This window comes from Streptomyces sp. CRN 30 (genome assembly GCF_034105845.1).
The window spans coordinates 1-41688 of sequence record NZ_JAVRHI010000101.1; the positions used below are offsets into that span (position 1 = coordinate 1).

The following is a 41688-nucleotide window of genomic DNA, read 5'->3' on the forward strand; positions in this document are numbered from 1 at the left end:
AGCCGCAGCGCGCGGCGGTGGGCCCGCCACGACCGCCAGGGCGCGGCGAACGCCGCCGCCGTCACGGCCAGTTCCCGGCGCAGCCGGGCCGCCCACGCGCCCCAGCCGCCCCAGCGCATCGCCCACATCCGCAGCAGCACGAAGAGCAGCACGACGACGCCGACGATGCCGAGCCAGCGGAAGATCGTGTCGCTGTGCTGCCTGAACCAGACGAAAGGATCGGTGTTTCTCATCGGCCGACGCTCCTCACGCGGCCGCGATGGCGCGGCGCATGGCCTGGAGCGCGTAGTGGTTGCGCGATTTGACGGTGCCCTGCGGCACCCCGATGACACGTGCCGCCTCGGCGCGGCTGCGGTCGTGCAGATGGATGTGGGAGAGCACCTCGCGGTGCTCCGGAGTCAGCCGGTCCATGGCCTGCCGGACCACCTGACGCTCCACCACCGTGTCGGCGAGGTCGGTCGTGGTAGGGGGCTGGTGCGGCAGGTCCTCCGGCAGGACGCCCACCGGTATCGCGCGGTCGCGACGCCGGGCGTCGATGGCGAGGTTGCGGGCGACCCGGTACAACCAGGCCTGCAGGCGCTCCTCGCCGTGCCGGTCGAGATCGTCGCCGGTCAGCCATGCGCGGAGCATGGTCTCCTGGACGATGTCCTCGGCGCGGTGGGTGTCTCCGGACGCGTACCGGTGCACATAGCGCAACAGCCGGGCGCGGTGGCGCTCGGCGGCGGGACAGGCGGGGCGGGCATCCAGTGGAACATGGCGCATGTTCTGCTCCAAGACGCACTCGGTGTGACTGTGGGGGACGGTGAAGCGTTTGCGTCACACGTTAAGCACGTCCTATCACTTAGGGATCGGTGACTTTTTTCGGGAAGCGGAAAAAAGGGACCAACTCACCTCAGAGAAAGCTCAGAACTTAACAATCACCGGCGGGCGGACCGGCCGTTGCGGCGCCCTCCCGGTAGAAGTGCGGGGACACGCCCGTCACTCTGCGGAACACGCGGCTGAAATAGGACCGGTCGCGGAACCCCACCGCGCGGGCCACGCTCTGCACACTGTCCTCGCTGGACCGCAGCCGCTCCGCCGCCCTGCGCACCCGCAGCCGGGTCAGGTACTCCCACAGCGTCAGGCCGTACCGCCGGTGGAAGAGCCGCCCGAGGTGGTCCTCGCTCACCCCGGCGGCCTGCGCGACCTGCCAGCGGGAGACCGGCCGCCGGTAGTGCTCGTAGAGGTAGACCAGCGCCTCGTCCAGGACGGCCCTGACCCGCGGCGGCAGCCGCCCGTCCCGGCCCGTCAGCTCCCGTACCAGCGACGCCGCCTCGGACGGCGTGAACACGTCGAGGTCCAGCAGGAGCAGCGCCGGGTGCGGGCGCGCCCTGCGCGCGTCGGCCGCCGTGATCCCGTCGTGGCCCGCGACCACCGCCGGGCACAGCGCCCGCCCCGCCCCGTCGTGCAGCCGCTCCACGACATCGAGACCGTGCAGGTCGCCGAGGAAGTCCTCCAGCACCACCAGCCGGGGCGTCTCCTCCGCGATCAGGGCCAGCACGGTCGCCGCGTCCGCCACCACCCGGGTGGGATGGTCGGGCAGCGCGGCCTCGGCGATCCGCCGCAGCGCCTCCCGCGAACGCGGCGTCCGGCCCGCCACCACGACCGGCTCGGCGAGGCCGGCCGGCCGCAGCGCCCGCAGCGCGTCCCCGAGATCCGCGCCGCGCGCCCCGAACAGCACGAACGGCGTGTGCCGCAGCGCCGGATGGTCGTGCAGCCGCTGCACCGCCCGCCACTCCTGCGGCCGGTCGGGCAGCGCCTCCCACACCACCGCCCCCGGCCCGCGCTCCTCGGGGAACGGCACCGCGTCCAGGTCCGGGCCGCCGGGATGCGTCCGCACCCGGTGGTGCCCGGCCGACCGCCGTACGTCCTCGGCGGCCTCGCCCGGCGCAACCACCAGCAGCGGCCCGGCGTCGGCGGCCGGCCGGTGCGCGTGCCCGTCCGGCGACGGCAGGGGCAGCTCGAGGACGTACGCGCCGCCGTCCGCGGTGTCGGCGGGCCGCAGCGAACCGCCGTGCATCATGGCCAGCCGGCGGGCCGTGGTCAGCCCGATGTCGAAGCGGCGCGACCCGCCCGCCGGGGAGACCACGGCGGGCGCGCCGGGCACGGCCACGACGATCCGCACCCCGGCGGGGGACCAGCACGCCGACACCCGCACCGTGGCGTCCCGCGCCCGGTCCGCGGCGGCCGTCAGGACGTTGCCCAGGATCTGCCGCAGCCGGGCCGCGTCGGCCGGCACCGACGGCAGCCGGTCCGGCAGCTCGACCGACCAGCGCGGGTACCCCGGGACCCGGCGCCCGGCGGCGGCCTCGGCACAGGCCCGCCGCAGCAGCGGCAGCGGATCGAGCAGCCGCCGTGTCAGGACCAGGTCCCCGGCCTCCGACTGGGCGAGGTCCAGCAGATTGGCGCTCAGGTGCAGCAGCCGCGCCGCGTCCCGGTGCACCTCCGTCAGGACCGCGCCGGGATCGTCGCCGTCGCGCGCCAGCATCGCCTCCAGCGGGTCCCGCAGCTCGGCCACGACATGGGTGAGCAGCCGGGTCTGGAACCGGTGGGCCTGCTCGGCCGCGTCCCGGGCCCTGCGCACCTCGTCGAAGAGCCCGATGCCCTTCAGCGCGGCGCTGATCTGGTCGCCGAGTTCCCGGTAGAGGGCGCCGTCGTGGTCGGCCGGCTCGTCGCTGGCGGTGGCGTCGAACACCGCGAGGCCCAGTTGCTGCTCACCGATGTGCAGCGGCTCCAGCACCAGCCGGGAACGCCGCCCGCCGCCGGGCAGCAGGGGATCGGGCAGCAGCAGCGCGGCGGGGAACGGCGGGCTGTCCAGTACCCCCGAGTGCCCGAGCCGCCGCGCCTCCGCCCGGGTGAGCAGGGGCCGCGCCATGCCCCGCACGGGCACGGCCGCGCCCGGCGCGGTCTGCTCGTACAGCACGATGCGGCAGCCCGGCACGCCCGGCTGGGCGAGATGCCGCTCCAGGACGTCGGAGAGCCCGTCGAGATCGACCACGGTCGTGAGCGCCGTCCCGAACTCCCGGAGTCGTCGCGCCCGTTGCGCCTGCGTCCAGCGCCCGTACTCCAGCAGCCCCCGCGCCCGCTCCGCGACCAGCAGACCGGCCCGCCCGAACAGCGCCTCCGCGTGCCCGCGCCGGTCGGCGGGGAGCCCGGCGACGACGACGGGACGGGCCCGCTCCAGCGCCTGGTACCAGCGGTCGACCTCGCCCTGGCTGCGGGCCCGCCCCCGCAGCAACTGCTCGAACAGCGCCAGGAACCCGCCCGCCGGGCTCACCTCGTCCCCACCCGCGACGCCGTGCCCGGTACGGCCCGCGCCGGTCCCGCCGGCAGGGCCCGCACCGCCGGTCCCGGCCGCGGCCGCGGTGCCTTTGCGGGTACGTCCCGTCCCGGTCTGCTCGGCGCCACCCGTGGCGCGGGTCCGGGCTCCGGCCGTGCCCGATACGTCGGCACCGTACGCGTGCCCCTTCTCGGCGCGGTCCGCGTGGTCGTCCTCGGCGTCGGACGTCGCGGCCGGTCCGCCGCCCGGCGGGGGGCCGTCGGGGGCCAGGTCGGCGCGGAACGCCTCGGCGAGCCGGGTGCCGGCGGACGGCAGCACGGCATCCAGGGCCGCCCAGCCCTGGGGAGCCCGCGCGGCCCCGGGGGCCGGGGCGACGATGTCCCTGGACGCCGGGTAGGGGCAGCCGCAGGAGCGGCGCGGCACGAGCGTGGCCGGGATGGTCGTACGGTCCGGTGGCCTGGTGCCCCGCAGCCGGGCCACCAGCGTGTCCACGGCCAGCGCGCCGAGTTCGGCGAAGGGCAGCGCCACCGAGGTGAGCGGCGGGTCGCCGAGCCGGGCCTCGGGGGAGTCGTTGAACCCGACGACGGCCACGTCCTCCGGCACCCGCACACCACGCTCGGTCAGCAGCCGCAGCGCGTCCGCGGCGAGGACGTCGCTGCACGCCAGCACCGCGTCGAAGTCCACCCCCGGCTTCAGCCCCCGCGCTTCCAGCAGCACCCGCATCGCGGACGCGCCGCCCGCCGCGCCGAAGTCCACGGCGGCGCACACGTGCGTGGATTCGAGGCCGATGCCGTGGTGGCGCAGGGCGTCCACATAGGCCCGGTAACGGTCCTCCGAGACCGGGTTGGCGACGGGTCCGCGGATGCAGGCGGGCCGCCGGCAGCCGTGCCGGGCGACGAGGTGGCCGACGAGCTTGCGCATGCCCGCGTGGCTGTCGACGGACAGCACGTCCGCCTCCTCGCCGAGCGGCTGGTTGAGGCTGATCACCGGCAGGTGCGCCAGTCCCCGCAGCAGCCGGCGGGCCCGGGTCCCCGAGGAGGGCAGCCCGATGGTGGAGCTCCAGCAGACGACACCGTCCAGCCGGGCGGGGCCGACCAGTTCGTACAGCGCGCCGCGCGGCACGCCGCCGTCGCGCACCTCCCCGCCGGGGAAGCAGACCAGCCCGACGTCGTTGCGTTCGGCGGCGGCGCGGACGCCGGACCACAGGGTGGCGCCGACGCCGAGGTGGATGTTGGCGGTGAGCAGTCCGACCGTGAGCGGCCGGCGCGGGCCGCCCTCCGCCCCGCCGTGCGGGTCTCGCGGGTTCGCAGCCATCGGCGCTCCCTCGGTCGGCCCCGGCCGGCAGCTCCCGCCGGCGCCCGTGCCGACGGGGAGGCTGGAGAACCTAGACGAGGCGTCCGGACGCGGCAAGACAGGGGACGGAACGGAACCGGACGGGTTCCGGGGGCACACGACAGGACCGGTGGTGTGAGCGGGCCACCGGTCCTGACGCGGGCGCGAGGTGCGGGAAGTGCCGTAGGGGCGAGCGGTGTCAGATCTTGCCGACACCCGCGCCGGCGGTCACCGTCCCCTTCACGCTGGACGCCGACTGCGCGCTGTAGCTGTACGGGATGGAGGCCACGCTGCCGCCGGTCTGGCCCGACCCGGAACCGGTGAGGTAGTTGTTCTTCGCCACCAGTGAGCCCGCGTCGGAGGAGCCCTCGCCGAGGTGGTACGGGTCGTCGGTGTTCTCGAAGTAGTTGGCCTCGACGAGGACACCGGCGTTCTCGGTGGAGGCGACGCCGTAGGAGCCGATGTCGCTGAAGTAGTTGTTCAGCACGTGCACCGGGTTGCCGAAGCGGACGCGCGGGTTGCGCTGGTTGGTGCCGTCGAACCAGTTGTACGCGTACGTCACCTTGAGCTTGCCGGTGTCCTCGCTCGCGTTGTCGTCGGAGTGCCCGAGCAGCATGTTCTTGTCCTGGTCGTGTGTGCGGTTCCAGGACACGGTGACGTTGGTCGAGGCGCGCTTGATGTCGACGGCGCCGTCGTAGGCGCCCGAGATGTCGTTGTGGTCGATGACGACGTTGGTCGAGTACTGGACGTTGATCGCGTCGTCGTTGGAGTTCGTGAACGTCAGGTTCTGGATGATGACGTTGTTCACGCTGGCGACGTTGAGACCGCTGCCCGTGATCTTGCCGGCGGTGCCGACACCGACGATGGTCTTGTTCGAGGCGACCTTCGTCATCGACGAGAGCGAGATCGTGCCGTTGACCCGCACCGTCTGCGTCGTGCTGCTCTGCACCGCCGAGATGAACGCGGAGGCGGTGGAGACGGTGACCGTACCGCCGCCCGCGCCGCCGGTGGTGGCGGCACCGAAGCCGATGGGGGCGGCCGCGGCGGCCGCCGTCGATTCGGCGGCGCCGTTCGCCGTACCCATGCCAGTCGTGGCCATGACAACCGCGATCGCGGTCGCCGTGGCTCCGGCCAGGGTGAACCGTGCGCTCGTCCTGCGCATGTGGATCTCCGTCCGTGGGGGTTGTCCGGTGAGGGGGATGTGCGGTGAGGGGGGATGTGCTGTGGGGTGCACCACCGATGCCTCGCGGCCGGCTCTTGCCGAGGCTCACCCCTGAGAGTAGGGAGACCCTTGTGGACTATGACGTGCGCTGTGTGGACTATTGCGTTCCGTCCCTTCCGGCGGCGCGGAACGCACGGCGCCGGGCCCCCGGTCGCCCACGGGAGCCCGGCGCGTCACGGACGGGTCAGGACGCCACGAAGTCGGCTATGTCGCCCAGCACGCTCGTGTCCGCCAGGAACCCGATGTGCGTCTGGCAGAGCACGGCGTTGTTGGTCGCGCCGCTCAGCCGGGTGCTGGTGTACGGGAGGATGACGCCGTCGCAGGCCGAGTACCAGGTCGCGTACCTGGTGTCGCCCGGCGTCTCGTCACCCGAGGTGATCTGCGAGATGAACGACGAGCCCGGGTACATCTGCTGGCACGTCGTGTAGATCAGACAGGCGCTCGCGTACGTCGTCCCGTGGTTGGCGCCGGCGATCGAGGCGAGGTGGCTGACGCTGGTGCTGCCGCCCAGCACCTTCAGGTAGTACTGGCTGACCAGGCCGCCCATCGAGTGGTTGACGATGGCGACCTTGCTCGCGCCGGTCTGCGACTTCACGTTGTTGACGAACGAGGCGAGACCTTGCGCGTTGGTGACGTTGTTGCCGTAGGAGTCGTACTCGTAGGCGAACAGGTTGGAGCTGGACCAGCCGTTGAGCCGGAAGACGCTCATGGCGGTGACCCAGTTGGAGGCGCTGCCGGTGTACCCGTGCACGAAGACGACGGGCGTACTGGTCGACAGCGGCTGGGCCGCCGCCTCGGCGGAGCGCGTGCCGGACGAGGCCGACGCGGCGGCCGCGGAGTCGGCGGCGCCGGCCGTCGAGGCCGAGGAGAACAGGGCGAACGCGGCCGAGGCGGCCACGAGCACACCGAGGAGCCGACGCGGGGAACGACGACGCGGGGAACGACGACGCATGGAACCCTCCTGACGAGGATGCGGGCGGGTGCTTGACCCGACCCAGCGTCGTGGTGCGCGCCGCGCCCGCCATCGGTGAAATCACCAGTGGGCGGGGCGGCGTGCCTAGCGGCCGGCGTCCGCCGGGGGAGCCGCGAGGCGGTCGAGCGCCTCCGGGAGGGTGAGCGCCGCGTCGTCCTTCACGTCGTGCCACCGCTCCAGCGTGGTCGCCGCCGCGCGCAGCAACTCCGGCGGCAGTCCCACGGCTTCCAGGGTGTCGGCGATCTCGTCCATCTCCGGGCCCCAGCGCCAGGCCCGCGCCGCGGCGGCGGTCACCGCGTCCGGCTCGGCGAGGTAGGCGTCGTGGCGGAGGCCGGCCACGTCGAGCAGTTCCGCGTCGACGCCGTGCTCCCGCGCCAGCGCGTAGGACAGGCCGACCAGGACGCGGCTGACCTTCTGGAAACCGGCGTAGGCGAGCTTCAGCGACGACGCCTGGCCGATCCGCGGGCCCAGTACCTCGGCGCGGACGGCGGTACCGGTGAACAGACCGGCCACGGCGGCGGTACCGGCCTCGGGCCCGGACAGATACAGCAGGGGACTGCTGCCGCCCACGGGCGGGGCGCCGATGACGCCGCCGTCCACGACCGTGGCGCCCGGCGGGAACAGGCCCGCGATCCGCCGGGTCCGCTCGGGGTTGACGGCGTTCGCCTCCACGTACACGCCGGTGAAGCCGAGCCCGGCGACCTGCCGCGCCAGCTCCTCCGCCGCGGCCGGCGGGCAGAGGGCGAGGACGATGTCGGCCCGGTCGGCCAGGTCCCGCAGGGTGGGGACGGGCTCCAGGCCGAAGCGTTCGGCCCGCCGCGCGCTGGCCGCGCCGCGTCCCTCGGGGCACCACAGGACGGCGGCCGCGTGGGCCGCCGCGCAGGCGGCGACGGCCGCCCCCATGCTGCCGGGGTGCAGGATGCCTACGACGGGCTGCCGGGACACGGGCTACTCCGCGGAGTGGGTGAGCAGGTGGTCCACCGCGTCGGTGACGTCGTCGGCGGTGTGGTGGGGGACGTCCAGACCGTCGGGCCAGGCCCGGCCGCGCACCCAGATGGCGCGCAGGCCGGCCGCCGCGCCGCCGGCGATGTCGGTCTCCGGATTGTCCCCGGTCATCCAGTCGCTGGGCGTGAGCTGGGTGCCGCAGCGGGCCGCCGCCAGCTCGAACAGCCGCGGGTCCGGCTTGCGGACGTCGATGTCGCCGGAGGCCGCGATGCCGTCGACCAGGTCGGCGAGGCCGGTGGCGCGGACCTTGGCGCGCTGGATGTCACTGGCGCCGTTGGTGGCGACACCCACGCTCCACCCGGCCTCCTTCAGCCGGGCCAGGCTGTCGAGGACCGCGGGCCGGCAGGTGACGGCGGCCGCCATGCGGTCCACGTAGACACGCCACAGGTGGTCGGGGTCCTCACCGAGCCCGAAGGTGTCCCGGAGCCGCACGAAATCACCGCGGCCGGCCTCGTCGGCGAGCTCGGTCCGCAGCCACCGCTCGATCTCCGGCCCGTAGGCGTGGTCGCGGGCCAGCTCGGCTATGGCGTCCGCGAAGGCGGCACGACGGTCGACCAGCGTACCGTCCAGGTCGAAGAGGGCGAGGCGCATGGGGATGACCTTAACGCGCGCGCGTCGTGAACCGGACGGGTGCGCGTGCGCACCCGTCCGCGAATCGCCTCGCCCGCCGTCCTCAGCCCTCCGCCGTCCGCGCGCGCCGGTACACCACGTTCGGGCGCAGGGGACCCTCCGGTGCCGACAGGTCGTCGAAGTCGTCGGCCGGGTTCCGGGTCATGCCGAGCCGGCGCATCACCGCTCGCGAACGGTGGTTGGCGGCGGTCGTCACGGCGACGATCTCGGACAGGCCGAGTGCTGTGAAGCCGTGGGACAGCACCGCCCGCGCCGCCTCGGTGGCGTACCCGTGGCCCCAGGCGGACCGGGCGAGCCGCCAGCCGATCTCCACCCCGGTGAACGCCATGTCCTCCTCCACGTCGTCCAGACCGGCGAAGCCGATGAACGCGCCGGTGGCCCGCACCTCCACCGCCCACCAGCCGTACCCCCGCCGGGCGAAGTCGGCGCGGAAAGCGGCCACCGACGCGTCGCTCTGCGCCCGGGTGCGCACAGCGCCCAGGTGTTCGCGGACCTCGGGGTCGGCGTTCAGCGCCGCCCACGGCGCCAGGTCGGAGTCGCGCCAGTCGCGCAGGAGCAGGCGGTCCGTGCGGAGCCCGGTCACCGGAAGTCCCAGAGCGCGAAGTCGGACACCGGCACGTATCCGATGCGCCGGTAGAGGCCGTTGCTGGTGGGGTTGGCGAGGTCGGCGAAGAGGACGACCTCCCGAGCCCCGGCGGCGAGCGCGGCCCGGCCCGCCTCGACCGTCGCCGCCCCCGCGTAACCACGGCCGCGCAGGTGGGCCGGGGTGTAGACCGGCGCCACCCGGACCTGCCCGGCGACCATCCGGGTCGTCCCCGCCATGGCGACGGGGGAGCCGCCGGGCTCCTCCCAGAACGTGAACCGCTTGTGGGCGAAGCGCCCGCGTACCCGGGACGGGGTCCGCGGCGGCGGCGCCTCCCCGACGGCGGCGGCGAACTCGCGGGTCCAGCGCCCGAGCAACTCCTCGTCCCCGTCGTCGGCGACCCGGCTGCGGCCCGGCGGAACGGGCCGCGGCACGGTGGGCGTGCCGAGACGGTACAGGCGCTGCCGTTCGCCCAGGACCGGCGTCGTGCCCGTGTGCCGCCGCCAGGCCCCGGCGAAGGCGGCGGCGGTGCCGTGTTCGGCGTTGATCCCCGGGAGCGCGTGGCCGAGACCGGCCAGGCGGGCGGCGAGGGAATCGGCCTCCTCGCCGGTGAGGGGCGTGACGTTCAGCCGGTGGGGCGGGGTGCGGAAGAACGCGGCCCGGACCTCGCCCGCCCGCTCCAGCAGGCCGAAGACCGGCGTCCCCGTGCCGTACATGTCCTGCCCGTGGGCGCGCAGTGTCTCGGTCACCGTCAGCGGGACGGTGTGCAGGGCGGGGCGCGAACGCAGAAACTCCCCGGCCCGGACGAGGAAGTCGTCGAGGTCCTCGGTGAGGTGCCAGTGATCCGGAGGCATGCCCCATGATGACCTGGGCGGACCGTGGTTGTCCCGGGATTATCCGGTGCCTGGTGCCTGGTGCCTGGTGCCTGGTGCTTGGTGCTTGGTGCTTGGTGCCTGGTGCCCGGTGCCCGGTGCCCGCTCGCTCCGGCTCAGCCGGTGACGGCGAGTCCCGCGAGGAACGCGGCCAGTACGCCCACGGGCTGGAACGACGCCCGGTTGAACACCGCCAGCGCGACCGGCGGCTCCGCACGGCGCAGCAGGACCACCGCCGGACGGAACGCGGTGACCACCGAGACCAGCACCGTCCCGGCCAGCCCCGGCGCGCCGAAGGAGTCGTACGCCACGCAGGCCAGGGCGATGCCCGCCGCCCCGGCCGCGACGAGGAACCCGAAGGCGACCGCCGCGCCGGCCCGCACACCGTGGACCACCGGGAGCGTGCGGACGCCGAGATGGCGGTCCTCCTCGACGTCGGCGAGGTCGTTGGGGACGTTCCGCCCGCCGATCTCCCAGGCCACCATCCACACCGCGAACAGCCCGAGGCGCAGCGGATCGACGACACCGGAGACGGCGAACCACCCGATCGACCCGCCGATCGCGACCATCACCCCACTGATCAGGAACTTGTACGTCGTCACCGTCGCCAGCCGGCAGTACAGCACCTGGAGGAGCGCGGCCACGGCCAACAGCAGCAGGCAGAACCCGCCGAGCAGCGCGGTCAGGGCGACGGTGACCGTGCCGAGGGCGACGATCCAGGCGAGGGCCGCGCCACGGGAGAGCCGGCCACGGGCGAGCGGGTGCCGTCCGCCGACGCCGTCGAGGTCGGTGCCCTCGTAGGGGCGTACGTGCGCGAACCGCCGCCGGTCGACGTCGACGTCCAGGACGTCGTTGACGGCGAAGAGGGCGAAGAAGCCGGCGAACGCGGCGGTCGTGGCGACGGCGACCCGCTGCGGCGGGGGACCGGCGTCGGCGAGGAGGAGCGCGATCAGCGGCTGGGCGACGCTCAGGGACGCCTGGGTCCCACGGGACAGCGCGAACAGCGCGGACAGCGTCCGGAGGGAACCGGCCACGAGGGTCATGACGCGGGCCCCGGTGCGGCGGCGGCATCGGCGGTGGCAGTGGCGTCCGAGGCGGCGGTGGCCACCGCCACCAGGTAGCCGGGGGCGGCGAACCGCGTGCGCAGATCCACCGGCGGCGCGCACGCCCCGGCCAGGGCGTGCAGGGCCGCGGCGCCGTAGAGTTTGCGCAGACTGATCACGCCGTCGTGCAGGTGGGCGCTCCCGCCGGTCAGGTAGAGCAGGGGAGCGACGGCGAGGTAGGCGGGGTGGCGCCAGCCGTCGATGATCAGCAGCCGCCGCGCGACCCGGGTGCCCTCCGTCAGCAGGGACACGACGCCGGACTGCGGCAGGTGGTGCAGCGACATCGTCAGCACCGCGACGTCGAAGGCGCCGTCGGGAGCGTCGATCGACGTCGCGTCCAGGACGGCCGGTGTCACGCGGGGATGCGCGCCGAGCGGACCCCGGCGGATGCTCCGCACCACGTCGGGGTCGATGTCGCTGACGGTGACCCGGACGGCCGGGTGCCGGTCCGTCAGGTACCCGGCGAGCCGGCCGAGCCCCGCGCCGAGCTCCAGGACGCGCGGCGTGCCCGGTCCGCCGGCCCGCTCGGCCTGTTCGGCCCGCTCGGCCTGTTCGAGGGTCAGCCGTGCGAAGCGCCGGTACCCGAGGGTGAGCCGCTGGAAGCGGTCCAGGCCGCGCAGCGCGCGCCGTCCCTTTACGGGAGTGTCGGGCCGGTCGATGTACTCCTCGCGGGTCGTTTCGAACCAGCGGTCCCAGCGGGCCGCGTGCGGGCCGCCACGGGGCATGTCGACGATCATCGGGCTCCGGGTGAGGGTGAGGCGCGGACCGCCACCGTCCTGCGCGGCGCACGGCGTTCGCCGACAACAACGACCGACCCGCACATCTGACACCGTCGGACGTCACTCCGCCGAGGCGGACGTTCCCCCGTCAACAGCCGAGGCCGGCCCGGCAGTTGCCGGACCGGCCTTCGTGGCCTACCCACCCGGGAGCCGGGGGCGTGCTCAGTCCGTGCCGGACTCCATCGCGGCCCGGTCCAGCATCTCGTCCTCGGCGGAGACCTGCCCGCGGGAGGCGATCGCCTCCGCGCCGCCCTCCGGCATCGTGCCGATCAGACCGGTCGCCGCCGCCTGCGCGGCACCGATCGCGGGGTTGGCCGTGCCGAGCATGCCGATGCCCGCGTACTGCTCCAGCTTGGCGCGGGAGTCGGCGATGTCGAGGTTGCGCATGGTGAGCTGGCCGATCCGGTCCACCGGGCCGAACGCCGAGTCCTCGGTGCGCTCCATCGACAGCTTGTCCGGGTGGTAGCTGAACGCCGGGCCCGTGGTGTCGAGGATCGAGTAGTCCTCGCCGCGCCGCAGCCGCAGGGTGACCTCACCGGTGACGGCCGCGCCGACCCAGCGCTGGAGGGACTCGCGGATCATCAGCGCCTGCGGGTCCAGCCAGCGGCCCTCGTACATCAGCCGGCCCAGGCGCCGGCCCTCGGTGTGGTACTGGGCGAGGGTGTCCTCGTTGTGGATCGCGTTGACCAGCCGCTCGTAGGCCGCGAAGAGCAGGGCCATGCCCGGCGCCTCGTAGATGCCGCGGCTCTTGGCCTCGATGATCCGGTTCTCGATCTGGTCCGACATGCCGAGGCCGTGCCGGCCGCCGATGGCGTTGGCCTCCATCACGAGGTCGACGGCGGAGGCGAACTCCTTGCCGTTGATCGTCACGGGCCGGCCCTGCTCGAAGCCGATCGTCACGTCCTCGGTGGCGATCTCCACGGACGGGTCCCAGAACCGCACACCCATGATCGGGTCGACCGTCTCCAGGCCGGTGTCCAGGTGCTCCAGGGTCTTCGCCTCGTGGGTGGCGCCCCAGATGTTGGCGTCGGTGGAGTACGCCTTCTCCGTGCTGTCGCGGTAGGGCAGGTCGTGCGCGACCAGCCACTCCGACATCTCCTTGCGGCCGCCCAGCTCGGTCACGAAGTCCGCGTCCAGCCAGGGCTTGTAGATCCGCAGGTTGGGGTTGGCGAGCAGGCCGTAGCGGTAGAACCGCTCGATGTCGTTGCCCTTGTAGGTCGAGCCGTCGCCCCAGATCTGCACGTCGTCCTCGAGCATCGCCCGGACCAGCAGGGTCCCGGTGACGGCGCGGCCCAGCGGCGTGGTGTTGAAGTAGGCGCGTCCGCCGGAGCGGATGTGGAACGCCCCGCAGGCGAGCGCGGCGAGTCCCTCCTCGACGAGCGCCGCGCGGCAGTCGACCAGACGCGCGAGCTCGGCGCCGTAGCTCTTCGCGCGGCCCGGCACCGAGGCGATGTCGGGCTCGTCGTACTGGCCGATGTCGGCGGTGTAGGTGCACGGGACAGCGCCCTTGTCGCGCATCCACGCGACGGCGACCGAGGTGTCGAGACCGCCGGAGAAGGCGATGCCGACGCGCTCGCCGGCCGGGAGGGAGGTGAGAACCTTGGACATGCGAAAGAGTATGCCGACTTCTGTATGAACATGCAAAGCCGGTGTCGTGGAGTCCGGCCGGACGGCCGCGTGGGAGACGTGGAGTCCGGGCCGGACGGCCGCGCGGGAGACGCCGGAACAGCGCGTCTCCCGCGCGGCGAGCGCGGCGGTTCAGCGCGCGGTGGCCTCCGTACGGGCCTCGCTGCCGGCCGGGAAGGCCCCGGCGGGCTGCCGGGGGATCCGGTCGCCGAGGGCCGCCGCGGCGCGGCCGAACGGTGACGTCATGATCTCCGCCACGCTGCTGCGCCCGGAGATGTAGGCGTCGAGCCGGCGCCAGGCCGGGGGCAGCCGGGTCAGGGCGGTGTGGGCGACACCGGGGTTGCGGGAGAAGAGGTCCATCAGCCGGGCGCTGGCCCGCATCTCCACCCCCAGGACGTCGTCGATCTGCCGCCGGTACCGGTCGGCGGCGACGGGGGCCGGATCACCGCCGCCGTCGGTGACGATCCGCGCGGCGGCGCGGCCCGCGAACCCGCCCGAGCGCAGGGCGTAGGAGATGCCCTCCCGGGACCAGTGGCCGACGAGGGCCGCGGCGTCCCCGGCGACCAGGAACCGGCCGCGCGCCACCGGCGAATCGGGCCGGCGGCACCGCGTCAGGTGCCCGGTGTCGTGCAGCGGCATGGTGCCGAGGAACCCGTGCCGGCCGAGGAAGTCGGCCTTGTAGGCGCGCAGGGCCTCGGGGTTGCCGCGGGCGGCGACGACTCCGGCGGTGCAGACGTCGCCCTTGGGGAAGACCCAGCCGAAGGAGCCCGGCAGCGGACCTTACTCCATCAGCATCCGGCCCCGCCGCGCGCTCCCGGCCGGGCGAGCGGCGTGTCGCCGGGTGTGCGCCACGTCGTCCGGCGCGACGTGCGAGCCCTCACCGCGCAGCCACCCGGCGAGCCGTCCGGCCGCCGACCGCAGGGCCACCGGCGTGCCGGCCGACAGCGGGAACATGCGCGGGAACACGCGCGGGACCGCCTCGCCACGGACCGCCTCGCCACGGGCCGCAGCGGCAAGGGCCGCACCGCCGCGGACCGTGTCGTCGCGGGGATCACCGCCATTTCGGCACAGGGGGGCGCGTCCGCCGGGGACGCGGGGGTCGCAGGCGGGAGCGCGTCGGCCGCCGCCCACGCCCCCGTGCACCCGGATCAGCCGCTTGGCCGGGTGGTTGACGGATCATCGGCGGTCCGGGGACCCCGCGCGCAGCAATCGTGCGATCGCGGGGCCGATGCCGTCGAGCGGGAGTACGTGGTCGACCCGGCCCGTCTCGATCGCGGACTTCGGCATGCCGCGGAACTCGGCCGTCGCGGGGTCCTGCACGACGATCGTGCCGCCCCGGTCCTTGACCGCCTCCACGCCCCGCGCCCCGTCGCTGTCCGCGCCCGTGAGCACACAGGCGATGACCCGGCCGTCGTAGGTGTGCGCGGCCGACTCGAAGAGCGGGTCGGCGGCGGGGCGGGCGAAGTTGATCGGCTTCTCGTCGGTCAGCCGGAACGCGCCGTCCTCGCGCATGCACAGGTGGTGGTCGGGCGGGGCGAGGTAGACGGCGCCGTTCTTGGGGTGGTCACCGTCCTCGGCGAGCTGCACGGGCAGCGCGGTGGCACGGGAGAGGACCTCGACGATCTGCGTCCTGCGGGCGCGCCGCAGGTGCTGGGCGACCAGCACGGGCACGGGCAGATCCGCTCCGAGGCCGCGCAGCAGCGTTCCCAGGCCGAGGACACCCCCGGCCGAGGAGGCCACCAGCACGGCGGCGTAGTGGTCGGTGTCATGGGCGGAAGACCTGGTGCGCACCCCTAGAGATTATCCACTTCCCTCCGTTCCAGACCTGCCGTACGGACCCCGTCGCCGTACTCGTCGTGATCGATCAGTTTGCGCGTTTTATGCCGTATGCCGCCGGTAGTCGGGGTATGGCGCCCTCCGCCGCCTCGGCCACCGTGGCGGCGGACCGCCCGTATACGCTGCGGCCTCATGACGCGCGCCTGGACACCGCCGGTACTGCTGTCGCTGTGCGGCCTGTTCGCCGCGGCCGGTCCGGCCCGCGGCGGGAACCTCCTCGGGGCGGCGGCGTACGTCCTGCTCTTCGCGCTGCTCGCGGGCGCGGTCTCGCCGCTCGTCTTCCCGAGGCCGGTCGGCGCGGCGGAGGCGCTGCGCCGCAGCGCGGACGACGGCCGGCCGGTCGTCTACTGGCGTCCGGGCTGCGCGTACTGTCTGCGGCTGCGCCTCCGTCTCGGCCGCGCCGCCCGCCGCGCGCACTGGGTCGACATCTGGCGCGATCCGGCGGGCGCGGCCCGGGTGCGGGAGGCGGCCGCCGGCAACGAGACCGTGCCGACGGTGGTGGTGGCGGGCCGGGCACACGTGAACCCCGACCCCGCCTGGGTCCGCGCACAGCTCGGTCGCCGCGGCTGACGCGGGGGCGCCGCCTGCCGTTCCCGTCCGGCGCATGGGCGGCCGGACGGGAGCGGAGCGGTTCCCTTCGGTCGTTCCTCAGCACAAGGGAGCCGCGCGGCCTTCCGGACCGGAAGGTGCGACGCCGGGGCGTCGCCCGCTCCCCATGGTGCGTCTTCCCCCGGGCGCCGCAACGCCCCGTACGGATCGGCAACCAAAAGGATTCATCTCGCCCCGATGACCGGCGCGGGACGCCCGTCATGCGCTAGAGGGCCGTGCGGAGCCCGGGGCGTCATTGTTCCGTAAGCCCGTAACCACGTTGAGTGGCGCACGCCCCGCGCACCATGCTGTCGTGCGACTCCCCGGGGCGCCTCAGCACCGCCCCAGGAGTCCTTTCCGGACGCTCGCTTCCTTCGAGGGAAGGTGCAATGAGAAACAGGCAGGTGATGACCGTGGCCATCCTGGCGGCGGTTCTCGCGTGGAGCACGGTGATGACCGTGTTGGGACAGCTCGCGGCCGTGGCCGCGCTGCTGCCCTCGCTCGGACTCCTCGTCCAGCAGATCGTCTCCGCGCTCGGCCCCACCGGCGCACGGCAGTCGCCGACGGCACCGGCACCGGCCCCGGCGGCCGGCGCGTGCGCCGGGGGTCCCGCCGAGGGCCTCGCCGAGGGCCTCGCCGGGAGTGAGGAGCCGACACGGTGACACCGCACCAGGTGCCGGGCCGCCCCGAGAAGGACCCTCCCGGACGCCGCGGCCGCCCGCCGGAGCCGATCTGCGAGACGGCCGGCGCCGCCCACCGGAGCTGGCTCGAACCGGTCCGCAGCCGGCTCGTCGCCAGCGGCCTCACCCTCGACGACCTGGTCAGCCGCTCCGGCTACTCCAAGACCAGGCTCTCCGAACTCCTGCGGGGCAAGGGCTACTACCCGGGCTGGTCGATCACCTACAGCGTGGTCCGCGCCCTGGACATACCCGTCGGCCCCCTGCGCCGGCTGTGGACGGCCGCCGCGGTGGAGGCCAACAAGGACACGGACTGGATCAGGCGCCGCATAGGGGACGTCCAGCCGCTGGGCCCGGACGAGCAGCCCGTCGCCCACCTCGGACTGACCCAGGCCATGTGGCGGCCCTACACCGCCTACGCACAGGCCTTCCTGCAGACCGAACAGCGCGCCCGGCAGGTGGTCGCCGAGACCTTCGACATCCTCTGGCTCACCTGGGACGAGGCGACCGGCAGCCCCGACACCCCGCGCCACGCCTGGCAGTTACTGCGCTCCCGGGTCCTGGCCCGCGCGCCGAAACGGTCCGACGGCCGCCCCGACCTGCGGGCGGCGGCCTTCTCCACGGCCGCCCAGGCCGGCATCGCCGACCTCACGGAGCGGCTGGCCCGGATAGACGTCCTCGCGCGGTTCTTCGACACCATCACCCGGCTGCCGCCGGACCAGATGGACGTCACCGTCCTGCGCCACCTGTGCGCCACCGACCCGGACGCCGTGCCGGGCATCGTCGGCCTGTCGCCGGCCATGACCCACAGCCTGGAACGCCACGCCCGAGGAGCACTGGACCGACTCCGCCCCGACACCGACACCGACACCCAGGAGTGATCCCCCCGCCATGAGCACCATCGACGACCTCCTCGCCCAGTCACGGCTGCTGCACCAGCCGCACGTCCCGTCCGACGCCGTCCCGTACGACGACCTGGCCCACGCCGTGCTCGCCGAGGCGGAACTGCCGCTGTGGGACGGCTACGGGTCCGGCCTGGCCGACGAAGGCGCCGCACAGAGCCTCGCCGCCCTGTGCGAGGCGGCCGTCGCCCACTGCACCGCCGAGCAGCTCGCCGACTTCCTCACCGACCAGGTGCCGCAGCCGCGGGCCGCCTGGATCCTCGGCTGCGTCCTGCAACTCGCGGGCGCGGAGGACGGCGCCCGCTTCTGGTGGCAGTACGCGGCGGGCGCCGACGACGCGCCGGCCTCCTACTGCCTCCACCTCCAGCACCTGGCCTCGGGCGACCCCCACGCCGCCGCGCTGTGGCGGGCCCAGGCGGCGCCGCGCGGGGAGCGGAACGACGAGGACGCCACCGCCCCCGCCTTCCGCATGGCGGGCGCCGACACCAGCCTCTCCACCGTCCTGCGCATCCTCAGCAGACTGAGCCGGTCCACGCCGCGCCGGCGGACGCCGACGGCGCGGGCGGTCACGGAGTTCGTGGCCGCCGCCGTCGCCATCGGCTACGACCGTCATCCCGACCTGGAGATCCCCACGCCCGGACGGGACTTCGCCGAACAGCTGGAGATCATCATGGCGGCGGCGTCCGGCCTGGACGAGCACGACCGCGACCCGCACCGGGAACCGGCCGGGACCCTGCCCAACCGGACCGTGGCCGACCGGACCGCCGACCGCGCCCCGGTCCGCGACGGTGCCCAGGACCCGGAGCGGCTGCTGGTCAAGGTCACCACCGCCGACGCCGGTCCGGACGCCGACGGGCCGGCCTCCGCGCACGTCTTCTTCAAGGAGGCGGTGGCGGTCTGCTGGGAGACGGCCACCGCCGCGGGCAGCGCCGACGGACGGGACACCCGCATGTCCTACTACCTCGACCGCTTCCGCACCCGGGCGGCGCGGGCCTTCTCACCGGCCGAGTACCGCCGGATCGCGGTGTCACCGCTCGACTGACGCGGCACGGGCACGGGCACACGGGTACGGGCATGGGCACACGGGTACGGGCACGGGGGCGCGCCCTGCCCGCGCGGGAGGGGAGCGGCGCCCGGCGGCTACCCGGCGTGTTCGCCGAGCGGCCGACGGCGGGGCGCGGCCTCCCGGCGCGGGAGCAGCAGTGGCGTGGCCAGCAGCAGGACCCCCGCGGCCGCGATCGCCGCGCGAGGACCGACCACGGCGGCGAGGACACCCCACAGTGCGGTCAGGACCGCGATCGCCGCGCTGCCGCTGACCGACCAGGCGGCCAGCGTGCGGGCGACCCGGCCGGCGTCGGTGTGCTCCAGCCGCGCCGTGGCCAGCACCGGGTTGAACAGGCCGCAGCAGGTCACCAGGGAGAGCTGCACGGCGATGACCAGCGCCATGCCGGGTACGCCGGGCTGGACGAACGCCAGCCCGACGGACCAGCACGCGCGCAGGGTCCCGGCCGCCCGGATCACCCGGTGCCGCCCGCACCGCGCGACGAGCCGGTGCGCGAGCCGGGCCCCGACCAGACCGCCGACGCAGGGCGCGGCGAACACCAGGCCGTACTGCCAGGGCGCGAACCCGAGACGGTCGAGGAGCAGCACGGCGAGCAACGGCTCCGTCGCCATGATCAGCCCGTTGACGGCGAGGGAGTTGAGGAACAGCGGCCGCAGCACCGGATGGCCGAGGATGTGACGCCAGCCCTCCAGCAGGTCGTCGGCCCGCAGCCGCGCCGCGCCGGTCCGCGCGGGCCGCGGCTCCGTCCCGCCGACGGCACGCAGCCCCAGCGCCGAGAGCAGGTAGCTGACCGCGTCGGCGACCAGCGTCGTCACCGGACCGAACAGCCCGATCGCGGCCCCGCCGAGCGGCGGCCCGACCATGGTCGCGGACCATGTCGTCGACTCGAACCGGCCGTTCGCCACCAGCAGGTCCTCGGGCCGCACCAGCGTCTTCAGGAACGCGCCGCTCGCCGCCCGGAAGGCGATGTCGGCGGCGGCCACGACCACGGAGACGACCAGCAGCTGCGCGAAGCCGAGCAGCCCCGCCACGTACGCGGCGGGCACACTCAGCAGCGCCGCGAACCGGGTCAGATCCATCGCGATCATCACCGGCCGCTTGCGCCGGAACTCCACCCACGGACCGAGCGGCACCGCCAGGACGGCCCCCACCGCCCGGCCCGCCGCGGCCAGCGCCGCCACCTCCGTCGGCCCGCTGTCCAGCACCACCACGGCGATCAGCGGGAACGCGCCGAACCCGAGCCCCGTCCCGTACGAGCTGACCGCGAACGCCGCCCACATCCACCCGAAACGCCTGCCCAGCGCCCGTCCGCCCGCCACGCCCCCACGCACCCCTCGCCGCCGCCCCGGACAGCACCGCGCTGACCACCGGCATCCAACCCACCGGCACGGGCGGAGATCAAACAACCGGACCGCGAGGACCGCACAACCGGACGTTGTGCGGATATCGTGAGCGGCATGGACCTCGACGTCGTGCGCACCTTCGTGACCGTCGTGGAGGCGGGACGGTTCCAGGACGCCGCCGCCGAACTGTCCGTCACCCAGCAGGCGGTCTCCAAGCGCATCGCCGCACTGGAGAGATACCTGGGCGTACGGCTCTTCGAGCGCACCGCGCGCGGAGCGCGGCCGACCGCCGACGGGGAGACGTTCCTGCCGCACGCCCGGGAGTTGCTGCGCACCGCCGAGCGGGCCTTCGGCTCGGTACGTCCCGGCCGCCGGCCGCTGCGCGTCGACGTGATCGGACGGCGGCTCGCCCCGGCCGCCGTACTGGGCGACTTCCGGCGCGCCGACCCCGGCGCGGAGCTGGACGTCGTGACCCTCTTCGACGTCGACGCCGCCGTGGACGCCCTCCGGGCCGGGACGGTCGACGCGTCCTTCCGCGCCGTCACCGCGCCGGGCCGCCGGCTCCCCGACGACATCCGCGCGGCCCGCGCCTTCGACGAGCGCCTCCAGCTCCTGACCGGACCCGGCCACGCACTGGCGGGGGCCCGCACGGTCACCCCCGCCGACCTCGCCGGACACCGGATCTGGGTGCCCGGCATCGTGCCCGGCACCGAGTGGGGCGCCTACTACGACGAGCTGGCCGCGGTGTTCGGACTGACCATCGAGAGCACCGGCCCCGACTTCGGTACCGCGCCCGTACTGGAGACCCTCGCCGGCTCGCGGTCGCTGGCGACCCTCGTCGGCGAGCGGACCCACCTCGTCTGGCCCGCCGCCCACGACCTGCGGCGGATCGAGGTACGCGACCCGGTGCCGGTCTACCCGCACTCACTGCTCTGGCACCGCGACAACCCGCACCCGACCCTGGCGGCCCTCCGCGAGCACCTGCGCCTCGGGCGGCCCCGCCGCCCGGCCACCGGCACCTGGGCCCCGGCCTGGTCGGCCTGACGGCGCGACGGACACCGGCACCGTGACCACGACGACGGCGACGACTGCGACGACAGCTGTGCCGAGGGGGGCGGCTACGACGACGCCGACGTCACCGGTGCCGTCTCCCACGCGAAGCCGTCCGGGTCCGTGAAGGAGCCCGAGTCGCCCCCGAGCACGAGCCGGTGGGCGCCGCCGCCCTCCACCGGTACACCGACGTCCTTCGCCAGACCGGAGCGCTTGTACAGCGCCAGCTTGACGCTGCCGGGCCCGTCGGCGGCGAACTCGACGTACTTGCCGCCGAAGCTCTTCGCCACGGTCAGGCCCCGCTCGGCGTAGAACCGCCTGCTCGCCCTGACGTCCTCGACGCCCAGCAGCAGCACCAGTTCACCGATCTCACCACCTCCAGCAGGCCGACGCGCTGCTCCGGCTGCCGGGCAACGCGGTCCGGGTGCTGGGCCCGGCCGTCGGCGGGATCGTCGTCGCGGCGAGCGGCCCGGCCTGGGCGCCGGCCTGGGACGCGGCCACGTTCGCCGTCGCGGCCGTCCTCTTCCGCGGCCTGCGCCTGGACGCCCCGCCCCGCACCGACACCGGGGTCCTGGCCGACGTACGGGCCGGCTGGACGGGTTTCCGGTCGCGCACCTGGCTGTGGACCTACACGCTCGCCGGGACCGTCCTCGTGGCGGCGTGGCTGGCGGGGTTCCAGCTCCTCGGGCCGCTGGTCGTCGCGGAACGGTACGGGGGAGCACGCGACTGGGGCCTGGTCCAGGGCGCGTTCGCCGCCGGTCTGCCGGCGGGCACGCTGGTCTGCCTGCGCTGGAGACCGTACCGGCTGCTCGCGGTCGCGATCGCGGCGGGCGGAGGGCTCGCCCTGCCGCTCGCCGCCCTCGCCTGCGAGCTGCCGCTGCCCCTGGTCCTCGCGGCCGCCGTGCTGGCGGGCATCGGCCTCGACGTGTCGATCGTCTCCTGGAACACCGCCTTCCAGCAGCACGTGCCCCGCGCCGAACAGGGCCGCATGAGCGCGCTGAACGGCGTCGGGGAGCGCCTCGCCATCCCCCTCGGCTACCTCGTCACCGCCCTCGCGGCCCGTTCGGCGGACAGTGCGGGCGCGCTGGCGGTGTGCGCCGGGACGATCGCCCTCGTCACCGTGGCCAACCTCTGCGTCCCGGACGCGCACCGTGTCGAACGCCGTGCCGCGACCGCCGACGGACCGGCCTGAACGGACGGTCAGGACAGCGCGCGCAGGGCCCGGCCGAGCGCCTCGACGCCCTCCGCGACGACCCCCGGCGGACAGGCCGCGTAGCCGAGGACGAGCCCCGGCGGGCCGGGGAGCTGCCGGTGCCAGGACAGCGGCTGGCACTTCACGCCCGAGTCGAGCGCGGCGGCGGCCAGTTCCGTGTCCGGTACGTCCCGCGCGTAGGTGACGGTCAGGTGCAGCCCGGCCGCCGCGCCGTGCACGACCGCGCCCGGCAGGTGCGCGGCGATGGCGTCGATCATCGCGTCGCGCCGGCGGGTGTGCCGGCCGCGCAGCAGCCGCAGGTGCCGTTCCAGGTGTCCCGACTCCATCAGCCGGGCCAGCACCAGTTGGGGCAGCACGGCGTTGCCCAGGTCGTTGAAGCGTTTCGTGGCGGTCAGCCGCTCCCGGTGGCGCGGCGGCGGCACGACCCAGCCGATCCGCAGCGCCGGGGCGAGCAGCTTGGAGACGCTGCCCATGTAGCACAGCCGGTCGGCGAGGTGCGAGCGCAGTGCCGGGACCGGCGGCCGGTCGTAACGGTGTTCCGCATCGTAGTCGTCCTCGATGATCAGGCCGCCGTCCGCCGCCCAGCGCAGGAGTTCCCGGCGGCGTTCGCCGCTGGTGACGACGCCGGTGGGGAAGTGGTGCGCCGGGGTCACCAGCACGGCGGGGGCACCCGAGGCGCGCAGCGCGTCGACGCGCAGGCCGTCGCCGTCGACGGGCACCGGCGGCGTCGCGAGACCGCCGTTGCGCAGGTGCTGGCGGCTGCCGAGCGACCCGGGGTCCTCCACCGCGACCTCGGTGATGCCGTCCGCGCGCAGCACGGGGTGGAGCAGGGTGAGCGCCTGCGCGGTACCGGCGACGATGAGCACCTCGTCCGGTGCGACCAGGACGCCGCGGGTGCGGGCCAGCCAGTCGGTGACGGCGCGTCGCAGCCGGGGCGCGCCGCGTGGGTCGCCGTACCCGAGGTCCTCGGCGGACAGGTCGGCCAGCACGGCCCGTTCGGCGCGCAGCCAGGCCGCGCGCGGGAACGCGGTGAGGTCGGGACGGCCCGGGGTGAGGTCGATGCGGGCGGGCGCGGCGCGCAGCGCGTCGAAGACGTCGTCGCCGGGCACCGCGGTGAACAGCGCGGCCGGGGCGGGCCGCCCGCCGGCCGACGGCCTCCGCACCGGGGGCGCCGAGGGGACCGGGGGTACCAGGGGCATCGACGGCGCCAGGGGCATCGAGGGCGTCGGGAGCGCCGGAAGTGCCGAGGGCGGGCCGACCACCACGGTGCCGCCGCGCCGACGGCCCTCCACATGGCCGTCCTCGGCGAGCCGCCGGTACGCCTCGGTGACCACGCCCCGCGAGACCCGCAGGTCGGCGGCGAGTACCCGGGTCGGCGGCAGTCTGCTGCCGACGGCCAGCCGCCCGTCGGCCATGGCCTGCCGCAGCCGCCCGGCCAGCCAGTCCGCCTTGCCCCCGGCGGGCGCGTCCCCCACGTCCAGCTGCAGGAAGTCGGACCCGCGAGCGCCGCCCCCGGCACCACCGTCCGCCGAGATCTCCACGCCCCCACCCCACCCCGTACCCGACCGCCTCCTGCTGCCACGAGCCGCCCCACCCGCACGCGGCCCGCGCCCTCATCCCCCTGCGTCGGAGAGGAACTCCCCGGCGTCGAAGCCGGATTTCCCCGCGTCGAAGACGAACTCCGGCTCCGCGTCGGTGAGGACGGCCGTCCGAGGCGCGCACCCCCAGTGCGCGGCGAGTTCCGCCGCGATCGTCTTCAGCACCAGCGGGACCGTCTCCGCCGCGCCGTCGTGCAGGGCCTCGGCCACCACGAGGACGCGGTCGGTGCGCTCCCCGACCGCCGAGTGGCCGCTCTGCCGATTGGTCCAGCGGCGGGCGTGCGCCCGGCCCGCGGAGTCGGCGTACGTCACCTCGCCGGGCGCCGGGTACTCGACGTCACCGCCGAAGGTCGTGTACCGCTCGTCCCCGCGGGCGTGCCGCACCTCGAGGAGCGGCCCCGCGACCCGGTCCGCGTCGAGGACGGCGACCGGCACCGCGTACGCCACGGAGACCGCGTTGCACAGGTCCACCACGGGGTGGATACGCGGCAGCGTGCCCTCCTTCCGCAGCCGCCGCAGCAGCGACTCCGACGCGCACCGGTACTGCGTCGGCTTCAGCCCCAGCCGGGCGAACGCCCGCCGCCAGGCCAGTACTTCGGGGAACCGCCCCTCGGGCGCGTCGGCCAGCCGCGCCGCCGCCCGCTCGGTGTACTCCGCCAGGAGCGGGCCGGTGCCGACGTCGCGCCCCGCGCCGTCGGCGTACAGCGCCCCGGCGACGAGCCCGGGATGGTCGGACCGGACCGCGCCCGAGTGCCGGAAACGCATGCTCATGCCACCCCCGCCGAACGGGTGCGCGGGGCCATGGACCAGTAGGTCGTACTCACGTGAGAACTCCGGGAAGTCGAAGGTCCTCCCACCCTGACGCCGTCATGGACCCGGCGACAGTGCCAAAGAGCGCCGGACCGACCGGTCCATAAGCGCCACGGCCAGGCCCACCGAGGGAGAAGAGGGGGCTGGCCCCGGTGAGTCGACGTACGCCGCGGCCCTAGAAGGCTCACCAAGATCTTCATGAGCCTTCCAGCATCCGGCCCATGCGGCCCCTGACTCGAATACGTACGGTCGTCGCCGGAGCCACGCTGAACTCGACGCGTCCGGTGCCCGCTGCGCCGACCTCACCGTGCCGCTCGACTGCACCGCCTCCTTCGCGGGTCCGCTGGTCCACAACATCTCGCCGTGCGAGTTCTGGGACCCGCCGGCGGAGGCCCCGACCGTCCTGGCCGACGATGTTCCGGCGCTCCTGGTCAACGCCACCGGCGACCCCCGCACCCGTTACCCGGGAGCGCTGCGGATGCGCGAACGGTGGCCGTCCTCCCGGCTCGTCACCGTGCCGGACGCCCTCCAGCACGGCGTCTACGCCGAGTTCGGCAACACCTGCGCGGACCGTCAGGTCAACGCCTGCCTGGCCACCGGGCGGCTGCCCGCCCGCGACCGGGTCTGCCGCGCGTAGCCCGGCCGGCGGCCGGGGCGGGTCACATCCCGGTCGTGCCGTCGAGCAGTTCGCGCAGGATGTCGAGGTGGCCGTTGTGCCGGGCGGTCTCCTCGACGAGGTGGAGCAGGATCCAGCGCAGGTCGACGCGGCGGCCGTCGCGCCTGGCCCGCACGGCCTTCGTGTCCAGAGGGGTGCGGGCCACCAGCTCCCGGTAGCGGTCGCTCTGCTCGGCGTACTCGGCGAGCAGTTGCCCGAGGGGGAAGTCGACCGCGATCCGCATCTCGCGGTCGGGATCCTCGTCGGTCCACGGCCCCTTGTCGTCCTCGCCGAGGAAGACCACCTGGAACCAGTGGTACTCCACCCAGCGGAGGTGGTTGACCAGTCCGCTCACGGTCATCAGCGGGGAGCCCGGCAGCAGAGCGGCGCCGGCGTGCTCCGGGGAGACGCCCTCGCACTTGACGCGGACGGTGTCCCGGGCGTAGTCGAGGAACGTGGTGAGCTGGGTGCGTTCGTCCCAGGCGGCAGGGACGTCTTCTGTACGGGTCATCGACGCAGTGTCCCTGCGCCGGAGCGGCGCTGTCGACGCGTTTTCGCGCGGGGCGGGGAGCCGGCTCACCGCTCCCGCTCGCCGTACCGCTCCCGCAGTTCGATCTTGCGGACCTTGCCGGAGACGGTCATCGGGAAGGAGCCGAGGAGCTGCACCCTGCTCGGGATCTTGTAGTGGGCCAGCCGCTCGGCGCAGAACGCGCGCAGCTCTTCGAGGGACGGCGGGTCCGCCGGGTCGCGCGGGACGACGCAGGCGAGCACCTCCTCGCCGTACCGCGCGTGGGGCACGCCGACCACCTGGACGTCCGCGATCTTCGGGTGGGCGTACAGGAACTCCTCGACCTCGCGCGGGTAGATGTTCTCCCCGCCCCGGATGATCATGTCCTTGATGCGGCCGACGATCTCGACGTACCCGTCCTCGCGCATCACCGCGAGGTCCCCGGTGCGCATCCAGCGGGCGGCGTCGACGACCTCGGCGGTCTTCTCGGGCTCGTTCCAGTAGCCGAGCATCACGCTGTAGCCGCGGGTGCGCAGTTCCCCGGCGGTGCCGCGGGGCACGGTGATGCCGGTGACCGGATCGGTGATCTTGACCTCCAGATGCGGCAGGACCCGGCCGACGGTCGAGGTGCGGTGTTCGAGGTCGTCGTCCATGCGGGTCTGGAGGGAGACCGGCGAGGTCTCGGTCATGCCGTAGCAGATGGAGACCTGCTCCATGTGCAGCTCGGCGACGACGCGCTTCATCACCTCCACCGGGCAGGGCGAGCCCGCCATGATGCCGGTGCGCAGGGAGGTCAGGTCGAAGTCGGCGAAGCGGGGCAGGGCCAGCTCCGCGATGAACATCGTCGGGACGCCGTACAGCGAGGTGCACCGCTCCAGCTGCACCGCCCGCAGGGTCGCCTCCGGGTCGAAGGACGGCGCGGGGATCACGACGCAGGCGCCGTGCGCCATCGCCGCCAGGTTGCCCATCACCATGCCGAAGCAGTGGTAGAACGGCACCGGCAGACAGACCCGGTCCGCTTCCGTGTAGCCGACCGTGCGGCCCACCCAGTACCCGTTGTTGAGGATGTTGTGGTGGGAGAGCGTGGCGCCCTTCGGGAAGCCGGTCGTGCCCGAGGTGTACTGGATGTTGACCGGGTCGTCGCAGCTCAGCTCCGCCGCGGCGGCCGTGAGCCGCTCCGGCGGCACCGCCGCGGCGGCCACGGTGAGCGCGTCCCACGACGGGTCGCCGATGTACACGGTCTCCCGCAGCTCAGGGCAGCCGCCGCCCACCTGCTCCACCAGCGCCCGGTAGTCACTGCCCTTGTGGGCGAGGGAGGACACCAGCAGCCGCACCCCCGCCTGCTTCAGCACGTACTCCAGCTCGTGCGCGCGGTAGGCGGGGTTGACGTTGACCAGGATCGCGCCGATACGGGCGGTCGCGTACTGCACGAGCACCCACTCGGGGCAGTTGACGGCCCAGATGCCGACCCGGTCGCCCTTGGTGACGCCCCGGGCCAGCAGGCCGCGGGCCAGCTCGTCGACGTCCGCGCCGAACTCGGCGTACGTCCATCGCCGTCCGGACGCCACGTCGACCAGGGCCTCCCGGCCGGGGCCGGCGGCGACCGTCCGGTCCAGGGCGGCGCCGACGGTGTCGCCGAGCAGCGCCGCGCCGCTCGTGCCGTGCGTGTACGACGGCTCAGGGGCTGTCATGGTGCCTCCTCCTACCGGACCGCTGCCCAACCGTTGCCGGACGGCTGTCCGCCATCGTGTAATCCGTGGTGCGGGCCGCGCTACCCCCGAACGGGGGTGACGCGGGGCGACGGACCGGCACGAAGGAGCGAGCGGGTGACTGCGGAGGCGACGGGGGCGGCCGAGGTGCGCGACGCGCTGGCCCGGCTGCGGCACACGACCGGGCTGCCGGTCGCCTTCGGGGGCCTGGTGGAGCGCGGCCGCCGCCAGTTGCGCATCACCGAGCTGAGCGGCACCGCCACGACGGCGCTCAAGGCCCTCGCCGTCACCTCCGGCAACGGCCTGGGCGGCAGGGCGACGGCACTCACCCGGCCCTGCGCCGTGACCGACTACTCCGCCTCCCGGCGCATCAGCCACGAGTACGACGTGCCGGTCGCCGCCGAGGGGCTCCGCGCGGTGGTGGCGGTCCCCGTCGTCGTACGGCGCCGGGTCCGCGGCGTGCTGTACGGCGCCCTGCGCGTGGCCGAGCCGCTGGGCGACCGCACGCTGGGCGCGGCCGTGGCGGCGGCCCGGGACGTGGAACAGGCGCTGCTGGTGGGGGAGGAGGCGCGGGATCTGCTGGCGGCCGTACGGCCGGAGCCGGCGGGCGCCCCGGTGACCGGCGCCGCCCGGGAGCACGTACGGGAGGCGCACGCGGCGTTGCGCGCGCTGGCGCCGAGGATCGAGGACCCCGCGCTGCGGGCGGAGCTGCTGCGGGCGTGCGGGCTGCTCGCGACGGGCGGCGACGGCGGTCCCGCACCGGGGTGCGGTCTCGCGCCCCGCGAGGTGGACGTCCTCGCGTGCGTCGCCGGGGGAGCGACCAACCCGGCGATCGCCGAACGCCTGGGCGTGACCACGGAGACCGTCAAGGGCTACCTGCGCTCGGCGATGCGCAGACTCGGCGCCCGTACGCGCGGCGAGGCGGTGGTGGCGGCCCGCAGGGCGGGCTGGCTGCCATAGACACGGCGCGGGGCGTGGGTCGTGCCGGTGCCGGCGTGCATCATCGGGGGCATGCAGCCACTCGCGCTCACCCGGCCCCCGGCCGCCACCGCCTCGATGATCGTCCGCCGGCCTCCGCGGGAGGTCTTCGAGGCCTTCGCCGACCCCGCCGTCACCACGCGGTTCTGGTACAGCGCCGGCAGCGGCCGGATGGAACCGGGCGCCGAACTGCGCTGGGAGTGGTCGTTCTACGGCGTGTCCGTCCAGGTCCGGGTCGAGGCGGTCGAGGCCGGGCGGCTCATCCGGTTCACGTGGGGGAACTACGACCGGCCCACCCTGGTCGAGCTGACGTTCACCCCGCGGCCGGGGGACGCCACCCATGTCGAGGTGACCGAGACCGGCTTCGAGGGCTCGGGGGACGACGCCGTGCGCTGGGTCAACGACACCGTCGGCGGCTTCAGCACCGTGCTGTGCGCGCTGAAGGCACTGCTGGAGCACGGGATCGAACTCGGCGCCGTGGCCGACCACCACCCGGTCTGAACCGGGGGTCCACCGCCCCGGTTCAGCGCGGCCAGGGCCGCCCCGTCCGCTCCTCGATGTCCGTGTTGAACCGTTCGAGGTCGGCGACGAACCGCCGCAGCCGGTCCGCGGACCAGTCGCCGAGGACGTCGGCGAGCCCCTCGACGACGGCGTCCCGGTCGGCCCGCAGCCGCTTCAGCCCCTCCTCGGTGACCCGGAACTTGCGGGCGACGCTGCCGTTCGGATCGAGGGTGCGCTCCACCAGCCCCTCGCGGAGCAGCGCGTTGGTCTGCCGGGTGAAGGTCGAGGGGGCCAGTCCGAACGCCTCGACAAGGTCCGGCACGGACATCGGACCCTGCGCCTCCAGCCGGCTCAGGACGACGTAGGCACTGCGGTCGAGGGCCCCGCCGCCGCGGACCCGGCGGGGCGACGTCATCTCCATGTGCCGGGTCAGGATGAGCAGCTCACGCTCGATGCGGCCGCCTGCCTGCCGTGCGTCCACGTCGTCCTCCTCGATAGCGCGCGCCCTGCCGCCGCCCACCCTATGTCCGCCCGGCGAGGACGCATCATGCACTTGATGTGCATGATGCACTTTTGATGTACGGTGCACAGCACGAGCGTCCGCGAGCCCCGCCTCGCGCATTCCCCCACCGTCTCGTCGAGGAGCATCCGTTGAGCGACTCCGTCGTCCGTCTGCCCCTGTCCACCGACACCCCGCTCGATCCCCCCGCCGCCTGGGAGGGGCTGCGCGCGCGGTGCCCCGTCGCGCACGCCACGCTGCCCAGCGGCGACACCGCCGTCTACCTGACCCGGTACACCGACGTCAGGAACCTGCTGTCCGACGCCCGTTTCGTCCGCCCCACCGAGGCCGACGACGCCGCCCGGGTGGCGCCCGAGGGCAGCGGCGGGGCCGCCGCCACCGGCAGTACCGCGCTCTCCCTGCCCGACCGGGGCGAACCCCACCAGCGCTGGCGCCGCCGGGTCGGCCGGTACTTCACCGCCAAGCGGATGGCCGCCCTGCGCCCCGGCATGACCCGGCTCGCCGAGGATCTCGTCGACGCGATGGTCCGCGACGGCGCCCCCGCCGACCTGCGGGCCGCCCTCGGCTTCCCGCTGCCCGTCCACGTCATCTGCGACCTGCTCGGGGTGCCCGCGAAGGACCGGGACCGCTTCTCGTACTGGTCCGACACCTTCCTGAGCGTCACCCGCCACACCGCCGGCGAGATCGCCACCGCCCAGGCCGAGTTCGTCGCCTACATGTCCGGGCACGTCGAGGCCAAACGGGCCGAGCCCGCCGACGACCTGCTCAGCACACTCATCACGGAGAGCGAGGGCCCCGACGGCGGGCTCAGCGACGGCGAACTCGTGGCCACCGGCATGGGTCTGCTGGTCGCCGGGCACGAGACCACCGCCAACATGATCGGCAAGATGGTCTCCATGCTGCTCGCCGAGCGCGAGCGCTGGGAGCGGCTGCTGGCGGACCGCTCCCTGGTGCGCTCCGCCGTCGAGGAGTCCCTGCGCTTCGACGCCAACCTCGGCTTCGGGCTGCGCCGTTACGTCGGTGAGGACATCGAGATCGACGGCCGGGTCGTGCCCGCCGGTTCCACCGTCGTCTGCAGCATGCCGGCCGCCAACCGCGACGAGCGGGCCTTCACCGGAGCCGACACCATGGACCTGGCCCGCACCCCCAACCCGCACCTGACCTTCGGCGCCGGGCCGCACTCCTGCCTCGGCCAGGCCCTGGCCCGCACCGAACTCCAGGTCGTCCTCGACACCCTCCTCACCCGGCTGCCCACCCTGCGCCTCGCGGTCCCCGTCACCGGACTCCGCAAGACCGAGGGCCTCCTCGTCGGCGGTCTCCGGGAGGTTCCCGTCAGCTGGTGACACGGGGCTTGACTCTCACACCGTGTCAGGCGATCAGCTCGGAGCCATCATGTTCACCATCGGAGACTTCGCCCGGCACGGCCGTGTCTCGGTCCGGATGCTGCGTCACTACGACGCGACCGGACTGCTGCGTCCGGCCCATGTCGCGTCCGGCAGCGGCTACCGCTACTACACCGGCGCCCAACTGGCCCGCCTCAACCGCGTCATCGCGCTCAAGGAACTCGGCTTCACCCTCCAGGAGGTACGGGAGATCGTGGACGACGAGGTCGGCACCGAGGAACTCCGCGGCATGCTCCGGCTGCGGCGGGCCGAACTGCGCGGCGCGGTGGCGGCGGCCGAGGCACGGCTGCTCCAGGTCGAGGCGCGGCTCCGAGCCATCGAGAGTGAGGGACACATGTCCGCCGACGACGTCGTTCTCAAGGAGATCCCGGCCGTCCGGGTCGCACAGCTGACCGCGACCGCGGCGAGCTTCGAACCGGAGAACATCGGCCCGGTCGTCGGGCCGCTCTACGACGAGCTGTTCCGGCGCCTGGAGGAGGCCGGGATCGCCCCCACGGGTCCGGGGATCGCCCACTACGAGGACGCCCCCGAGGGCGGCGGCAGGATCACCGTGCACGCCGCCGTCCAGGTCGCCGCCCCGCTCCGGGACGGCGACCTCCCGATCGTCGACCTGCCGCCCCTCGTCCGGGCGGCGACCATCGTGCACCGCGGCCCGATGGACACCGTCCTGCCCACCGCCCAGGCCCTCGCCCGCTGGATCGACGAGGGCGGGCACAGCGCGCTGGGGTATCCGCGCGAGGTCAGCCTGGAGTGCCCCGAGGACCGGGCGGAGTGGGTGACGGAACTCCAGACGGCGGTCACCGCACCGTGACCACCCGAGGGGGGCGGCGGGGCGCCGCCACCCCCCTCGCTTTGACATCTCCCGCACGTTCGTTCATATTGCTCGGCATGTCGTCTTCTCACGCCGCCGCACGCGCAGCCATCGAGCTCGCGCTGATCGGCGTGACCCCGCTCTGCGTGGCCGACATCCTCTGTCGCTGACGTCCGCCTCCGGCGCGTACGTCGCCGTGACCGACTCGCGACGATCTCCGTCCGCCCAGCCCGCGCGCCGCGCGAGGCGCTCCGGCCGTTCCGGGTGACCCCCGGCCGAACGGCCACGGCGGCCGGTCCCCCCGCGGTCGACGACCCTCGCACCGAGGCGAACCCCCGGCAGCTTTCCCCGTGTCACCGTCGTCCCGTAATCCGGGACGGCTCACCCCGAGAGGTCGTCTTCCGATGCGTCACCCGTCCCTGTCCCGCAGATCGCGCCGGGCCGCCGCCGCGCTCACCGTCAGCCTCGTAGTGGCGGGCACCGCCGTCGCCTGCGGACCCGAGGACAACGGTGCCGAGTCCGGTGACGGGAACGCGAGACCCAGGCAGGGCGGCACCCTCACGGTCCTCAACTCCGACCCGCAGCAGGACTTCGACCCGGCCCGGCTCTACACCTCCGGCGGCGGCAACGTCCCCTCCCTGGTCTTCCGCACCCTGACCACCCGCAACCGCGAGGACGGCGCCGCCGGTTCGAAGGTCGTCCCCGACCTCGCCACCGACACCGGCACGCCGAACGAGGACGCCACGGTGTGGACGTACACCCTCAAGGAGGGGCTGAAGTACGAGGACGGCAAGGCGATCACCTCGGCGGACATCAAGTACGGCATCGAGCGGTCCTTCGCCGCCGAACTCTCCGGCGGCGCGCCGTACCTGCGGGACTGGCTGATCGGCGGCGCCGACTACGCGGGCCCGTACAAGGACAAGGGCAAGGGGCTCGACTCCATCGAGACGCCCGACGACCGCACCATCGTCTTCCACCTGAACAAGCCCGAGGGCGAGTTCCCCTACCTGGCCACGCAGACGCAGTTCGCCCCCGTGCCGAAGGCGGCCGACACCGGCACCGAGTACGAGAAGCACCCCGTCTCCTCCGGCCCGTACAAGGTCGTCGAGAACCAGAACGACGGCGAGCGGCTGGTCCTGGAGCGCAACGAGCACTGGTCGGCCAAGACCGACGAGGAGCGCAAGGCGTACCCGGACAAGATCGATGTCCGCTCCGGGCTGGACTCCTCCGTCATCAACCAGCGGCTCTCCTCCTCCCAGGGCGCCGACGCCGCGGCCGTCACCACCGACACCAACCTCGGCCCGGCCGAACTCGCCAAGGTCACCGGCGACAAGGAGCTGGCCGCCCGGGTCGGCACCGGCCACTTCGGCTACACCGACTACATCGCCTTCAACCCGAAGGTGAAGCCGTTCGACGACCCCGAGGTCCGCCAGGCCATCGCCTACGCCGTCGACCGCACCTCCGTGATCAACGCGGCCGGCGGCTCCTCCCTCGCCGAGCCGGCGACGACGTACCTGCCGAACCAGAAGTCCTTCGGCTACACGGCCTACGACCACTTCCCGGCCGGTGACTCCGGCAACCCGGCCAAGGCCAGGGAACTCCTGAAGAAGGCCGGTTACGAGAAGGGGATCACGGTCACCCTCACCCATTCCAATGCCCAGGACTTCGAGACCGGACCGGAGATCGCCACCGCCCTCCAGGACGCCCTGGGCAAGGCCGGCATCACGGTGAAGCTGAAGGGCCTGGAGGACAACGACTACTCCGACACCATCCACGACGTGAAGACCGAGCCCGGGTTCTTCCTCGCCCACTGGGGCGCCGACTGGCCCTCCGGAGGCCCGTTCCTCGCCCCGATCTTCGACGGCCGGCAGATCGTGAAGGACGGCGCCAACTTCAACACCGGCTTCCTCAACGACCGTGCCGTCAACGACGAGATCGACGCCATCAACAAGCTCACCGACCTCGACGCGGCGGCGAAGCGCTGGGGCGCCCTCGACAAGAAGATCGGCGAGCAGGCCCTGACGGTCCCGCTGTTCCACCCGGTCTACAAGCGGCTGTACGGCAAGGACGTCAAGAACGTCGTGATCAGCGACTGGACCGGCGTACTGGACATCTCCCAGGTCGCGGTGAAGTAGGCACATGAGTGAGGCCCACGCGGTCTCCGAGGCGGCGGGGGCGGGCACCGGCCCGGTGCTCGCCCCCGCCTCCGGGGCCCGTCAGTTCTGGTGGCGGCTGCGCGCCCGGCGCGCCGCCCTCGTCGCGGCGGGAGCCGTCGCGCTGCTCGTCCTGGTCGCGCTCGCCGCACCGCTGCTCACCGCGGTGGAGGGGCAGGACCCGACCACGTACCACCCCTCGCTCGTCGACTCGGCGAGCGGCGGCGTGCCCGTCGGCGCGTTCGGCGGCATCAGCGCCGACCACTGGCTCGGCGTCGAACCGCAGACCGGCCGCGACCTGTTCGCCCGGCTCGTGTACGGCGCCCGGATCTCCCTCGGCGTCGCCCTGGCCGCGACCGTCGTCCAGGTGGTCCTCGGTGTCCTGGTCGGCGTCGGCGCCGCGCTCGGCGGAGGCTGGATCGACCAGCTCCTCAGCCGCCTCACCGACATCATCATCGCCCTGCCCCTGATGATCATGGCGCTGGCGCTGTTGGCGATCGTCCCCGACGGCTTCCCGCGGCCCGTGCTGGTCGCCGCCATCATCGGCCTGGTCGCCTGGGGGTCGCTCGCCAAGATCGTACGGGCGCACACCCTGACCCTGAAGCAACTGGACCACGTCGCCGCGGCCCGGCTCAGCGGCTGGGGCCCCTGGCAGGTGGCCCGCCGCGAACTGCTGCCCGCGCTCGGCGCGCCCGTCCTCACCTACGCCGCCCTGCTCGTCCCGGTGAACATCACCATCGAGGCGGCGCTCAGCTTCCTCGGCGTCGGCGTGAGACCGCCGACCCCGTCCTGGGGGCAGATGCTGACGCAGGCCGACATCTGGTACCAGGCCGCGCCGCAGTACCTGCTGCTGCCCGCCGGCGCGCTCTTCGCGACCGTACTGGCGCTGACCGTGCTCGGCGACGGCGTGCGCACCGCGCTCGACCCGCGCGCCGCGTCCCGGCTGCGCGTCGGCACCGGCCGCGAGCGGGAGGCCGACGCATGAGCGCCCTCGCCCGGCTCGACGGCCTCGCGGGCTTCGCCCTGCGGCGCGTCGTCGGCGCCGCCGTCACCCTGCTCGCCATCAGCGTGCTGATCTACCTCGTGTTCTACGTCGCCCCCGGCGACGTCGCGCAGATCACCTGCGGCCCGCGCTGCTCCCCGGCCCAGGTCCAGCAGGTCTCCGCGCAGCTCCACCTCGACGACCCGCTCTACCTGCGCTACTGGGACTTCCTCCGGGGCGTCCTCGTCGGCCGGGACTTCTCCACGGGCACCGGCACCGAGCACTGCGGCGTGCCCTGCCTCGGCGTGTCGTACCAGAGCGACCAGCAGGTCACCCAGCTGATCTGGACGAAGCTGCCGGTCAGCTTCTCCCTCGTCATCGGCGCGATGACGCTGTGGCTGCTCATCGGGGTCGGCACCGGGGTGCTGTCCGCGTGGCGGCGCGGCCGGCTCACCGAACGGGCGCTGACCACCCTCACCCTCGCCGGCACCGCCACCCCCGTCTTCGTCATCGGTCTCGTCCTGATGATCGTGGTGTGCGGACAGCTCCAGTGGCTGCCGTTCCCGCAGTACGTGCCGTTCACCGAAGACCCCGAGCAGTGGGCGTGGAACCTGCTGCTGCCCTGGCTCTCGCTCGCCCTGATCGAGGCCGCGCGGTACGCCCGGCTGACCCGGGCCGCGATGCTGGAGACCCTCGCCGAGGACCATGTGCGCACGTTCCGCGCCTACGGAGTCCCCGAGCCGTCGATCATCGGGCGGCACGCGCTGCGCGGCGCCCTCGCCCCGGTCATCGCGCTGGCCGCCACCGACTTCGGCGGCGCGATGGGCGGCGCGGTGCTGGCCGAGACGATGTTCGGGCTGCCCGGCGTCGGACGGGAACTGGTGCACGCGGTGAAGGTCGTCGACCTTCCCGTGGTCGTCGGCATGGTCCTCGTCATCGGGTTCTTCGTGGTGCTGGCCAACGCCGTCGCGGACGTGCTGTTCGCGGTGGCCGACCGACGGGTGGTGCTCTCATGAGTCTCGTTGAGGTCGACGGCCTGACCGTCGAGTTCGGCGACGTGCGCGCCGTGGACGGGCTCTCGTTCCGGCTGGCGAAGGGCGCCGCGCTCGGCCTGGTCGGCGAGTCCGGCTCGGGCAAGTCCACGGTGGCGTCCGCGCTGCTGGGCCTGCACCGGGGCACGGGCGCCGTGGTCGGCGGCTCGGTCCGGGTCGCCGGCACCGACGTGCGCGAGGCGTCCGACGCGGAGCTGCGGGCGCTGCGCGGCGGCCGGGCCGCGATGGTCTTCCAGGACCCGCTCTCCTCCCTCGACCCGTACTACGCCGTCGGCGACCAGATCGCCGAGGTGTACCGGGTGCACCGCAAGGCGTCCCGCCGGACGGCACGCGCGCGTGCCGTCGAGGTCCTTGACCGGGTCGGCATCCCCGACGCGGCGCGGCGCTCGCGCTCCCGCCCGCACGAGTTCAGCGGCGGCATGCGCCAGCGCGCGCTGATCGCCATGGCCCTGGCCTGCGAACCCGACCTCATCGTCGCCGACGAGCCCACCACGGCGCTCGACGTGACCGTCCAGGCCCAGATCCTCGACCTGCTGCACGCCCTGCGCGAGGAGACCGGCACGGGCCTGCTGCTGGTCACGCACGACGTCGGCGTGGCCGCGGAGAGCGTGGACGAGGTCCTGGTCATGCGCGGCGGCCGGGCCGTCGAACACGGCCCGGTCACCGAGGTCCTGGGCGCCCCGCGGCACGCCTACACGCGGCGTCTGCTGCGGGCGGTGCCGCGAGTGGACGCGCCGCGAGTGGACGCGCCGCGACTGGATGGGCCGCGACCGGACGCGCCCCGAGTGGAAGCGTCCCGCTCCCGAGAAGCCGGCGGGGCCGCCTCCGGACCGGCCCCCGCTGTCCTCGAAGCCGTCGGGCTCCGCCGCGTCTTCGGGCGCGGCGCGCGGGCCGCCGTCGCCGTCGACGGGGTGTCGCTGGAGGTCCGCCGCGGCGAGGCCCTCGGCATCGTGGGGGAGAGCGGCAGCGGCAAGACCACGCTGGGCCGGATGCTGGTGGGGCTGCTGGAGCCGACCGCCGGGGAGGTCCGTCACGAGGGGACCGCCGCCCGCGGCGTCGACCCCCGCGTCCAGATGGTCTTCCAGGACCCCGTCTCCTCCCTCAACCCCCGCCGCAGCGTGGGCGAGTCCGTCGCCGACCCGCTGCGCGCCCGCGGCGCACGCGATGCGGAGGTGCGCGAGCGCGTCGCGGAACTCCTCGAACGGGTCGGACTCGACCCGGCGAACCGCACCCGGTACCCGCACGAGTTCAGCGGCGGCCAGCGCCAGCGCGTCGGCATCGCGCGGGCCCTGGCCGCCGACCCCCGGGTCCTGGTCTGCGACGAACCGGTCTCCGCGCTCGACGTGACCACCCAGGCCCAGGTCGTCGCCCTGCTGGACGAGCTCCGCCGCGAACTCGGCCTCGCGCTCGTCTTCATCGCCCACGACCTGGCTGTCGTCCGCCAGGTCAGCGACCGCCTGGCGGTGATGCGGGGCGGTCGCGTCGTGGAGTACGGCCCCGCCGACGAGGTCTACGAGTCCCCCGGGGACCCGTACACCCGGCGGCTGCTCGCCGCCGTACCGGCGCTCGACCCGGCCCTCGCCGCGCGGCGCCGCACGGAGAGACGGCAGCCGGCCGGGGCGTGAGGAGCCGCTCCGCCGCCCCCGCGCAGGAGGGGAGGGGCGGCGGAGCGTACTCCCGCCGCCTCACTGGCTCTCGCCGCCGCACCGGGTTCCGCCGTCGCACCGGCTTTCGCCGCCGTACCGGGTTCCGTCGCCCCGCCGGGTTTCGCCGCCGTACCGGGTTCCGCCGACCCACCGGCTCTCGCCGCCCCACCGGGTTCCGCCGACCCACCGGCTCCCGCCGACCCACCGGCCCTCGCCGACCCACCGGCCCTCGCCGTCCCACCGGCTCCCGCCGCCCCACTGGTCCGCGCCGGACACCGCGTGTTAGACAACGCTCGCCAGATCATCCACGCCGGTCGTCCACCCCGCGGAGAACCCCATGCTCCAGCTGTCCCCCGAGGGCTTCACCCTCGACGGACGTCCCCTGCGCCTGCTCTCGGGGGCCCTGCACTACTTCCGGGTCCTGCCCGAGCAGTGGCCGCACCGGCTGCGGATGCTGCGCGCCCTGGGCCTCAACACCGTGGAGACCTACGTCCCCTGGAACCTCCACGAACCCCGCCCCGGCACCTTCGACTTCACCGGCCTCGCCGACCTGGACGGCTTCCTGCGCGCCGCCCGTGAGGCCGGGCTGTACGCGATCGTCCGCCCCGCCCCCTACATCTGCGCCGAGTGGGAGAACGGCGGCCTGCCCTGGTGGCTGTCGGCCGACCCCGAGGTGCGCGCCACGCGCTGCCGGGACGCCGCCTACCTCGCCCACGTCGACCGCTGGTACGACCGGGTCGTCCCGCTGGTGGCCGGACATCAGATCACCCGGGGCGGCAACGTGCTCCTCGTCCAGGTCGAGAACGAGTACGGCTCCTACGGCACCGACACCGGCTACCTCGATCACCTGGCCCGCGGCCTGCGCGCCCGCGGCATCGACGTACCGCTGTTCACCTCCGACGGCGCGGAGGACTTCTTCCTCACCGGCGGCACGCTCCCGGGCACCCTCGCGACGGTCAACTTCGGCAGCCGCGCGGCCGGGTCCCTCGCGCGGCTGCGCCGGACCCGCCCCGACGACCCGCTGATGTGCGCCGAGTTCTGGTGCGGCTGGTTCGACCACTGGGGCGAACGGCACGTCGTACGCGACCCGGCGGACGCGGCGAAGACCCTCGCGGAGATCCTGGAGACGGGAGCCTCCGTCAACCTCTACATGGCGCACGGCGGGACCAACTTCGCCACCTGGGCCGGTGCCAACGCAGCCGACCCCGCCACCGGCGAGGGCTACCTGCCGACGGTGACCTCCTACGACTACGACGCGCCGATCGACGAACGCGGCGCCGCCACCGCGAAGTTCCACGCCCTGCGCGAGGTCCTCGCGGCGTACGCGGACGGACCGCTGCCCGAACCGCCGCCCCCGGCCCCGCTGCTGCCGCCCGCGAGCATCCCCCTCACCGAGTCGCTGCGCCTCTTCGACGTCCTCGGCCACCTGGCGGGCGACGAGGTACGGGCACCCGAACCCCCGTCCTTCGAGGAACTCGGCATCGCGCACGGCCTGGTGCTCTACGGCACCCGCATACCGGGCCCGCGCGGCCCCTACGCCCTGACCGCGCACCGCCTCGCCGACCGCGCCCACGTCTTCCTGGACGGCGCGCCCCTCGGCGTCCTGGAGCGCGGCGCGTCCGCATCCCTGCCCGACGTCGCGGTCCCCGGCCCGCACGCGCGGCTGGAACTGCTGGTGGAGTCGATGGGCCGGATCAACTACGGCTCCGGGGACCCCGACCGCAAGGGCGTCGGCCGCGTCCTGCACACCCAGCAGCGGCTCCACGACTGGACCGCGCGGCCCGTCCCGCTCGGCCACGGCACACCGGACGGCCTGCCCTGGGGGACCCCCGGCACCGCCACCACCGGCCCCGTCCTCCACCGCGGCTTCCTCGATGTGCGGGAGCCGGCCGACACCTTCGTCGGCCTCACCGGCCTGAGCAAGGGCTACCTCTGGGTCAACGGGTTCTGCGTGGGACGCTACTGGCCGGACCGGGGCCCGCAGCGCACGCTCTACGTGCCGTGGCCGCTGCTGCGCCCCGGCGCCAACGAGATCGTCGTCCTGGAACTGGACCACGCCGACGCACCCCACGCCGTCCTGCGGGACACCCCCGATCTCGGCCGTCTCCCCCTCTGACCGGACGGCGTGAAACCGTCTCGAACGCACAAGCGGCTCTCTGTAACGTGTGCCCCTCCTGTGTCCTGACCTCGCGTCAGGCACTTCCGCTCCACGAGTGACACACCAGGAAGAACAGGGGGCCCCGTCCATGGGGAGAGGCAACCACCGGCACCCGGGTCTGACGACCCGCGCCCTGCTGGCCGCCGCGCTGCTCACCGGAGTCGTCCCGGTCACGGCCGCCGCGGCCGACGGACCGGCACCGCGCGCCGCGGCGACCGCGGCCGACGACCCGGTGCCCGAGCACGAGTCCATGCCCGACGACGGCACGGCGGACGAACCCGAGGGGGAGCAGGACGACTCGGCCGTCGCGCCGGGCCTGTCCCGCCAGGCGGCCCCGCCGCTCGCCGCCCCGGTCCCCGGCCGCACGCAGGACTTCCGCCTCGCGGCCGGCTCCGGCCTCGGCGGCCTGGTCGACCAGCTCGACGCCGCCCTGCCCAAGCAGGGCGTCACCGGCCTGATGGAACAGGCCAACCGCACCGCGGGCTGGGACTCCGCCTGTCCGGACACCAGCATCTACGGCGCCGACCTCCTGGTCAGCCGGCGTGTCTGCTGGATGACGGACGACGCCGGCTCCACCGAGTGGGTGCCGCAGGCCATCACCGGTGTCTCCGACGCCCAGGAGGACGAGGACTGGGGCGACTCCCCGTCCGACCCGGTCCTCGTCGGCTCCTACGACAACGCCAACCCCGGCCGCAGCGACTACGCCGCCGGACGCGACAACTGCCTCTCCTCCTCCGTCTCCGACGCCTGCAACGAGAAGGGCGTCCGGATCACCTTCATCAACCAGGCCACCCACAAGTACCGTCATGTGCTGCTGGTCTGGCCGTACATCAACAACTACGACCACATATCCTTCGACGCCCTGCACGCGGCCGAGGGCACCTGCAACCAGGTGGTCACCACCGACTGCGCGGCGCAGAACGGCATCCACGCCGGCGGCATGGTCTGGTACGGCAACTACCTCTACGTCGCCGACACCGCCAACGGCTTCCGCGTCTTCGACATGCGCAGGATCATGGACCTCAACCCCGACGAGGACGCCACCGTCCACGACCCCACCCCCGACGGCCTGGTCAGCAACGTCGAGAACAAGCGCCTGATCGGCCGTCAGAGCAACGTCTGGTACAGCTACGGCTACCGGTACGTGATGCCGCAGGTCGCCACCCTGAAGTTCACCACCGCGCTGCCCACCGAGAGCCGCGACGGCAACAAGTGCTTCGCCACCGCCCGGCCCAAGGCGTCCTACGTCTCCCTGGACCGTACGGACACCGACCACCTCCTCGTCGGCGAGTACTGCAACACCAACTCGGGCGGCGACAGCAACGGCCGGGTGGCCACCTACCCGATGGCCGACGTGGCCGCCGCCGTCGAGAGCGCCGCGGGCACGACGGTCGACGCCGACCTCGCCTTCGGACTGCCCACCGAGGGCCAGGACGAGTTCGGCGGGGAGGACACCTGGCACAAGATCCAGGGCGCTCTGCGCTACGAGGGCAAGTGGTACTTCCACCGCAGCAACGGCTACGACAACGGCAGACTGCTCCAGGCCGCCCCGCAGAGCGTGGACGGCTCCACCCGCCTCGTCGGCAACCCCACCCTGCTGGAGAGCTCCTACGGACCCGAGGACCTCTACCTGGCCCACGGACGCGGCGACGGCAAGGCGCCCGAGCTGTGGTCGCTGAGCGAACACGCGCCGAGCGACGACTGCGGCGCGTGCGCGCGAGAGGTCTACTCCTACGACATGGGGGAGGTCACCGCCGACTTCGCCGGCTGAGGACGCCCCCCGGCCGTCACCCCCTTCCGGGCCGGCGCGGCCCCGTAGGCGCGAACCCCGTCTCCGCGATCAGGAAGGCCAGGTCGAGGGACTGGCTGCGGTTGAGGCGGGGGTCGCAGGCGGTCTCGTAGCGCTGGTGGAGGTCGTCGACGAAGATCTCGTCGCCGCCGCCGACGCACTCGGTGACGTCGTCGCCGGTCAGCTCCACGTGGATGCCGCCCGGGTGGGTGCCCAGCGCCTTGTGGACCTCGAAGAAGCCCTTGACCTCGTCCAGCACGTCGTCGAACCGGCGGGTCTTGTGCCCCGAGGCCGCCTCG

At 74.1% G+C, this 41688-nt stretch carries 38 protein-coding genes and 3 pseudogenes; 18 read left to right on the forward strand and 23 right to left on the reverse strand.

Annotated features, from left to right (window positions below):
* From UW392_RS09545 to UW392_RS09615, 15 genes and pseudogenes are all read right to left on the reverse strand, one after another.
* A pseudogene (locus tag UW392_RS09545) lies at nucleotides 1–233 on the reverse strand (hypothetical protein); the annotation flags it as partial.
* Between the two features lie 13 nt (nucleotides 234–246).
* Nucleotides 247–762, reverse strand: a complete 516-nt coding sequence (locus tag UW392_RS09550; protein ID WP_320774471.1) for a sigma-70 family RNA polymerase sigma factor — start codon at nucleotides 760–762, stop codon at nucleotides 247–249.
* A 148-nt stretch (nucleotides 763–910) separates the two neighbouring features.
* A complete protein-coding gene (locus tag UW392_RS09555) occupies nucleotides 911–4633 on the reverse strand; it encodes a substrate-binding domain-containing protein (RefSeq protein ID WP_320774472.1) in 3723 nt (1240 codons plus the stop codon).
* A gap of 217 nt (nucleotides 4634–4850) precedes the next feature.
* The gene (locus UW392_RS09560; RefSeq protein ID WP_320774473.1) at nucleotides 4851–5813 is read right to left on the reverse strand and encodes a polysaccharide lyase family 1 protein; all 963 of its coding nucleotides are present in this window, start codon (nucleotides 5811–5813) and stop codon (nucleotides 4851–4853) included.
* Between the two features lie 244 nt (nucleotides 5814–6057).
* Nucleotides 6058–6825 (reverse strand): esterase/lipase family protein, encoded by a 768-nt coding sequence (locus UW392_RS09565; protein WP_320774474.1) that lies wholly within the window; start codon nucleotides 6823–6825, stop codon nucleotides 6058–6060.
* Between the two features lie 105 nt (nucleotides 6826–6930).
* Nucleotides 6931–7749, reverse strand: a complete 819-nt coding sequence (locus UW392_RS09570) for a DUF1932 domain-containing protein (RefSeq protein ID WP_414495850.1) — start codon at nucleotides 7747–7749, stop codon at nucleotides 6931–6933.
* 45 nt (nucleotides 7750–7794) lie between these two features.
* Complete coding sequence (locus UW392_RS09575; RefSeq protein ID WP_320774476.1) at nucleotides 7795–8442, reverse strand: HAD family hydrolase; 648 nt, start codon at nucleotides 8440–8442, stop codon at nucleotides 7795–7797.
* A gap of 82 nt (nucleotides 8443–8524) precedes the next feature.
* The gene (locus UW392_RS09580; protein ID WP_320774477.1) at nucleotides 8525–9064 is read right to left on the reverse strand and encodes a GNAT family N-acetyltransferase; all 540 of its coding nucleotides are present in this window, start codon (nucleotides 9062–9064) and stop codon (nucleotides 8525–8527) included.
* Nucleotides 9061–9918 (reverse strand): GNAT family N-acetyltransferase, encoded by an 858-nt coding sequence (locus UW392_RS09585; RefSeq protein ID WP_320774478.1) that lies wholly within the window; start codon nucleotides 9916–9918, stop codon nucleotides 9061–9063. Before UW392_RS09585 ends, UW392_RS09580 begins: the two co-directional genes overlap by 4 nt.
* Before the next feature lie 134 nt (nucleotides 9919–10052).
* Nucleotides 10053–10970 carry a UbiA family prenyltransferase gene (locus tag UW392_RS09590; protein WP_320774479.1) on the reverse strand — a complete coding sequence of 306 codons (918 nt, stop codon included), beginning with the start codon at nucleotides 10968–10970 and terminating at the stop codon, nucleotides 10053–10055.
* A 5-nt stretch (nucleotides 10971–10975) separates the two neighbouring features.
* Nucleotides 10976–11776 (reverse strand): class I SAM-dependent methyltransferase, encoded by an 801-nt coding sequence (locus UW392_RS09595; RefSeq protein WP_320774480.1) that lies wholly within the window; start codon nucleotides 11774–11776, stop codon nucleotides 10976–10978.
* A gap of 204 nt (nucleotides 11777–11980) precedes the next feature.
* Nucleotides 11981–13426, reverse strand: a complete 1446-nt coding sequence (gene argG, locus UW392_RS09600; protein WP_320774481.1) for an argininosuccinate synthase — start codon at nucleotides 13424–13426, stop codon at nucleotides 11981–11983.
* Between the two features lie 150 nt (nucleotides 13427–13576).
* A complete protein-coding gene (locus tag UW392_RS09605; protein WP_320774482.1) occupies nucleotides 13577–14083 on the reverse strand; it encodes a hypothetical protein in 507 nt (168 codons plus the stop codon).
* A 141-nt stretch (nucleotides 14084–14224) separates the two neighbouring features.
* Nucleotides 14225–14410, reverse strand: a complete 186-nt coding sequence (locus UW392_RS09610; protein WP_320774483.1) for a hypothetical protein — start codon at nucleotides 14408–14410, stop codon at nucleotides 14225–14227.
* A gap of 210 nt (nucleotides 14411–14620) precedes the next feature.
* The gene (locus UW392_RS09615) at nucleotides 14621–15235 is read right to left on the reverse strand and encodes a chemotaxis protein CheB (protein ID WP_320774484.1); all 615 of its coding nucleotides are present in this window, start codon (nucleotides 15233–15235) and stop codon (nucleotides 14621–14623) included.
* A 177-nt stretch (nucleotides 15236–15412) separates the two neighbouring features.
* Between UW392_RS09615 and UW392_RS09620 the strand changes: the two genes are divergently transcribed.
* The 4 genes from UW392_RS09620 to UW392_RS09635 all read left to right on the forward strand — a co-directional run bounded on the left by UW392_RS09620 (nucleotide 15413) and on the right by UW392_RS09635 (nucleotide 18489).
* On the forward strand, nucleotides 15413–15850 hold the full coding sequence (locus UW392_RS09620) for a glutaredoxin domain-containing protein (RefSeq protein ID WP_320774485.1): 438 nt from the start codon (nucleotides 15413–15415) through the stop codon (nucleotides 15848–15850).
* 407 nt (nucleotides 15851–16257) lie between these two features.
* Complete coding sequence (locus UW392_RS09625; RefSeq protein ID WP_320774486.1) at nucleotides 16258–16530, forward strand: hypothetical protein; 273 nt, start codon at nucleotides 16258–16260, stop codon at nucleotides 16528–16530.
* Complete coding sequence (locus UW392_RS09630) at nucleotides 16527–17426, forward strand: helix-turn-helix transcriptional regulator (RefSeq protein ID WP_320774487.1); 900 nt, start codon at nucleotides 16527–16529, stop codon at nucleotides 17424–17426. The genes UW392_RS09625 and UW392_RS09630 overlap by 4 nt, the downstream gene beginning before the upstream one ends.
* 10 nt (nucleotides 17427–17436) lie before the next feature.
* Complete coding sequence (locus UW392_RS09635; RefSeq protein ID WP_320774488.1) at nucleotides 17437–18489, forward strand: hypothetical protein; 1053 nt, start codon at nucleotides 17437–17439, stop codon at nucleotides 18487–18489.
* Nucleotides 18490–18587: 98 nt separating this feature from the next.
* Here UW392_RS09635 and UW392_RS09640 read toward each other — a convergent pair whose 3' ends face one another.
* Nucleotides 18588–19829, reverse strand: coding sequence for an MFS transporter (locus UW392_RS09640; protein WP_320774489.1), 1242 nt, complete (start codon nucleotides 19827–19829; stop codon nucleotides 18588–18590).
* Nucleotides 19830–19967: 138 nt separating this feature from the next.
* On the opposite strand from UW392_RS09640, the gene UW392_RS09645 reads away from it, so the two are divergent.
* Complete coding sequence (locus tag UW392_RS09645) at nucleotides 19968–20897, forward strand: LysR family transcriptional regulator (RefSeq protein ID WP_320774490.1); 930 nt, start codon at nucleotides 19968–19970, stop codon at nucleotides 20895–20897.
* A gap of 74 nt (nucleotides 20898–20971) precedes the next feature.
* Here the strand turns inward: UW392_RS09645 and UW392_RS09650 are convergent.
* Nucleotides 20972–21274 (reverse strand): annotated as a pseudogene (locus UW392_RS09650) (glyoxalase); the annotation flags it as partial.
* A gap of 20 nt (nucleotides 21275–21294) precedes the next feature.
* Here UW392_RS09650 and UW392_RS09655 point away from each other — a divergent pair.
* Nucleotides 21295–22095, forward strand: a pseudogene (locus UW392_RS09655) (MFS transporter); the annotation flags it as partial.
* Between the two features lie 8 nt (nucleotides 22096–22103).
* Here the strand turns inward: UW392_RS09655 and UW392_RS09660 are convergent.
* Nucleotides 22104–23531: a PLP-dependent aminotransferase family protein gene (locus UW392_RS09660; RefSeq protein ID WP_414495851.1), complete on the reverse strand. Its 1428-nt coding sequence runs from the start codon at nucleotides 23529–23531 to the stop codon at nucleotides 22104–22106.
* Between the two features lie 198 nt (nucleotides 23532–23729).
* Entirely contained in the window at nucleotides 23730–24485 is a 756-nt protein-coding gene (locus UW392_RS09665; protein ID WP_320774492.1) for a B3/4 domain-containing protein, read from the reverse strand.
* Between the two features lie 346 nt (nucleotides 24486–24831).
* Between UW392_RS09665 and UW392_RS09670 the strand changes: the two genes are divergently transcribed.
* The gene (locus UW392_RS09670; RefSeq protein WP_320774493.1) at nucleotides 24832–25161 is read left to right on the forward strand and encodes an alpha/beta hydrolase; all 330 of its coding nucleotides are present in this window, start codon (nucleotides 24832–24834) and stop codon (nucleotides 25159–25161) included.
* Between the two features lie 22 nt (nucleotides 25162–25183).
* Here UW392_RS09670 and UW392_RS09675 read toward each other — a convergent pair whose 3' ends face one another.
* Nucleotides 25184–25690, reverse strand: coding sequence for a DinB family protein (locus UW392_RS09675; RefSeq protein ID WP_320774494.1), 507 nt, complete (start codon nucleotides 25688–25690; stop codon nucleotides 25184–25186).
* A 65-nt stretch (nucleotides 25691–25755) separates the two neighbouring features.
* On the reverse strand, nucleotides 25756–27378 hold the full coding sequence (locus UW392_RS09680) for an AMP-binding protein (RefSeq protein WP_320774495.1): 1623 nt from the start codon (nucleotides 27376–27378) through the stop codon (nucleotides 25756–25758).
* Nucleotides 27379–27513: 135 nt separating this feature from the next.
* Between UW392_RS09680 and UW392_RS09685 the strand changes: the two genes are divergently transcribed.
* Both UW392_RS09685 and UW392_RS09690 read left to right on the forward strand, forming a co-directional pair.
* A complete protein-coding gene (locus tag UW392_RS09685) occupies nucleotides 27514–28356 on the forward strand; it encodes a helix-turn-helix transcriptional regulator (RefSeq protein ID WP_320774496.1) in 843 nt (280 codons plus the stop codon).
* A gap of 51 nt (nucleotides 28357–28407) precedes the next feature.
* The gene (locus UW392_RS09690) at nucleotides 28408–28875 is read left to right on the forward strand and encodes an SRPBCC family protein (protein WP_320774497.1); all 468 of its coding nucleotides are present in this window, start codon (nucleotides 28408–28410) and stop codon (nucleotides 28873–28875) included.
* A gap of 22 nt (nucleotides 28876–28897) precedes the next feature.
* Here UW392_RS09690 and UW392_RS09695 read toward each other — a convergent pair whose 3' ends face one another.
* Complete coding sequence (locus UW392_RS09695; protein ID WP_320774498.1) at nucleotides 28898–29356, reverse strand: MarR family winged helix-turn-helix transcriptional regulator; 459 nt, start codon at nucleotides 29354–29356, stop codon at nucleotides 28898–28900.
* A gap of 170 nt (nucleotides 29357–29526) precedes the next feature.
* Between UW392_RS09695 and UW392_RS09700 the strand changes: the two genes are divergently transcribed.
* The 9 genes from UW392_RS09700 (at nucleotide 29527) to UW392_RS09740 (ending at nucleotide 41371) form a co-directional block, all read left to right on the forward strand.
* Complete coding sequence (locus UW392_RS09700; protein ID WP_320774499.1) at nucleotides 29527–30738, forward strand: cytochrome P450; 1212 nt, start codon at nucleotides 29527–29529, stop codon at nucleotides 30736–30738.
* 49 nt (nucleotides 30739–30787) lie between these two features.
* Nucleotides 30788–31609: a MerR family transcriptional regulator gene (locus UW392_RS09705; RefSeq protein ID WP_320774500.1), complete on the forward strand. Its 822-nt coding sequence runs from the start codon at nucleotides 30788–30790 to the stop codon at nucleotides 31607–31609.
* Nucleotides 31610–31686: 77 nt separating this feature from the next.
* Nucleotides 31687–31779, forward strand: coding sequence for an Ms4533A family Cys-rich leader peptide (locus UW392_RS09710; RefSeq protein ID WP_320774501.1), 93 nt, complete (start codon nucleotides 31687–31689; stop codon nucleotides 31777–31779).
* A gap of 234 nt (nucleotides 31780–32013) precedes the next feature.
* Nucleotides 32014–33744: an ABC transporter substrate-binding protein gene (locus tag UW392_RS09715; RefSeq protein WP_320774502.1), complete on the forward strand. Its 1731-nt coding sequence runs from the start codon at nucleotides 32014–32016 to the stop codon at nucleotides 33742–33744.
* Between the two features lie 4 nt (nucleotides 33745–33748).
* Nucleotides 33749–34747: an ABC transporter permease gene (locus tag UW392_RS09720; RefSeq protein WP_320774503.1), complete on the forward strand. Its 999-nt coding sequence runs from the start codon at nucleotides 33749–33751 to the stop codon at nucleotides 34745–34747.
* On the forward strand, nucleotides 34744–35760 hold the full coding sequence (locus UW392_RS09725; protein WP_320774504.1) for an ABC transporter permease: 1017 nt from the start codon (nucleotides 34744–34746) through the stop codon (nucleotides 35758–35760). The genes UW392_RS09720 and UW392_RS09725 overlap by 4 nt, the downstream gene beginning before the upstream one ends.
* Nucleotides 35757–37421 (forward strand): ABC transporter ATP-binding protein, encoded by a 1665-nt coding sequence (locus tag UW392_RS09730; protein ID WP_320774505.1) that lies wholly within the window; start codon nucleotides 35757–35759, stop codon nucleotides 37419–37421. Before UW392_RS09725 ends, UW392_RS09730 begins: the two co-directional genes overlap by 4 nt.
* 358 nt (nucleotides 37422–37779) lie before the next feature.
* Nucleotides 37780–39558: a glycoside hydrolase family 35 protein gene (locus tag UW392_RS09735; protein ID WP_320774506.1), complete on the forward strand. Its 1779-nt coding sequence runs from the start codon at nucleotides 37780–37782 to the stop codon at nucleotides 39556–39558.
* A gap of 130 nt (nucleotides 39559–39688) precedes the next feature.
* Nucleotides 39689–41371: a hypothetical protein gene (locus UW392_RS09740; protein WP_320774507.1), complete on the forward strand. Its 1683-nt coding sequence runs from the start codon at nucleotides 39689–39691 to the stop codon at nucleotides 41369–41371.
* 16 nt (nucleotides 41372–41387) lie between these two features.
* Here the strand turns inward: UW392_RS09740 and UW392_RS09745 are convergent.
* The coding region (locus tag UW392_RS09745) for a 3-deoxy-7-phosphoheptulonate synthase (protein ID WP_320774508.1) at nucleotides 41388–41688 on the reverse strand (301 nt) is incomplete at its 5' end.

What these genes read in the sequence shown, in the direction of transcription:
- UW392_RS09550 (WP_320774471.1), bottom strand. Translation starts at nt 762, where the DNA reads ATGCGCCATGTTCCACTGGATGCCCGCCCCGCCTGTCCCGCCGCCGAG.
- UW392_RS09555 (WP_320774472.1), bottom strand. Translation starts at nt 4,633, where the DNA reads ATGGCTGCGAACCCGCGAGACCCGCACGGCGGGGCGGAGGGCGGCCCG.
- UW392_RS09560 (WP_320774473.1), bottom strand. Translation starts at nt 5,813, where the DNA reads ATGCGCAGGACGAGCGCACGGTTCACCCTGGCCGGAGCCACGGCGACC.
- UW392_RS09565 (WP_320774474.1), bottom strand. Translation starts at nt 6,825, where the DNA reads ATGCGTCGTCGTTCCCCGCGTCGTCGTTCCCCGCGTCGGCTCCTCGGT.
- UW392_RS09570 (WP_414495850.1), bottom strand. Translation starts at nt 7,749, where the DNA reads ATGGGGGCGGCCGTCGCCGCCTGCGCGGCGGCCCACGCGGCCGCCGTC.
- UW392_RS09575 (WP_320774476.1), bottom strand. Translation starts at nt 8,442, where the DNA reads ATGCGCCTCGCCCTCTTCGACCTGGACGGTACGCTGGTCGACCGTCGT.
- UW392_RS09585 (WP_320774478.1), bottom strand. Translation starts at nt 9,918, where the DNA reads ATGCCTCCGGATCACTGGCACCTCACCGAGGACCTCGACGACTTCCTC.
- UW392_RS09595 (WP_320774480.1), bottom strand. Translation starts at nt 11,776, where the DNA reads ATGATCGTCGACATGCCCCGTGGCGGCCCGCACGCGGCCCGCTGGGAC.
- argG (WP_320774481.1), bottom strand. Translation starts at nt 13,426, where the DNA reads ATGTCCAAGGTTCTCACCTCCCTCCCGGCCGGCGAGCGCGTCGGCATC.
- UW392_RS09605 (WP_320774482.1), bottom strand. Translation starts at nt 14,083, where the DNA reads ATGCCGCTGCACGACACCGGGCACCTGACGCGGTGCCGCCGGCCCGAT.
- UW392_RS09620 (WP_320774485.1), top strand. Translation starts at nt 15,413, where the DNA reads ATGACGCGCGCCTGGACACCGCCGGTACTGCTGTCGCTGTGCGGCCTG.
- UW392_RS09625 (WP_320774486.1), top strand. Translation starts at nt 16,258, where the DNA reads ATGAGAAACAGGCAGGTGATGACCGTGGCCATCCTGGCGGCGGTTCTC.
- UW392_RS09635 (WP_320774488.1), top strand. Translation starts at nt 17,437, where the DNA reads ATGAGCACCATCGACGACCTCCTCGCCCAGTCACGGCTGCTGCACCAG.
- UW392_RS09645 (WP_320774490.1), top strand. Translation starts at nt 19,968, where the DNA reads ATGGACCTCGACGTCGTGCGCACCTTCGTGACCGTCGTGGAGGCGGGA.
- UW392_RS09660 (WP_414495851.1), bottom strand. Translation starts at nt 23,531, where the DNA reads ATGGCCGACGGGCGGCTGGCCGTCGGCAGCAGACTGCCGCCGACCCGG.
- UW392_RS09665 (WP_320774492.1), bottom strand. Translation starts at nt 24,485, where the DNA reads ATGAGCATGCGTTTCCGGCACTCGGGCGCGGTCCGGTCCGACCATCCC.
- UW392_RS09675 (WP_320774494.1), bottom strand. Translation starts at nt 25,690, where the DNA reads ATGACCCGTACAGAAGACGTCCCTGCCGCCTGGGACGAACGCACCCAG.
- UW392_RS09680 (WP_320774495.1), bottom strand. Translation starts at nt 27,378, where the DNA reads ATGACAGCCCCTGAGCCGTCGTACACGCACGGCACGAGCGGCGCGGCG.
- UW392_RS09690 (WP_320774497.1), top strand. Translation starts at nt 28,408, where the DNA reads ATGCAGCCACTCGCGCTCACCCGGCCCCCGGCCGCCACCGCCTCGATG.
- UW392_RS09705 (WP_320774500.1), top strand. Translation starts at nt 30,788, where the DNA reads ATGTTCACCATCGGAGACTTCGCCCGGCACGGCCGTGTCTCGGTCCGG.
- UW392_RS09710 (WP_320774501.1), top strand. Translation starts at nt 31,687, where the DNA reads ATGTCGTCTTCTCACGCCGCCGCACGCGCAGCCATCGAGCTCGCGCTG.
- UW392_RS09715 (WP_320774502.1), top strand. Translation starts at nt 32,014, where the DNA reads ATGCGTCACCCGTCCCTGTCCCGCAGATCGCGCCGGGCCGCCGCCGCG.
- UW392_RS09720 (WP_320774503.1), top strand. Translation starts at nt 33,749, where the DNA reads ATGAGTGAGGCCCACGCGGTCTCCGAGGCGGCGGGGGCGGGCACCGGC.
- UW392_RS09725 (WP_320774504.1), top strand. Translation starts at nt 34,744, where the DNA reads ATGAGCGCCCTCGCCCGGCTCGACGGCCTCGCGGGCTTCGCCCTGCGG.
- UW392_RS09730 (WP_320774505.1), top strand. Translation starts at nt 35,757, where the DNA reads ATGAGTCTCGTTGAGGTCGACGGCCTGACCGTCGAGTTCGGCGACGTG.
- UW392_RS09735 (WP_320774506.1), top strand. Translation starts at nt 37,780, where the DNA reads ATGCTCCAGCTGTCCCCCGAGGGCTTCACCCTCGACGGACGTCCCCTG.
- UW392_RS09740 (WP_320774507.1), top strand. Translation starts at nt 39,689, where the DNA reads ATGGGGAGAGGCAACCACCGGCACCCGGGTCTGACGACCCGCGCCCTG.